The organism is Stenotrophomonas sp. YJH_SMC_54 (assembly GCF_059368435.1).
The window spans coordinates 55,756-110,596 of the sequence record NZ_JCAFRS010000012.1; the positions used below are offsets into that span (position 1 = coordinate 55,756).

55 protein-coding genes, 1 tRNA gene and 1 riboswitch (2 of these 57 running past the window's edge) are annotated in these 54,841 nt (G+C 66.9%); of the genes, 22 read left to right on the forward strand and 34 right to left on the reverse strand.

The features are described 5' to 3' along the window. Positions 1-2,081: the 3' portion of a TonB-dependent receptor plug domain-containing protein gene (locus tag AC5P5S_RS14375; RefSeq protein ID WP_005407725.1), read on the forward strand. Its footprint begins 778 nt before the window's first position; only the last 2,081 of its 2,859 coding nucleotides appear in the window; the start codon falls outside the window, past its left edge; the stop codon is at positions 2,079-2,081. A 207-nt stretch (positions 2,082-2,288) separates the two neighbouring features. On the opposite strand, the gene rarD is transcribed toward AC5P5S_RS14375, so the two are convergent. Continuing rightward, positions 2,289-3,185: an EamA family transporter RarD gene (rarD, locus tag AC5P5S_RS14380; RefSeq protein ID WP_012478888.1), complete on the reverse strand. Its 897-nt coding sequence runs from the start codon at positions 3,183-3,185 to the stop codon at positions 2,289-2,291. Beyond that, complete coding sequence (gene yedA, locus AC5P5S_RS14385) at positions 3,182-4,087, reverse strand: drug/metabolite exporter YedA (protein WP_043035189.1); 906 nt, start codon at positions 4,085-4,087, stop codon at positions 3,182-3,184. Before yedA ends, rarD begins: the two co-directional genes overlap by 4 nt. 223 nt (positions 4,088-4,310) lie before the next feature. On the opposite strand from yedA, the gene AC5P5S_RS14390 reads away from it, so the two are divergent. Both AC5P5S_RS14390 and AC5P5S_RS14395 read left to right on the forward strand, forming a co-directional pair. Continuing rightward, complete coding sequence (locus AC5P5S_RS14390) at positions 4,311-5,645, forward strand: MFS transporter (RefSeq protein WP_062606001.1); 1,335 nt, start codon at positions 4,311-4,313, stop codon at positions 5,643-5,645. Between the two features lie 67 nt (positions 5,646-5,712). Then, complete coding sequence (locus AC5P5S_RS14395; protein WP_062606044.1) at positions 5,713-6,012, forward strand: hypothetical protein; 300 nt, start codon at positions 5,713-5,715, stop codon at positions 6,010-6,012. Between the two features lie 268 nt (positions 6,013-6,280). On the opposite strand, the gene AC5P5S_RS14400 is transcribed toward AC5P5S_RS14395, so the two are convergent. The 4 genes from AC5P5S_RS14400 to AC5P5S_RS14415 all read right to left on the reverse strand — a co-directional run bounded on the left by AC5P5S_RS14400 (position 6,281) and on the right by AC5P5S_RS14415 (position 10,971). Continuing rightward, a complete protein-coding gene (locus AC5P5S_RS14400; RefSeq protein ID WP_062606002.1) occupies positions 6,281-7,933 on the reverse strand; it encodes a M28 family metallopeptidase in 1,653 nt (550 codons plus the stop codon). A 105-nt stretch (positions 7,934-8,038) separates the two neighbouring features. Continuing rightward, positions 8,039-8,971 carry an MBL fold metallo-hydrolase gene (locus tag AC5P5S_RS14405; RefSeq protein ID WP_005411965.1) on the reverse strand — a complete coding sequence of 311 codons (933 nt, stop codon included), beginning with the start codon at positions 8,969-8,971 and terminating at the stop codon, positions 8,039-8,041. A 243-nt stretch (positions 8,972-9,214) separates the two neighbouring features. Next, entirely contained in the window at positions 9,215-9,511 is a 297-nt protein-coding gene (locus tag AC5P5S_RS14410) for a hypothetical protein (RefSeq protein ID WP_005411964.1), read from the reverse strand. 167 nt (positions 9,512-9,678) lie between these two features. Next, the gene (locus AC5P5S_RS14415) at positions 9,679-10,971 is read right to left on the reverse strand and encodes a tryptophan--tRNA ligase (protein ID WP_062606004.1); all 1,293 of its coding nucleotides are present in this window, start codon (positions 10,969-10,971) and stop codon (positions 9,679-9,681) included. 108 nt (positions 10,972-11,079) lie between these two features. Here AC5P5S_RS14415 and AC5P5S_RS14420 point away from each other — a divergent pair, with 108 nt between their 5' ends. Then, the gene (locus AC5P5S_RS14420; RefSeq protein ID WP_049449498.1) at positions 11,080-11,889 is read left to right on the forward strand and encodes a hypothetical protein; all 810 of its coding nucleotides are present in this window, start codon (positions 11,080-11,082) and stop codon (positions 11,887-11,889) included. A 73-nt stretch (positions 11,890-11,962) separates the two neighbouring features. Here the strand turns inward: AC5P5S_RS14420 and AC5P5S_RS14425 are convergent, their stop codons facing one another. The 3 genes from AC5P5S_RS14425 to rocF form a co-directional block, all read right to left on the reverse strand. Beyond that, entirely contained in the window at positions 11,963-12,184 is a 222-nt protein-coding gene (locus AC5P5S_RS14425) for a CsbD family protein (RefSeq protein ID WP_004153772.1), read from the reverse strand. A gap of 207 nt (positions 12,185-12,391) precedes the next feature. After that, positions 12,392-12,529 (reverse strand): entericidin A/B family lipoprotein, encoded by a 138-nt coding sequence (locus tag AC5P5S_RS14430; protein ID WP_005407710.1) that lies wholly within the window; start codon positions 12,527-12,529, stop codon positions 12,392-12,394. 160 nt (positions 12,530-12,689) lie between these two features. Then, on the reverse strand, positions 12,690-13,610 hold the full coding sequence (gene rocF, locus AC5P5S_RS14435) for an arginase (RefSeq protein ID WP_005407709.1): 921 nt from the start codon (positions 13,608-13,610) through the stop codon (positions 12,690-12,692). Between the two features lie 130 nt (positions 13,611-13,740). On the opposite strand from rocF, the gene AC5P5S_RS14440 reads away from it, so the two are divergent. Continuing rightward, a complete protein-coding gene (locus tag AC5P5S_RS14440; protein ID WP_062606006.1) occupies positions 13,741-14,088 on the forward strand; it encodes a hypothetical protein in 348 nt (115 codons plus the stop codon). Between the two features lie 24 nt (positions 14,089-14,112). On the opposite strand, the gene AC5P5S_RS14445 is transcribed toward AC5P5S_RS14440, so the two are convergent. Next, positions 14,113-14,883: a DUF3011 domain-containing protein gene (locus AC5P5S_RS14445; protein WP_062606008.1), complete on the reverse strand. Its 771-nt coding sequence runs from the start codon at positions 14,881-14,883 to the stop codon at positions 14,113-14,115. A gap of 594 nt (positions 14,884-15,477) precedes the next feature. Between AC5P5S_RS14445 and AC5P5S_RS14450 the strand changes: the two genes are divergently transcribed. Both AC5P5S_RS14450 and AC5P5S_RS14455 read left to right on the forward strand, forming a co-directional pair. After that, positions 15,478-15,885 carry a hypothetical protein gene (locus AC5P5S_RS14450; RefSeq protein ID WP_062606009.1) on the forward strand — a complete coding sequence of 136 codons (408 nt, stop codon included), beginning with the start codon at positions 15,478-15,480 and terminating at the stop codon, positions 15,883-15,885. Positions 15,886-15,965: 80 nt separating this feature from the next. Beyond that, positions 15,966-16,289, forward strand: a complete 324-nt coding sequence (locus tag AC5P5S_RS14455; protein WP_062606011.1) for a hypothetical protein — start codon at positions 15,966-15,968, stop codon at positions 16,287-16,289. Between the two features lie 58 nt (positions 16,290-16,347). On the opposite strand, the gene AC5P5S_RS14460 is transcribed toward AC5P5S_RS14455, so the two are convergent. Next, on the reverse strand, positions 16,348-16,464 hold the full coding sequence (locus AC5P5S_RS14460; RefSeq protein ID WP_462362574.1) for a helix-turn-helix domain-containing protein: 117 nt from the start codon (positions 16,462-16,464) through the stop codon (positions 16,348-16,350). 130 nt (positions 16,465-16,594) lie between these two features. Between AC5P5S_RS14460 and AC5P5S_RS14465 the strand changes: the two genes are divergently transcribed. Beyond that, complete coding sequence (locus AC5P5S_RS14465) at positions 16,595-16,885, forward strand: hypothetical protein (RefSeq protein ID WP_062606015.1); 291 nt, start codon at positions 16,595-16,597, stop codon at positions 16,883-16,885. Between the two features lie 384 nt (positions 16,886-17,269). Here the strand turns inward: AC5P5S_RS14465 and AC5P5S_RS14470 are convergent. The 4 genes from AC5P5S_RS14470 to birA all read right to left on the reverse strand — a co-directional run bounded on the left by AC5P5S_RS14470 (position 17,270) and on the right by birA (position 19,940). Beyond that, positions 17,270-17,345: transfer RNA gene (locus AC5P5S_RS14470), tRNA-Thr, on the reverse strand. A 40-nt stretch (positions 17,346-17,385) separates the two neighbouring features. Next, positions 17,386-18,234: an SPOR domain-containing protein gene (locus AC5P5S_RS14475; RefSeq protein ID WP_062606017.1), complete on the reverse strand. Its 849-nt coding sequence runs from the start codon at positions 18,232-18,234 to the stop codon at positions 17,386-17,388. A 9-nt stretch (positions 18,235-18,243) separates the two neighbouring features. Next, positions 18,244-18,975: a type III pantothenate kinase gene (locus AC5P5S_RS14480; RefSeq protein WP_005407698.1), complete on the reverse strand. Its 732-nt coding sequence runs from the start codon at positions 18,973-18,975 to the stop codon at positions 18,244-18,246. Continuing rightward, positions 18,972-19,940: a bifunctional biotin--[acetyl-CoA-carboxylase] ligase/biotin operon repressor BirA gene (gene birA / locus AC5P5S_RS14485; protein ID WP_062606021.1), complete on the reverse strand. Its 969-nt coding sequence runs from the start codon at positions 19,938-19,940 to the stop codon at positions 18,972-18,974. The genes AC5P5S_RS14480 and birA overlap by 4 nt, the downstream gene beginning before the upstream one ends. Positions 19,941-20,084: 144 nt before the next feature. Here birA and AC5P5S_RS14490 point away from each other — a divergent pair, with 144 nt between their 5' ends. Continuing rightward, positions 20,085-20,363, forward strand: coding sequence for a hypothetical protein (locus AC5P5S_RS14490; RefSeq protein WP_005411956.1), 279 nt, complete (start codon positions 20,085-20,087; stop codon positions 20,361-20,363). Further along, positions 20,330-21,121, forward strand: a complete 792-nt coding sequence (locus AC5P5S_RS14495; protein WP_181900776.1) for a M90 family metallopeptidase — start codon at positions 20,330-20,332, stop codon at positions 21,119-21,121. The genes AC5P5S_RS14490 and AC5P5S_RS14495 overlap by 34 nt, the downstream gene beginning before the upstream one ends. A gap of 85 nt (positions 21,122-21,206) precedes the next feature. Here AC5P5S_RS14495 and AC5P5S_RS14500 read toward each other — a convergent pair whose 3' ends face one another. From AC5P5S_RS14500 to dusA, 4 genes are all read right to left on the reverse strand, one after another. Beyond that, positions 21,207-22,631 carry an ATP-binding protein gene (locus tag AC5P5S_RS14500; RefSeq protein WP_032953760.1) on the reverse strand — a complete coding sequence of 475 codons (1,425 nt, stop codon included), beginning with the start codon at positions 22,629-22,631 and terminating at the stop codon, positions 21,207-21,209. A 25-nt stretch (positions 22,632-22,656) separates the two neighbouring features. Beyond that, on the reverse strand, positions 22,657-23,340 hold the full coding sequence (locus tag AC5P5S_RS14505; RefSeq protein WP_004136763.1) for a response regulator transcription factor: 684 nt from the start codon (positions 23,338-23,340) through the stop codon (positions 22,657-22,659). Between the two features lie 73 nt (positions 23,341-23,413). After that, positions 23,414-23,788 carry a hypothetical protein gene (locus AC5P5S_RS14510; protein ID WP_005407693.1) on the reverse strand — a complete coding sequence of 125 codons (375 nt, stop codon included), beginning with the start codon at positions 23,786-23,788 and terminating at the stop codon, positions 23,414-23,416. 213 nt (positions 23,789-24,001) lie between these two features. Continuing rightward, positions 24,002-25,033, reverse strand: a complete 1,032-nt coding sequence (gene dusA, locus AC5P5S_RS14515) for a tRNA dihydrouridine(20/20a) synthase DusA (protein WP_044569375.1) — start codon at positions 25,031-25,033, stop codon at positions 24,002-24,004. 217 nt (positions 25,034-25,250) lie between these two features. Between dusA and AC5P5S_RS14520 the strand changes: the two genes are divergently transcribed. Continuing rightward, positions 25,251-25,670 (forward strand): lysozyme inhibitor LprI family protein, encoded by a 420-nt coding sequence (locus AC5P5S_RS14520; RefSeq protein ID WP_024956209.1) that lies wholly within the window; start codon positions 25,251-25,253, stop codon positions 25,668-25,670. Between the two features lie 42 nt (positions 25,671-25,712). Next, positions 25,713-27,494 carry a peptidoglycan-binding domain-containing protein gene (locus AC5P5S_RS14525; protein ID WP_495276327.1) on the forward strand — a complete coding sequence of 594 codons (1,782 nt, stop codon included), beginning with the start codon at positions 25,713-25,715 and terminating at the stop codon, positions 27,492-27,494. Between the two features lie 293 nt (positions 27,495-27,787). Here the strand turns inward: AC5P5S_RS14525 and AC5P5S_RS14530 are convergent, their stop codons facing one another. After that, a complete protein-coding gene (locus tag AC5P5S_RS14530) occupies positions 27,788-27,967 on the reverse strand; it encodes a hypothetical protein (RefSeq protein ID WP_043035432.1) in 180 nt (59 codons plus the stop codon). 104 nt (positions 27,968-28,071) lie between these two features. Here AC5P5S_RS14530 and AC5P5S_RS14535 point away from each other — a divergent pair, with 104 nt between their 5' ends. Both AC5P5S_RS14535 and AC5P5S_RS14540 read left to right on the forward strand, forming a co-directional pair. After that, complete coding sequence (locus AC5P5S_RS14535) at positions 28,072-29,052, forward strand: cation diffusion facilitator family transporter (RefSeq protein ID WP_043035425.1); 981 nt, start codon at positions 28,072-28,074, stop codon at positions 29,050-29,052. A gap of 112 nt (positions 29,053-29,164) precedes the next feature. Next, positions 29,165-29,590, forward strand: a complete 426-nt coding sequence (locus tag AC5P5S_RS14540) for an organic hydroperoxide resistance protein (RefSeq protein ID WP_014035621.1) — start codon at positions 29,165-29,167, stop codon at positions 29,588-29,590. A 147-nt stretch (positions 29,591-29,737) separates the two neighbouring features. On the opposite strand, the gene mmsB is transcribed toward AC5P5S_RS14540, so the two are convergent. From mmsB to AC5P5S_RS14565, 5 genes are read right to left on the reverse strand one after another with little or no spacing between them, the layout of a single operon-like run. Continuing rightward, entirely contained in the window at positions 29,738-30,628 is an 891-nt protein-coding gene (gene mmsB / locus AC5P5S_RS14545; protein WP_043035424.1) for a 3-hydroxyisobutyrate dehydrogenase, read from the reverse strand. Then, complete coding sequence (locus tag AC5P5S_RS14550) at positions 30,625-31,800, reverse strand: enoyl-CoA hydratase/isomerase family protein (protein WP_043035423.1); 1,176 nt, start codon at positions 31,798-31,800, stop codon at positions 30,625-30,627. Before AC5P5S_RS14550 ends, mmsB begins: the two co-directional genes overlap by 4 nt. After that, a complete protein-coding gene (locus tag AC5P5S_RS14555; RefSeq protein WP_005411946.1) occupies positions 31,797-32,594 on the reverse strand; it encodes an enoyl-CoA hydratase in 798 nt (265 codons plus the stop codon). The genes AC5P5S_RS14550 and AC5P5S_RS14555 overlap by 4 nt, the downstream gene beginning before the upstream one ends. Then, the gene (locus AC5P5S_RS14560; RefSeq protein WP_005407684.1) at positions 32,591-33,757 is read right to left on the reverse strand and encodes an acyl-CoA dehydrogenase family protein; all 1,167 of its coding nucleotides are present in this window, start codon (positions 33,755-33,757) and stop codon (positions 32,591-32,593) included. Before AC5P5S_RS14560 ends, AC5P5S_RS14555 begins: the two co-directional genes overlap by 4 nt. Before the next feature lie 14 nt (positions 33,758-33,771). After that, positions 33,772-35,277 carry a CoA-acylating methylmalonate-semialdehyde dehydrogenase gene (locus AC5P5S_RS14565; RefSeq protein WP_005411945.1) on the reverse strand — a complete coding sequence of 502 codons (1,506 nt, stop codon included), beginning with the start codon at positions 35,275-35,277 and terminating at the stop codon, positions 33,772-33,774. Between the two features lie 115 nt (positions 35,278-35,392). On the opposite strand from AC5P5S_RS14565, the gene AC5P5S_RS14570 reads away from it, so the two are divergent. Both AC5P5S_RS14570 and AC5P5S_RS14575 read left to right on the forward strand, forming a co-directional pair. Beyond that, complete coding sequence (locus AC5P5S_RS14570; protein ID WP_012478808.1) at positions 35,393-36,760, forward strand: helix-turn-helix domain-containing protein; 1,368 nt, start codon at positions 35,393-35,395, stop codon at positions 36,758-36,760. A gap of 223 nt (positions 36,761-36,983) precedes the next feature. Then, positions 36,984-37,148, forward strand: a complete 165-nt coding sequence (locus AC5P5S_RS14575) for a hypothetical protein (RefSeq protein WP_495205353.1) — start codon at positions 36,984-36,986, stop codon at positions 37,146-37,148. On the opposite strand, the gene AC5P5S_RS14580 is transcribed toward AC5P5S_RS14575, so the two are convergent. Next, a complete protein-coding gene (locus AC5P5S_RS14580; protein WP_032966341.1) occupies positions 37,142-39,034 on the reverse strand; it encodes a patatin-like phospholipase family protein in 1,893 nt (630 codons plus the stop codon). The genes AC5P5S_RS14575 and AC5P5S_RS14580 overlap by 7 nt on opposite strands. Before the next feature lie 193 nt (positions 39,035-39,227). Between AC5P5S_RS14580 and AC5P5S_RS14585 the strand changes: the two genes are divergently transcribed. The 4 genes from AC5P5S_RS14585 to pncA all read left to right on the forward strand — a co-directional run bounded on the left by AC5P5S_RS14585 (position 39,228) and on the right by pncA (position 43,594). Next, the gene (locus tag AC5P5S_RS14585) at positions 39,228-40,277 is read left to right on the forward strand and encodes a bifunctional nicotinamide-nucleotide adenylyltransferase/Nudix hydroxylase (protein WP_005411941.1); all 1,050 of its coding nucleotides are present in this window, start codon (positions 39,228-39,230) and stop codon (positions 40,275-40,277) included. A gap of 64 nt (positions 40,278-40,341) precedes the next feature. Next, positions 40,342-41,751, forward strand: a complete 1,410-nt coding sequence (locus tag AC5P5S_RS14590) for a nicotinate phosphoribosyltransferase (RefSeq protein ID WP_062606028.1) — start codon at positions 40,342-40,344, stop codon at positions 41,749-41,751. 83 nt (positions 41,752-41,834) lie between these two features. Then, a riboswitch (cobalamin riboswitch) is annotated at positions 41,835-42,064 on the forward strand. 161 nt (positions 42,065-42,225) lie between these two features. Further along, on the forward strand, positions 42,226-42,912 hold the full coding sequence (locus AC5P5S_RS14595; protein WP_012478805.1) for an epoxyqueuosine reductase QueH: 687 nt from the start codon (positions 42,226-42,228) through the stop codon (positions 42,910-42,912). A gap of 55 nt (positions 42,913-42,967) precedes the next feature. Beyond that, entirely contained in the window at positions 42,968-43,594 is a 627-nt protein-coding gene (gene pncA, locus AC5P5S_RS14600; protein ID WP_024956219.1) for a bifunctional nicotinamidase/pyrazinamidase, read from the forward strand. A gap of 288 nt (positions 43,595-43,882) precedes the next feature. Here the strand turns inward: pncA and purU are convergent, their stop codons facing one another. Next, complete coding sequence (gene purU, locus AC5P5S_RS14605; protein WP_495276328.1) at positions 43,883-44,734, reverse strand: formyltetrahydrofolate deformylase; 852 nt, start codon at positions 44,732-44,734, stop codon at positions 43,883-43,885. A 114-nt stretch (positions 44,735-44,848) separates the two neighbouring features. Between purU and AC5P5S_RS14610 the strand changes: the two genes are divergently transcribed. Then, positions 44,849-45,760, forward strand: coding sequence for a LysR family transcriptional regulator (locus AC5P5S_RS14610; protein ID WP_005407675.1), 912 nt, complete (start codon positions 44,849-44,851; stop codon positions 45,758-45,760). Positions 45,761-45,763: 3 nt separating this feature from the next. Here the strand turns inward: AC5P5S_RS14610 and AC5P5S_RS14615 are convergent, their stop codons facing one another. The 3 genes from AC5P5S_RS14615 to AC5P5S_RS14625 form a co-directional block, all read right to left on the reverse strand. Then, complete coding sequence (locus AC5P5S_RS14615; protein ID WP_005411935.1) at positions 45,764-46,864, reverse strand: NADH:flavin oxidoreductase/NADH oxidase; 1,101 nt, start codon at positions 46,862-46,864, stop codon at positions 45,764-45,766. Between the two features lie 121 nt (positions 46,865-46,985). Then, a complete protein-coding gene (locus AC5P5S_RS14620; protein WP_043035416.1) occupies positions 46,986-47,801 on the reverse strand; it encodes an NAD-dependent protein deacetylase in 816 nt (271 codons plus the stop codon). A 55-nt stretch (positions 47,802-47,856) separates the two neighbouring features. After that, positions 47,857-48,258, reverse strand: a complete 402-nt coding sequence (locus tag AC5P5S_RS14625) for an acyl-CoA thioesterase (RefSeq protein WP_005407672.1) — start codon at positions 48,256-48,258, stop codon at positions 47,857-47,859. Positions 48,259-48,410: 152 nt separating this feature from the next. Here AC5P5S_RS14625 and AC5P5S_RS14630 point away from each other — a divergent pair, with 152 nt between their 5' ends. Further along, a complete protein-coding gene (locus AC5P5S_RS14630) occupies positions 48,411-49,046 on the forward strand; it encodes a LysE family translocator (RefSeq protein ID WP_005407671.1) in 636 nt (211 codons plus the stop codon). A gap of 39 nt (positions 49,047-49,085) precedes the next feature. Here AC5P5S_RS14630 and AC5P5S_RS14635 read toward each other — a convergent pair whose 3' ends face one another. From AC5P5S_RS14635 to zapE, 4 genes are all read right to left on the reverse strand, one after another. Then, complete coding sequence (locus AC5P5S_RS14635; protein WP_005411932.1) at positions 49,086-49,343, reverse strand: hypothetical protein; 258 nt, start codon at positions 49,341-49,343, stop codon at positions 49,086-49,088. Between the two features lie 365 nt (positions 49,344-49,708). After that, complete coding sequence (locus tag AC5P5S_RS14640; protein ID WP_005407669.1) at positions 49,709-50,728, reverse strand: ribonucleotide-diphosphate reductase subunit beta; 1,020 nt, start codon at positions 50,726-50,728, stop codon at positions 49,709-49,711. A gap of 144 nt (positions 50,729-50,872) precedes the next feature. After that, positions 50,873-53,275 carry a ribonucleoside-diphosphate reductase subunit alpha gene (locus AC5P5S_RS14645; protein ID WP_024956224.1) on the reverse strand — a complete coding sequence of 801 codons (2,403 nt, stop codon included), beginning with the start codon at positions 53,273-53,275 and terminating at the stop codon, positions 50,873-50,875. 635 nt (positions 53,276-53,910) lie between these two features. Then, positions 53,911-54,841, reverse strand: partial view of a cell division protein ZapE gene (gene zapE, locus AC5P5S_RS14650; protein WP_033836032.1) — the 3' portion only. 170 nt of this gene lie beyond the right edge of the window; 931 of the gene's 1,101 nt are visible here — the last part of the coding sequence; the start codon falls outside the window, past its right edge — the gene reads right to left on this strand; the stop codon is at positions 53,911-53,913.

Here is a 54,841-nt window from a genome sequence, read left to right on the forward strand (position 1 = left end):
CCGTGGGCCCGGGCGGCGACCCGAGCCAGAAGGGCAATTTCCACACGCCCAATCCGGCCGATGGTGCCAACACCAAGACCAACATGAGCCTGCTGAGCGGCCTGGAGCGCACTTCGGTGTTCGCCAACGGTGGCTTCTCGATCACCGATGACCTGCGCATCGTGGCCGACGCGCTGTACAGCAAGCGCGAGTCGACCAAGCACCTGGCCGGCTACCCCTACTCGGTGTCCACCGCACAGGCGCGCAACGGTTCCCGTGCTGCCCTGTCCAAGGACAGTGCGTTCAACCACTGGGGCCAGGACGTGCTGTTCTCGCACCGCACCGAAGAAATGCCGCGTGCGACCGAGAACAACCTGGACACCAAGCGCGCCAGCATCGGCCTGGAAGGCAGCTTTGAAACCGGTTCGCGTTACTGGGACTGGAACGTCAGCTACATGTACAACCGCAATGAAGGCGAGCGCATCGGTACCGGCAGCATGTACCAGCCGCATGTCGACCTGGCGGTCGGCCCATCCTTCATGGATGGCACCGTGGCACGCTGCGGCAGCCCGGGTGCAGTGATCGCCGGCTGCGTGCCGTGGAACCCGGCCGCGCCGATGGGCTATGCAGGCCCGGGCTCGCTGAGCAACCAGGACGTGCAGGACTACCTGTTCACCCGCTTCGTCGACAAGATGAAGAGCACCACGAAGGTCGCCAGCGCCAACATCTCCGGTTCGGTGTTCACCCTGCCGGCCGGCGACGTGATGGCCGCGATGGGCTTCGAGCACCGCAACGAAGAAGCCAGCTACACCCCGGACCTGATGGTGCAGAAGGGCCAGATTGCCGGCACCACCGGCCAGCCGACCCGTGGCGACTACTCGCTCAACGAGGTCTACCTGGAGCTGCAGGTACCGCTGCTGGCCGACATGCCGTTCGCGCGTGAACTGTCGCTGGACCTGGCCGGCCGCTACACCGACTACAACACCTTCGGTTCGACCACCAACAGCAAGTTCGGCCTGAAGTGGAAGCCGATCGACAGCCTGCTGGTACGCGCGACCTATGGCACCGGCTTCCGTGCGCCGACTGTGGACGACCTGTACGGCGGTGCGGTGAAGAGCCGTGATTCGTTCACCGATCCGTGCGATACCTCGTTCGGCATCGCTGCCAGCAGCGCGACCGTGGCCGCACGCTGCCAGGCGCTGAAGGTGCCGGCGGACTTCCGCCAGCAGACCGCGTCGGAAGGCAACGTCGCCAACCGTCCGGGCCAGCAGGGCATCGCCGATTTCGACTCCGGTTCCAATGCGAACCTGAAGCCGGAAACCGCCAAGACCTGGACCGTGGGCCTGGTGTACAGCCCCGAGTTCGTGCCGGGCCTGGACGTCAGCCTGGACTGGTGGAAGATCCGCATCGACAACGCGATCGTGGGTGAGTCGGCCACCGACATCCTCAACCAGTGCTACGTGCAGGGCGTGGATTCGGCGTGCGGCCGCTTCACCCGTTCCACCAGCGCCAAGACGCTGGGTCAGGTGACGTCGCTGGACCGCTCGCTGGTCAATGCGGGCTACCGCGAAACCGCCGGCTACGACTTCAGCCTGCGTTACCGCCTGCCGGAAACCGCGTTCGGCCGCTTTGCCGCCACCTGGAACACCACCTACACCGACTACCTGGAGCAGCGCAACGACAGCGCCGCCACCACGCCGGTGGAGCAGAAGACCGGCTGGCAGGGCAACTTCCGCGTGCGTTCGACCTTCAACCTGGATTGGCAGTACGGCGACCTGGGCATCGGCTGGACCGCCCGCTACTACTCGGGCATGAAGGAAGCCTGCTCGTATGACCTGGCCGGTGGCCCGGACTGCAACATGGCCGGCTTCGTCTCGCCGTACACCGATGCGCAGCCGAGCCGCAAGGTGGGCTCCAACACCTTCCACGACCTGCAGGTGCGTTACAGCCTGCCGTGGGACGGCACCGTGTCGCTGGGCGTGAACAACGTCTTCGACCACCAGGGTCCGATCATGTACAGCCAGCCGAACAGCAGCTTCACCTACTACGGTGGCTTCGACATCGGTCGTTTCATGTACATGAAGTACCAGCAGCGCTTCTAAGCCTGCAACCGCGTTCCCGCCACCGCCATCTCTCTCTCCTGGCGGTGGATGGAAGCAGAACGGCGCCCTTCGGGGCGCCGTTCTTTTTTGGGTGGAAGCGGGTCGGATCCCTTCGCCCTGCGAAGGGCTCTGACCCCACGCGACGGATAGAACAGGGTCAGAGCCCTCCGCGTTGCGGAGGGATCCGACCCCGCAGCCCCGCCGGCGCTAGCGCTTGGCGCGCATCGTGCGGATGTTGTCACCGACGAACAGGATCAGGCCGGCCCAGATCGCGGCGAAGCCGATCGCCTTGGCAGTATCGAACCCTTCGTGGAAGAAGAACACGCCCAGCAGCAGCTGCAGGCTCGGCGCGATGTACTGCAGGATGCCGACCAGCGACAGCGGGATGCGCTTCACGCCGTAGGCGAAACCGATCAGCGGCACTGCGGTCACTGCGCCACCGAAGACCAGCAGCAGGTCATTGCGCCAGCCCCAGCCATGGAAGAACGCGCCGCCATGGCCGTTTTCCGCCCAGATCGCGAAGGCCAGCGCCGGCAGGAACAGGTACATGCTCTCCACGCCCAGGCCGGCCACCGGATCGACCGAGACCAGCTTGCGCAGCAGGCCATACAGGCCGAACGAACAGGCCAGGCCCAGCGCGATCCACGGCGGCGTACCCGCGTCGATGGTCAGCCAGGCCACGCCCACCGCCGCCATCGCCACCGCCACCCACTGCAGGCGCCGCAGCCGCTCCTTCAGCACCAGCACGCCCAGCAGCACGTTCACCAGCGGGTTGATGAAGTAGCCCAGGCTGGTCTCGATCACATGGCCGGCGTTGACCGCCCAGATGTACAGGCCCCAGTTGAAGGCGATGGTCAGGCTCGACACCAGCAGGATCGGCAGCGCGCGCGGCTGCGCGGCGATCTTCTGCCACCAGCCCAGGCGCGAGCTGATCAAGAGCCAGCCCAGCACCATCACGGTGCTCCAGATGATGCGGTGGGCGATGATCTGGAACGAGGGTACCTCGTTGAGCAGGTGCCAATAGACCGGCACCAGGCCCCAGATCACGAAGGTGGATGCGGTAACCAGCAGGCCCCGGCGTTGTTCTTTCTCGTCCATGCTCACTTCTTTCTCGTCCTTGCCATTGTCAGCACCACCACACCCAGGAGAATCACCGCCATCGCCAGCAGGTCGCGCCAGCCGAAGCGCTCGCCGTTGAGCAGCGCGCCCAGCAGCACCGCGATCACCGGATTGACGTACGCATAGCTGCCGGCCAGCGCCGGCCGCACGTTCTGCAGCAGCCAGACGTAGGCGGTGAACGCAACGATGGAACCGAACACGCACAGGTAGGCCATCGCCAGCAGGCCACCGGTATCGGGCAGCGTGGTCGGGCGCTCGCCGACCGCCAGGCCGATCAGCACCAGCAGCACGCCACCGCAGATCATCTGCCCGGCGGCGGTCATGAACGGGCCCGGCAGGTCCAGGCCGCGCGCCCACACCGAACCGAAGGCCCAGCCGATCGGCGCGATCAGCAGCAGCACCAGCCCGGTCGGCGAGGCCGTCAGGCTGCTGCCGGCGTTGAGCCAGACTACGCCGAGGAAGCCGATGGCGATGCCCAGCCACTCACCGCGGCTGGCATGCTGCCCGCGCAGCGCCGAGAACAGCGCCATCCACAGCGGCACCGAGGCCACCGCTGTCGCGGCCAGGCCCGAGGACACCTCACGCTCGGCCAGCACCACCATGCCGTTGCCCAGCACCAGCATGGTCACGCCCATCACCACCAGGTTGCGCCACTGCCGCAGGGTCGGGTTCGGCATCTTCCAGAACAGGCGCAAGGCCAGGAACATCAGGCCACCGGCAATGATGAACCGGCTGCCGGAAACCATCGTCAGCGGCAGCGCGCCGCCGTGCAGGGCCTTGGCGATGCCCAGGTAGGTCGAGCCCCAGACCACGTAGACCAGCAGCAATGCCAGCGCGACAAGGCCACCCCGGGGGGCAGCCGCAGACGAAGAGGGGGGAACCGACATGACACACCAGGGAGCCGGGGGAAGGCGGATTCTAGGACGTTTTGAGTATGGTCCGGCACCCCGGACGGTGGCACGCTGTCATCCATCCATGCACCCTGCTCTGGTCTGCTACCCCGTGTTGACGGCCGATGCAGTACCAAGAGGGCTGCCCGGCCGCGCCGCCCCAAGGCCGGGCGCCGTTTTCCCTGCGCACGGACGCGCCGCATCGAGGATTCCCACCCAGATGAGCACCACGTCCCAACCTGCCGTACCCGCGAACGACCGCGCTGCCCTGCGCCGGTCGATCTCCAATACCCTCAAAGGCTCCGCCGGCAACCTGGTGGAGTGGTATGACGTCTACGTGTACTCGGTGTTCGCCGTGTACTTCGAATCGCAGTTCTTCTCGCCGGACGACAAGAACTCCACGATGTACGTGTGGGCGATCTTCGCCGCCACGTTCCTGATGCGCCCGATCGGTGCCTGGTTCTTCGGCCGCTTCGCCGACCGCCACGGCCGTCGGTTGGCGCTGACTGTCTCGGTCACGCTGATGGCGCTGTGCTCGTTCCTGATCGCCATCACCCCCACCGCCGCCAGCATCGGCATCTGGGCCGCAGTCATCCTGCTGTTCGCGCGCCTGCTGCAGGGCTTCGCCACCGGCGGCGAGTACGGCGCCAGCGCCACCTACATGTCCGAGGCCGCCATTCCCGGCCGTCGCGGCTTTCTGTCCTCCTTCCACTACGTCACCCTGGTTGGCGGCCATGTGCTGGCCCAGCTGACCCTGCTGCTGATGCTGACCTTCTGGGGCAAGCCGGAGATCTCCGAGTGGGGCTGGCGCATCGCCTTCGGCATCGGTGGCATCGCCGCGGTGGTGGTGTTCTGGCTGCGCCGCGGCATGGACGAATCGCTGTCGGAGTCGTCGATCGAAGCTGCGCGTGAGGGCAAGGCGCAGAAGTCCGGCTCCATGTACGAGCTGTTCGTGCACCAGTGGCGGCCGCTGCTGCTGTGCTTCCTGATCACCGCCGGTGGCACCGTGGCCTTCTACACCTACTCGGTGAACGGCCCGAAGATGATCCAGAGCGCATTCGCGGGCAACGACCCGATGACCGGCACCCTGATCAACCTGGGCGTGCTGACGTTCCTGATGGTGCTGCAGCCGGTCGGCGGCTGGCTGTCGGACATCATCGGCCGCAAGACCCTGCTGGTGTTCTTCGGTGTGGGCGGCGTGCTGTACAGCTGGTACCTGATCACCCAGCTGCCGCACCAGCATGACGCCACCCTGGCCTTCCTGACCCTGGCGCTGGCGTTCGTCATCCTCACCGGCTACACCTCCATCAACGCCGTGGTGAAGGCCGAGCTGTTCCCGACCCACGTGCGTGCGCTGGGCGTAGGCCTGGGTTACGCGCTGGCCAACTCGCTGTTCGGCGGCACCGCCCCGCTGCTGTACCAGGGCGCGCTGAAGACCGGCCACGTCGACTGGTTCGCCATCTACGTGACCGCAACGATCGCGGTATCGTTGGTGGTCTATGTGTTCTTCCTCACCAACAAGGGCCCGAACTGGCTCGACGGCACCCGCAAGTAAGCGCGTTGCCGTGATCGCGGCCACCGGTGCACTGCCGGTGGCCGCTGCATCTCCCGCCACGCCACTGATGTGGATCGCGGCGGCGCTGGCCGCAGCCACGGCACTGGCCTGGCTGCTGCGCCGCCCCAACGCACAGGCCGCGTGGCCACGCACCGGGTTCGGGGTCGCCCTGCTGGTGTTCTGCTCCGCGCTGGCGCTGCAGCTGGCGGTGGACCTGGGCAGCGGCCACAGCTCGCTGCAACTGCGCCTGCATCGCGGCATCAATGCAGGGTCGCCGGTTGGCCTGCGCACGATGGTGGCGTGCTATCTGGCAGCGCTCGCGGCCGGCGGCTGGGGCGCATGGACGCTGCTGCGCCGGCGCAGGTAGTGCCGGCCGCAGGGCGGCAATCCGCAATCCGCAATCCGCAATCCGCAATCCGCAATCGGCAATCGGCAATCCGCAATCCGCAATCCGCAATCGGCAATCCGCAATCGGCAATCAGCAATCAGCAATCAGCAATCAGCAATCGGTAGAGTCGACTGCTAGTCGACTGCTCTCTCTGTCTGCACCGGAAAACCCGCGCTGCGCGCGATAGTCGACTGGCAGTCGACTCTACCCCCGGCGGAATGACATGACACCCCGCCGGTCCCGAGCCTCAGCGGCGGGCCGCTTCGCTCTTGTCCCGCGTGCTGCGGAACTCCGATTCCTTCTCCCACGTCGGCCAGCGGCGGCTGTTGGCCAGCTCGGCACCCAGGTCGTAGACCAGCAGGGTGTCGGCCGCGTGGCCGCTCGGATCCCAGCTCGGGGTCCAGGCATCGCAGGCCTGGTGGTAGCAGTCGGCGAAGTACTTCTCGCGCAGCGCGCGGCCGGCTTCAACGCCGCCGTCCAGCTTGTCCAGGCCCGGGCCGATGGTGATCGCCGGCACGCCCAGGCGGGCAAAGGCGAAGTGGTCGGCGCGGTAGAAGAAGCCGGCCTCCAGGTTCGGGTCCGGGCTGTAGCTGCGACCGCGGGCCTTGGCCACGCGTTCCAGGTCGCCTTCCAGCGACACCCGGCCCTTGCCCCACGAAGCGATGTCGCGGGTCGCGCCATCCGGGCTGAACATCTCGATGTTCAGCACTGCAGCGGTCTTGTCCAGCGGCGCCAGCGGATGCGCGGCGTAGTAGCTGGCGCCCAGCAGGCCCTTCTCTTCGGCGGTGAGGGCCACGAAGTACAGCGTGCGCTGCGGCTGCGGGCCGGCGGCGAACACGCGGCCCAGTTCCAGCACCGTGGCCACGCCGGTGGCGTTGTCGATCGCACCACGGCGGATGCGGTCGCCCTTGGCGTCGGCTTGGCCGATACCGAAGGCATCCCAGTGCGCGGAGAAGATCACGGCCTCGTCGGCGTGTTCACCACCGGGCAGCTTGGCCACCACGTTGCGGGTCACCACCTGCTCGCGCTTGAGTGCGAAATCCACGCTCAGCTTCGCGTTGTCCAGTGCCACCGGGCGGAAGTCGGCACGCATCGCCTTGCGCTTCTCGGCATCGAAGTCGAGGCCGGCGTCGGCGAAGATCGCCTCGGCAAGTTCGCGCTGCATCCAGCCACGCAGCGGCGTGTGCTGCGCCATCGCCTCGGCCTGGCCGCGTTCGATGTCGAACAGCGGCGAGGTGCCCGAGCTCTTCACAGTGGCCCAGCCATAGGCGGCCGGCGCGGTCTCGTGCACGATCAGCACACCCTCGGCACCACGGCGCGCGGCTTCCTCGAACTTGTAGGTCCAGCGGCCGTAGTAGGTCACCGCCTTGCCATCGAACGCGCCCGGCGCATCGGCTTCGAAATCGGCGTCGTTGATCAGCACCACGGCGATCTTGCCGTGCAGGTCCACGTCCTTGTAGTCGTTCCAGTGGCGTTCCGGTGCGTCGATGCCATAGCCGACGAACACCAGTGGCGCGTCTTTGATCTGCACGCGCTTGCGCGGCTGCAGGCTCTGCAGGGTCACGTCCACGCCGTTGGCCAGCGCGCGCTTGCCCTGCTTCAGCGACAGGCTGGCCTTGGCCGGGCCGTCCAGCTGCGCGCGCACCAGCGGCACCGGCTGCACCCAGCTGCCATCCACGCCACCCGGCTGCAGGCCGTAGCTGCGGAACTGCTCGATCAGGTACTGCACCGTGCGCTCTTCGCCCTCGGTGGCCGGCGCGCGGCCCTCGAATTCATCCGATGCCAGCACACGCACGTGCCGCGACAGTGCCTGCGGATCGATGCCGCCACCCGGCAGGTCGTTGGCCGCATGGGCCAGCCCGCCGACGAACAGGCAGGACGACAGCAGCAACACGCGCATCGGATTCACGGCAGTACCACGGCTAGCTTGGAAGTCACCAGAGTGTAACGTGGTCGTGACACCACGGCGCAACCTGGGCCCACGTCATCCACGCATGGCGTGGATCTACCTGCTGATGCGGTCCAGCCAGCAGGCCAGGCCCTGCGCGTTGAGTTCGATGTCCATCGCCAGAACAGCGATCACCGCCGCATCGTCCAGCGCACAGCCATGCAGCTGTGCACGTTCCAGGTACAGCGCCTGCAGCGCGGCCAGCAGGCAGCGGTGGCGGTCGGGGCGGCCATCGCACTGGCGGCCGATGGTGGCCATCGCATCGATCTGTTCGAACAGGTCGTTGGCCAGTTTCTGCACCTGCTCCACGCGGCCGTAGTGGGTCAGGTACATCGCCTGCGGGCCATAGCCCAGCATGCGCTGGATCGAGGCCTTCATCGCTTCCGGGTCGAACTGCACCGGCGACGAGGTCGGGAAGATGAAGGCCCCCTGCGCGCTGTCCAGCTCGCGGTAGGAAATGCCGAAGGTATCGCCGGTGAACCAGCTGCGGCTGCGCGCATCCCACACGCAGTAATGGTGCAGTGCGTGGCCCGGGGTGTGCAGCAGCACCAGCTCGCGGCCGGCCAGGTCGATACGGTGGCCGTCCTCGGCCACCACCACACGATGTTCGGGAATGGCCTCGATACGACCATAGCTGCGCGCGATTTCCTCGGCACCGTACACCGCCGTGGCACCGGCAATCAGCCGGGTCGGGTCGATCATGTGCGGCGCACCGCGCGGGTGCAGCACTGCCTTTGCGTTGGGCAGCTGCTGCATCAGCAGGCCGGCGCCGCCGGCGTGGTCCAGGTGCACGTGCGTGAGCAGCAGCCAGTCCACCGCGTCAACGGCCAGACCCGCGTTGGCCAGCGCCTGCAGCATCGCCGGCACCGACAGGCCGGTGCCACAGTCGACGAACGCGGCGCGGTCGTTTTGAACGATCAGATAGGCCGCGTCGAAGTCGGGACGCTGGAAGCCGGTATCGATGGTGTGGATGCTGGGGTCGGCGATCATCGGCACGCACCTGGCAGGATCGGGAACAGACGCCCATGGTAGGCGCGCGGGCGGTCCGGGTTCGATGCGGCTTTGGTCGGGTGGTGCCGGGTTGTGGCCGGGTAGAGTCGACTGTCAGTCGACTGTCGCGCGCAGCGCGGGCTTCCAGAAGAGCAGTCGACTCACAGTCGACTCTACCAAGGGCAAGCGCAGGCAAGCGCAGGCCAACCAACCGCAGGTCCAGCGGGTGCGCAAGGGCCAGGTTCAGCGCAATGCGAACCGCGGCCGCAGCAGCAGGGCCAGCACCAGCACCGCCAGGAATGCGCCGTAGGCGTACAGCACCGCCAGTACCTGCGGCCAGATCGGGCCGGCGCCGGGCTGTGCCATGCCAAGTCGATACCCCCACAGCATCGACTCGATGCTCAGGGCGAAGGCCAGCAACAGGGTGGTGCCATCGAACAGGCGCCGCCGCGGGGTGCGCGGCTGGCGCGGGAACAGCCAGTACAGGCTGCCCAGCAGCAGGAACCAGGGCAGGAACAGCAGCAGCGACAACCAGGCCATCGCAGACTCCATGTCATCGCGCCTGAGGCGCGCGGACATCATGCCATGACCTTCGTTCGCGGGTAGTGCCGGCCGCTGGCCGGCGTTTTCCTACGCAGTGCCGTGGTAGTGCCGGCCGCTGGCCGGCATTTCCTATGCAGTTGCCGGCCAGCGGCCGGCACTACCCCTTACGCTTCGCGCAGCATGGCCAGGGCCGCCAGCACGGCGTCCACTTCGGCTTCCAGCTTGAACAGTTCGCTCTGCAGCTGGTCACCCTGCTCCGCCTGCTTGATCACGGCAATCAACTGCCCCGCGTCGCGCGGCGAATCGAAGCCTTCGCTCTGGATCAGCAGCGTGCCGTCACCGGCGGTCAGCTTGAAGTAGAAGCGGCCGTCCTTCTCGCGGTACTGCTTGAACAGTGGCGGTGCCACGCGGGCCACGCCGGCGTCCTCGCTGGCGATATCGCCTGCGCTGGACAGGTCACGCAGGCCCACCGCATGGCGCAGCTCGTCCAGCAGCGGTGCCGCCAGCTGCTCGCGCAGCTGCTGGCCACGGCGCTTGAGCAGCGCCTCGATCTTCTCCGGCTCGGCCATCAGCGCGTTGTAGCGCTCGCGCAGCGGCGACAGCTCGCTGTCGATGCGCTCGAACAGCTGCTGCTTGGCGTCACCCCAGCTGATGCCGGCGGCGAACGCCTTGGCGAATTCGGCGGTCTGTTCCGGGGTTGCGAAGGCCTGGTACATCTGGAACAGCGCCGAGCCCTCGGTGTCCTTCAGCTCGCCGGGTGCGCGCGAGTCGGTCAGGATCGAGAACACCAGCTTCTTCAGCTCCTCGCGCGGCACGAACAGCGGAATGGTGTTGTGGTAGCTCTTGCTCATCTTGCGGCCATCCAGGCCCGCCAGCGTCGCCACCTGCTCGTCGATCACCACGTCCGGCAGCGGGAAGTACTCCTTGCCATACACGTGGTTGAAGCGCTGGGCGAAGTCGCGCGCCATCTCGATGTGCTGGATCTGGTCACGGCCCACCGGTACCTGGTTGGCCTTGAAGATGAGGATATCTGCGGCCATCAGCACCGGGTACATGAACAGGCCGGCGCTGACGCCTGCGTCCTCGTCCACGCCTTCCTCGCGGTTCTTGTCCACCGCCGCCTTGTAGGCGTGCGCGCGGTTGAGGATGCCCTTGCTGGCGATGGCGGTCAGGAACCACATCAGCTCGGTGGTCTCGCGGATGTCGCTCTGCCGGTAGAACCACACGTGTTCCGGGTCCAGGCCACAGGCCAGCCAGCTGGCCGCGATCTCCAGGGTCGCGCGCTGGGTGCGCTGCGGGTCCTGGGACTTGATCAGGCTGTGCAGGTCGGCCAGGAAGAAGAAGCTCTCGATCCCCGGCGCGCGGCTGGCCGCGATGGCCGGACGGATGGCGCCAACGTAGTTGCCCAGGTGGGGCGTGCCGGAGGGGGTGATGCCGGTAAGGACTCGGGTGGTCATGACTGCGTGGGGTAACCTTCGATGAACGGGGCCAGTTTACCTTGCACGCCACCAACCCCGTCAGGGCCTGCGGCGCGTTCATTCACGCAACCCCGCTGGAGACACCCGATGAAACGCCTGCTGCCCCTGCTGTTGATCCTGCCCCTGGCCGGCTTCCGCCCCGCCCCGGTGCCGCCGCCGGCCTACGAGGGCGGCCCCGTGCGCATGTCTCTGGTCGACCGCGACCGCGGCACCGAATTGCGCAGCTACCCTGCCGAGGGCCAGCGCTGGGTGGCCGGCGAGCGCGGCCACCGCTACGCCGTGCGCCTGTACAACGACAGCCCGCGCCGGGTGCTGGTGGTGCTGTCGGTGGACGGCGTCAACGCCATCTCCGGCGAGGATGCCGATCCGTCGCAGACCGGCTACGTGCTCAACCCCGGCCAGCGCGCCGACATCACCGGCTGGCGCAAGAGCCAGGATGAAGTGGCGCAGTTCGTGTTCAGCAGCCCCAGCGGCAGCTATGCCAGCCGCACCGGTCGCCCGGACAACATCGGCGTGGTCGGCGTGGCGGTGTTCGAGGAAGCGCGCCGCTGGCGTCCGGATCCGATCCTGCGCCGCAGCCTGCCGCTGCCGGCACCGGCCCCGACGGCCGAAGCGGCGGCCGATGCCAGCGCCAGCAACAGCCGCATCGAGGGCTATGCCAGCAAGTCACAGGCCCCTGCGCTGGGCACCGGCCACGGCGCACGCGAGCAGTCGTCGGTACGCGATACCGACTTCGAACGCGCCAGCCGCAGCCCGGCGCAGGTTCTGCAGCTGCGCTACGACAGCGCCCGCAATCTGCGCGCGCGCGGCATCCTGGTCGATACACCGCCGTCGCGCCTGCCGCGCGAACCGCAGGCGTTCCCCAACCGCTATGTGCCGGACCCGCCGGCGCGTTGATCGGCCGCCCAGACAGCACAACGCCCGCAACCTCTCGGTGCGGGCGTTGTGCCGTGGGGGAAAACCGTAGCGCTTACTTGTAGTCCGGGTAGTCCTTGCTCACGGCATCCTGGAACTCACGGACTTCCTTCTCAGCGCGATCCTTGGCCCAGCCATAACGTTCCTGCAGGCGGCCGGCCAGATACTCGGCATTGCCTTCAGCCACATCGAAGTCGTCGTTGGTCAGATCGCCCCACTTGGCCTGGGCCTTGCCCTTCAGCTGCGACCACTTGCCGGAAATGATGTCTTTGTTCATTGCTGGGAGTCCTTGGTTGCAACGGCGTTCTTACCGTGGCTACAGCTTCGCGCAGCGGCTGTTGAGCGCCGGTCAACCGACCATGAAAGCACTGCTCACCTGCTTGAATGGTTCACTACGCTTCGACACGTACGCTGCAGAAAAACGCGCAAGAAAAAAGGCCGGGGAGGTCCCCCCGGCCTTTTTGCTTTCCGTTCCACTTCAGGCTCAACGGCCCTTGGCGGCATCCTCAACCTTTTCGCCAGCCTTCTGCACGTCCTTGCCGGCACCGGCAACGGTGTTGCAACCGGCCAGCAGGGCCACCGAGAACATCGACAACAGCATCAGGGCAACTACGCGCTTCATGGGCTTCTCCTTGGGTTCGCCGCTATACCGCTTCATTCGCGGATGGGGTTCGGTCGCTCGGCGGAAGGAGCCAATGCCACTGCCGCCGCGTGATGTGCAATCTGGCGGCAGGGGCGTGGAGCGGGTGTGAACGGATCATCGATCCGTTCAGGCGGAGAGCTCAGTCGCGCATCAGGGTGGACTTGCCGAACAGGCTTTCGACCAGGTCCACGGCCAGTTCGGCGGTGGCATTCTGCTTGTCCAGCAAGGGGTTGAGCTCGACGATGTCCAGCGAACCCATGCGCCCGGTGTCGGCAATCATCTCCATCACCAGCTGCGCCTCGCGGTAGTTCACCCCGCCCGGCACGGTGGTGCCGACGCCCGGTGCGATGCTCGGGTCGAGGAAATCCACATCGAAGCTGACATGCAGGTGGGTGTTCTCGTCGATGCCCGCCAGTGCTGCCTCGACCGCGCGCTTCATGCCGTTCTCGTCGATGTAGCGCATGTCGTAGACATCCACCTTGTGGGTCTTGATCAGGCGCTTCTCTTCCGGGTCCACCGAACGGATGCCGATCTGGTGCACCTGGATGGGGGTGATCGCCGGTGCGCTGCCGCCGAGGTGGGTCAGCGCCTTCGGGCCGAGGCCGCACAGGCAGGCCACCGGCATGCCGTGGATGTTGCCCGATGGAGTGACATCGCTGGTGTTGAAGTCCGAATGCGCATCCAGCCACAGCACGCGCAGGGTCTTGCCCTGCTCGCGGCACCAGCGTGCCACGGCAGTGATCGAACCGATGCCCAGGCAGTGGTCGCCGCCGAGCATGATCGGCATGCGGCCGGCCTGCAGTTCGGCATAGCTGGCTTCCATCAGCGCGTGGTTCCACGCCACCACTTCATCCAGGTGGCGGTAGCCTTCCACCGGCGCGGTCCACGGATTGCGCGGACCATCCAGGTTGCCCAGGTCGCGCACATCCACGCCGCGCGCCTCGAGCGCTTCCGGCAGCCCAGCCACGCGCAGCGCTTCCGGCCCCAGCCGTGCACCGCGATGGCCCGCACCCACATCGGTGGGAACGCCAATCAGCGATACGGAAATGGGATGGGCCATGGGTGCCTCCTGCGGGGGAAAAAGAAGCACAGTCTAGCCAGAGCTGTGTGACACCACTCGCGGCGGTGCAGCAGGGCCATTGCATGGCATGATGCCGCGCGGACCTGCCCCCGCTTCATGGAAGATTGCGATGTCGCCCTTCATCAATACGGCCTGGCCGCGCTTTTTCATCGGGGCGCTACCCATCGCCGCTCTTGCGGTTTTTTTCAGCAGCTCGATCGATGCGTCGCAGAACGGTTGGTTGATGCAGGCGACGCTGCTGCTGGTGCCGTTCTCGACCCTGGTATTCCTCGGGTTGGGTTGGCAGCGTCTGCGCAAAGCACACGCCGAACACCCGATTCTGAAAAGCGAGCTGCCCCGTGTGGCGACGGCATTGATCGGCAACGTGAAGCTGGCGGCGCTATGGTTCGGCCTGACCTTCGTTGGCATGTTCACCCTGATGCTGGCGTGGGTGTTGCTGTATAAGTCCTGCGGCTGAAGCCTGCCCCAACCCGCTGCGCGCTCAGCGTCCGCGGCGGCGAACCGGCGTCAGGCTCTGCACCTGGCCGTTGTTGCGCATCATGCACAGGAAGCGGCCATCGGGGTAATCGATGATCAGTTCCTGGTAATCGCTGCCCACCGGCATCTGGGTGACCAGAGCGCCCTGCGCGCCCTTGCGCATGTTGCAGGCGCCCAACGCGGTATCGCCTGCCGGCGCGGGGGTAGTCACCGAGGACACATTGCGGAACACCGCGCGGCAGCCGCCATTGACCCACACCGAGTGCCGCGACAGGCCCCAGTTCTTGCCCTCCTCGCAGCGGGTACGGCTGAGCTGGCGCACGATTTCCACATTGCCACGGGTATTCAGATCGCACGACACCTGTTGCTGGCCGGTGGATTCGCAAGTGACTTCGCGCGGCAGCGCGGCATCCCCGGCGGCAGCGTCGCCAGGGCGGGCGCTGTTTGTGGCGGGCGCGGGCGCACCGCTGCTACTGACCTGGCAGATGCCATTGGCGCCGCCTCGGCCGGTGTAGCTGACCTGCGGCGAGCCGTCATCGTTGCGGCTGATCGACAGGGTGATGCCGCTGTTGACATCGCGTGCTTCGAAATAGCGGTCGTTGAAACGTTTCAACGCCGTCTCGCGGCCCTGCACGTAGACCGGCCCGCCTTCATCAGCGTGCACATCGATACCGCCCGGGCAGCTGGCGTTGAAGAACGGTACCGCAGCCATGGCCGGGGCCGCGAAAGCGGTGGATACCAGTGCGACGGTGAGCGACAGGGCGTGGCGACGCATGTGCGGATCCCGAAGAGGCCCAGGTGGGCGTGTAGCGGCAGTATGCGGTGGGCGCTGCGGGCGGTCCGTGAGGAATATCAAGATCCGGGTAGCGCGCGTGGGGATTCACGTCTGGTATCGTTGCCTTGGTGCCTTGCCGAGGCTGTTAAGCCGGCTTTACGTCGCACGCTACTGTAAGCCGTGCGGCAACAGTGGCGCAGCCCGGATGACCGATGATGACGGCGCTGCGCGATATGTCGCTTCTGGCATTGCGATGCTCGAAACGGGCCAAACGCGATAATTCATTTTTCCTTTCAGATCACCCGATGCCATCGAAACAAACGACTGGCAGGCGGTGATTTCACGTGCGCATGATGAATCGCCACCTGCAAAGGTGGCCGGGACTTCCAAGCCCGTTTAATCGAAGCTGTATACGCTTGCCAGCCGGCGCCGTCTTCCCAAGAGCGGCGCCGGCTGGCAATCCGTTCGCCGATCGACGGCGGGCGGTGCGTGGGGGCCCTGTGCCCACCGGCTCATCGATTTCCGGTCTTGGAAGCCACGCATCGCCCGCCACCCTCTTCGGGTGGCACCTCTGTTGCCGACGAGGATGCCCGCATGCTCAAGCCCCATCACCCGTACCTGACCGCCACCCTGGGCGAGGCTGCCTTGCGCCTGCCGCCCGAACTGGCGCAGCCGTTGGAAGCTGCTTTCGCTGCCGCGAACGAGGCGCCCGCGCCCATCAACCTGCCCGGCTGCCTGCAGCGCATCCAGGCCGGTGACGCCGCCGATGGACAGCCGTGGCAGGGACCGGCAGGCACACCTGGCGACGCCGTGGCTGCCGCACGCAGGGACCGCGCCGCAGTGGGCCTGGTATCGCTGCTGGAGCTGTACCACGCCGCAGAGCGCGTGCGCGTGGATGGGGAAGAGAAGGACGACATCGGCGATGGCACGCGCGAGGGTCTGATGCTGGCCTGCCGGGGGCTGGCGGAGTATGTGGCGTTGCAGGTGGGTGGGGCTCAGTAATGCAGAACATTGAGATGCCCAATGCACAGGTTCACAACGTCACTGCCCCGGCTAGCGAATCAGGCAGACCCGCTGCTGGAATGAGCGCACCCTATCCAAACCTGAAGCCTGTTCTCGTTGAGCTGCGGCTGGACGAAGTGGATTCGCGCGCCGGCGCTGTTGCCGAGTTGATCGCCTCCACCGCACGCCCCATGGCGCTCTCGATAAGCCCTGAAGTCATGTGGTACAGCTTCGTGCTGAATGACAGAGCCATCACCCGGATCCGTCCTGGAACGCGGACGAATTGCACGATCTCATTCATCAATTACGAAGGTGCGAAGGAGGTGTTCACTTGTGGCACGTCGGCCGCCTTCGGAGATGGATCGTCGACAAGGGGGTTGATCCGCATCATCCGGTTTGATTGAACCTGTCCGCACCAGACTTTTCCGAGATGGCGGAGCTTGAGCGAAAGGCCCTGATGCTTTACACAGCGCTGGCATGCAATCGCACACCCAGGGCACGGGTCACCTTCAGGATGGTGGCGAAATCAGAGCTGCGCTCGCCGGACAGTGCGCGGTACAGATCACAACGCACCGTCATTCCGCACGATCGATGCCGAGCAAGCCCCGGGGGCTGGCGCGGGCGCTCGGCTCTGCCCTCAAGTACACCAAGCCGCTGCCGATAACTGCCAGACAGGGGAACTCTTGGACTACAGACTGGAGAGCACTTCATGCTGCAAAGCTTGTCGGAAGGTTTTTCGCTGGGCATCTGGACACTAATCGGTGCCGCAGTCGGGCCCCTAGTGGTCGCAGCCGGGTTCGGCTTCCGTAAGGTCGTGGCCTACTTCAACGGAGTACCCACACCGGAGCGCCCTTTCAAGGCGTGGTGTGCGTTGGCTGCGATCCTGTTCGCCATCGCAGGTTCGATGTGGCAGGCCAAGGCTGGGCCGTTTGCCGAGTGCCGTGAGGCAGGCGGCACCAATGCGCAGTGCTTCATTCTGCCGCAGAGCAGCAGGGCCTAGAACGAAAGGGCCGCCCCTTGGGGCGGCCTCTCTTGGGCAGCAGCAGACCATTTTCCTGCGGCACTACGCCATTGGGTCGTGGCGGGCACCAGCTCGAGCCAGTCGAAGGCGATTACGTTCTGGCTCAGGCACTCGTTGATCGGAGTCATGCGATCTGAAGCTACGCCAGTTCCTAACCCACAGCTAAGCAAGGACGCTGATAGCCACATCACCGAAGCCAAACGTTGACTGCACGACCATTTCGAGCGAGCGGCCAGCTCGTCCGTGAAAAAAAAGGCCGGCGCTAATGTTCCCGGCAATTCCCAGGAAGACGCAAAAGGCCAGCGCACAGCACTGGCCTTTTGATTGAAACCCCTAATTCAAGGCGTTTCGGCGCTTCCCGAGTGGTGCCGCTTATCCGAATCGAACGGATGACCTACTGTTTACAAGACAGTTGCTCTACCAACTGAGCTAAAGCGGCATGGGTGGTGCACCGGCGGCAGCGCCGCAGTCCGGGGATTCTAGCGCAACCGCGTGCATTCCAGCGACCGGCTCTGTGCCGCCCCGCTGCGCTGCTGGGCCTGGGCCGGCTGCGTGCCTGCCGCCAGCTGCCCTTCCAGCCACCACTGGCCGGCGTCGCCGCTGGCGACAAGGCGCGGCTGGAAGCCGGCGGCCTGCACCGCCGCCATGCGCCGCTCGGCGCCTTCGCGGTTGCGGTACTGGCCCAGCGCCACGGCGTTGGCCTCCTCGCCTTGGCTGATGATGTAGTAGTCGCTCAGGCCAGCGGCGACGATGCGTTTCACGGTGGCCTGGGCTTCTTCGCGGTTGGCGGCGGCCGGCAGCATCACCCGGTAACGGGCACTGCCGCTGGCAGCGGGCTGTTCGCGCAGGCGCACCTGGCTGAGCAGCGTGCTGGCCTTGCCTTGCGCATTGGTCGCGGCGGCGCGGTCGGCGAACGGGCCCAGCGCGATGCAGCGCGGCGGTTCGGCAGCCACGGGCGGGGTTACGGGCTTTTCCGGCGCCGGGGTCGGTGCAGGCGGTGTTGCCGGCTTGGCAGCGGCAGCAACCGGCGTAGCCTCAGCCGCCTGCGGCTTGGCAATCTCCGGCTTGGCCGGGGCGGCGAGCGCCGGCGTTACAGCCACGGCCGTCTTCTCCGCCGGTTCGCGCTCCATCAACGGCGCGGTCGGCGCGGCGGCCGTGGCTTCGGCGGCCGCCGCGGCATCCACGCCACCGGGCACCCAGCGCAGCTCGGCCACGCCGGCGGGTTGCGGCGGCGGCGCAGGCTTCTGCGGTGCATCGCGCAGCAGCCACCAGCAGGCGACGCCAAGATTGAGGATGGCCAGTACGACGATCAGGGCACGGGTCAGCATGCGCGGATACTAGCCTGCGGGCTGGTGCACCGCCCAGCGGGCGAGGCCATCCAGCACCAGCGAGGGGTGGTAATCGGCGCCGGGCAGCAACGGCATCAGCGCCGGTGCGCCGCCACCGTGCACCAGGAGCGAGGGCGCAACGCCCAGCAGCGTGTGCGCCTGCTGTGCGCTGCGTTCGATCAGTGCCACGGCCGCACCATCGCAGCCGGAGGCGAGCGCGTCGGCGGTGTCGTTGGCGAATTCGCTGTAGTCACCGCCGGTAGCCGGCAGCTGCACCGCGCGGGCATGCAGTGCTTCGCGCATGGTGGTGGGCGATGCGGAAATGCGGCCACCGTGGTGCTGGCCGTCGGCGTCGAGCAGATCGATCGTCAGTGCGGTGCCCACCCCGACCACCAGCACCGGGCGCTGCGCCTTGGCCGCAGCCAGCAGGGCCAGGAAACGGTCCACACCGAATTTTTCGGGCTTGGCATAGGCAATGCGCACACCGGCGCATTCGGCGCTGGTACGCACCACGTGCACGTGCTCGAAGCGACGCTGCAGCTGGTCCAGCATCGCGCTGGTCAGCGACGGTGCGGCCACGCTGGCCACGAACGCGGTGGTGCCGCTGGGCAGGCTGTGCGGCGGCTGTCCGGCCATGCCTTCGGCGCCATGCGCCCAGGCCTGCACGTCACCGGCACGGTCACCCTGCAACGGCGCGAACTTGAAGCGCGAGTTGCCGAGGTCGAACAACCAATCGCTCATGCCGCCCTCACGCTGACTTCGCCGGCGTGCAGCAGGCGCTCACGGCCATCGATGCGCACGCGCAAGGCGCCGTCATCAGCCAGGCCGAGTGCGGTGCCATGCTGCCACTGTCCATCCAGTTCCACCCGTACTTCGCGACCGGCCAGCATGTCGAACGCGGCGTAGCGCGGCAGGAAGGGAGCGAGGCCTTCGCGATCGAATTCTTCCAGTGCCGGCAGCAGGCGCGCCAGCACGGCAGCAACCACCACGTTGCGGTCCACCGCCTTGCCGGCCAGCGTGTCCAGGTCCACCCACGGCTGGGTGATCTGCTCGGCGAAGGACGGCGGCATGTGCGTGTTGATGCCGATGCCGATCACCGCGCGCGCCGGGCCGGCGTATTCGCCACCGCCCTCGGCGAGCAGGCCGACCAGCTTGCGCTTGCCATCGACGATCAGGTCATTTGGCCACTTCAGCTGCGCCTGGGTGTAGCCCAGGTCGTGCAGCGCTTCGGCCACGGCGATGCCGGCCACCAGGCTCAGCCCGGCCAGGCGACCGAGGCCACCGGAAAACAGCCGCAGCACCGACAGGTAGATATGCGCGGCCAGCGGCGACGCCCACGTACGGCCGCGACGGCCGCGGCCGCCGGTCTGGCGCTCGGCCAGCAGGACGCTCACCCCGCGCTGGGGCGCGCTGCAACGCAGCAATTCGGCGTTGGTCGAGTCCACTGTCCAGGCGACCTGCAGGTCGTGCAGCAGGGCTTGGACGCCGGCAGGTAGGCCGGCACGGATCGCGTCCGGGTCCAGCAGGTCGACCGGGCGGGTCAGGCCATAGCCCTCACCTGCACGCCCCTCGATGTCTACACCGGCGGCTCTAAGTCCTTGAATACGCTTCCAAATAGCCGCCCGGGTCTGGCCCAGCTCACGGGCCAGGGCGTCGCCGGAGAGGCGACCGGCAGCGAGTTTGGCCAGCAATTGGCGGTCGTCCACGGCAGCTTCCACGAAGTCAGGAAGGAATTATGCGGGAAAGCCGCCAGCGGCGCCCGCCACGCTGGGTTCCGCGGGGGCTTCCAACGGGGCGCCGGGTTCGGGCTAGAATCGGGAACTCACCTTCCCTTAACGTGGATGTCGTCAATGCGCCGTTATGCCCATTGCCTGATCCTGCTGACGATGCCCTTCGCGGCGTCTGCGACGGCAGCGCTGGACGACAGCCGCGGCGCCTGCGTGTCCTCCAACGGCGATGCCGCTTCGCAGCGTGCACCGACCGCGACCGCTTCGGCCGCCACCACCAAGCCGGCACCGGTCCGCCCGGCAGCCAACACCAGCACGGGCGGCGGTGGCAGCGATGACGACGTGCTGCAGCGCATCCGCGCACCGAAGTGGCACAGCTACCTGCCGGGAATGTTCCGCTGATCAAGTCGTTGCTGCAGTGGCTGCGGCCTGCGCCGCGGCCGATCGACGATGTACTGTGGAATGAGGCCTGCCGCCGCGCCGCCTGGCTGCACGGTCTGGACGACGAACGCCGCGCGCGATTGCGCCTGCTGGCCACGCGCTTCCTGCACGAGAAGACCATTACCCCGATCGGCGAGCTGCAGCTGCATGCCGGCGATGGCGTGCTGCTGGCGGCACTGTGCTGCCTGCCGCTGCTGGAGTTCGGCAAGGTGGGTCTGGAAGGCTGGTCGCAGCTGATCGTCTACCCCGATGCATTCCGCGTACATCGCAGCCACATGGATGCGGCCGGCGTACTGCATGAGTGGGATGACGAACTGATTGGCGAGTCGTGGGACAGCGGTCCGTTGATCCTGTCGTGGGCCGATGTGCAGGCCGACCTGGCGACGCCGCACGAGGGCTACTGCGTGGCGGTGCACGAGATGGTGCACAAGCTGGATGCGCTGGATGGCGCGATGGACGGCACGCCGCCACTGCCGCGCGAGTGGCAGCGCGAGTGGGCAGCCACCTTCCAGCGTTCCTACGACGCCTTCTGCGCGCAGGTGGATGCCGGCGAGGAGACGTTGATCGACCCGTACGCGGCCGAGGCGCCGGAAGAGTTCTTCGCGGTGGCCAGCGAGTATCACTTCTCGGCACCGGATCTGCTGCAGCAGGCGTTGCCGGAGGTGGCCGCGCAGCTGCAGCGGTTCTACGGCGAGCCGCCGACGATCGAAACACGGTAGTGCCGGCCGCTGGCCGGCAACCTCATGATCTTAGATGGCATTGCTTGGTTGCCGGCCAGCGGCCGGCACTACCGATCAACGAAGCTTACGGCCCTGGCGGCAAACGCACTTCGAAACGGGCGCCGCCCAGTTCGCTGGAACGGCCTACGGCCAGTTCGCCGCGGTAATCCTTGATCAGGTCCTGCACGATCGACAGGCCGATGCCGTGGCCCTGCACGCGCTCGTCGCCACGCACACCACGCTGCAGCACCTTGCCGATGTCGTCCGGGGCAATGCCCGGGCCATCGTCGTCCACCGCCAGCAGCAGGCCTGCGCGGCGCGCGTTCGGTGCCGGCAGCGGCTGCGCGGTCAGCAGCACGCGGCGGTTGGCCCACTTGAAGGCGTTTTCCAGCAGGTTGCCGAGCAGTTCCTGCAGGTCGCCCGGTTCGCCGTGGAAGCGCGCGGCCGGATCGATGTCGAACTCGCACAGCACGCCCTTGGAGGCGTAGACCTTCTCCAGGCCACGTACGATTTCCTCGGCGTTGGACTCGATCGGAAGCGGCGCGGAGAACAGCTTGTGGCCCGACGACGCAGCACGTGCCAGCTGGTACGAAACCAGGTTGTTCATGCGCTGCAGCTGCACGTCCAGCTCTTCGCGCAGCGCGCCATCGCCCGCGCCGCTGTCCATCTGCGTGCGCAGCACCGCAATGGGCGTCTTCAGGCTGTGTGCCAGGTCGGCCAGGGTGTTGCGCTGGCGCTCGAGGTTCTCGCGCTCGCTTTCAATGAAGGCGTTGATGCTGTCGGTCAGCGGTTCCAGCTCGCGCGGGTGGCGCTCGCTCATGCGCTCGGTCTCGCCGCGCTGCACCTTGGTCAGCTCGGTGATCACGCGACGCAGCGGACGCAGGCTCCACTGCAGGATGACGGTCTGCAGCAGCAGCAGGATCAGGCCGATGCCGCCCAGGTAGAACCAGACACGGCCACGGAACACGCGCAGCTGCGCGCCCAGCGCGCGCGAGTCTTCCATCACATAGATGGTGTACGGGAATTCGGTGGCCGGGTCGGCGTCGGCGTCCCACACCAGGCCCAGGCCATAGCGGTACACCGAACCCTGGCTGCCGTCGATCTGGATCATCGGCAGCGGGCCTTCGAACACTTCCTGGCGCGGTGCCAGCAGGCCGCCGCCGACGGTGGGCAGCATCGGGCCTTCGGCGGACATCGAATTGCCCTTGCCGTGCGGCATCACCACCTGCAGGTACAGGCCACTGCCCGGCACGTCGAAGCGCGAATCCGGCGGCTGCTCGCGGATGTACAGCGAGCGGTCGCGGGTGAAGTCGATGCCGGCCGCGTACGCGGTGGCGTAGTTCTTCAGGCGCTCACGCAGGTTCGCCTTCGCCGTATCGGCGAAGGCGGCGTCGAGTGCGTAACCGGCCAGGGCCAGGAACGCGACCAGGCCCACGGACGCGGCAAGCATCTGGCGCGCCTGCAGGGAGCGCGGCCGCCAGCGTCGGAAGAACCACAGACGGCCGGACATCATGGTCTCGCCAGGCTGAGCCGGCTCAGCCCTCGTTGCGCGGAATCGCGAAACGGTAGCCGCGGCCGCGCACGGTCTCGATCGGCTTCAGTTCGCCATCCGGGTCCAGCTTCTTGCGCAGGCGGCCGATGAACACTTCCAGCACGTTCGAGTCGCGGTCGAAGTCCTGCTGGTAGATGTGCTCGGTGAGGTCGGCCTTGGAGACCAGTTCACCGGCGTGCATCATCAGGTACTCCAGCACCTTGTATTCGTAGCTGGTCAGGTCGACATTGCTGCCGGCCACGCTGACGGTCTGCGCAGCCAGGTCCAGAGCGACCGGGCCGCATTCCAGGGTCGGCTTGCTCCAGCCGGCGGCGCGGCGCAGCAGCGCGTTGACGCGGGCCAGCAGCTCTTCGACGTGGAACGGCTTGACCAGGTAGTCGTCGGCGCCCTGCTTCAGGCCTTCGACCTTGTCCTGCCAGCTCGAACGCGCGGTCAGGATCAGCACCGGGAACTTCTTGCCTTCGTCACGCAGGGCCTTGATCAGCTCCATGCCCGACATCTTGGGCAGGCCGAGGTCGATGATGCCGACATCGAACGGAACTTCGCGCCCCATGTAGAGGCCTTCCTCGCCGTCCTGCGCAGCATCGACGGCAAAGCCTTCGCGCTTGAGCCGGGCTGCCAGGGTCTCACGCAGCGGGGCTTCGTCTTCGACCAGAAGGATACGCATGAACTCTCCCTAGTGTCCTGGGTGTGGCCCGGAGGCCTGTGGGGTACGGGTTGATAGCGACAACTATCCCTGTTCAGGGGTTATCGCCGCGTAGTGATGACATATCCGACCGCGGCGTGCGCGGCTGTGAACGCGACGGTGCGGGGTCGTCCATGTAGCGGACCCGGCCCCGGTCGTCCATGTACTTCACCCGGTTGATGTCACGCCCATCGAACGGCACGCGCTCGGCGCCGAGGATGTGGCCGCCGGTGGTGCGCTGCACGCGGCGCACGGCATCGGACAGCGAGCGCTCGTCGCCACGGCCACCGCGCTCGCCCCGCTCCATCATCTCCGCGCGCCCCTGATCGCCACGCGGCGGCTGTTGCGCCAGCGCCGAAGACAGCGGCGCAGCCGCCAGCACCACGCAGGTGGCCAGGGCAATGCGGCGATGGAAGGGAGCGGAAGACATCGATGCGATCCTAGCCGAGCACGGCGATTCGTTCAAAAGTCGTAAATCCGGGAGCCGGGTTCGGGACCCGGCGCTTTACAAATCCTTTGCAAATTCTTGGTTTGGGGCAGTGAATCCGGTCTGAACTTTTCCGGCCCTGCGCTCGCGTCGTTCATCTAGGTGAACATTCGGGACGAATCGCCGCCCCTTGTCAAGTCAGGACCGTGACCGACGTCACGCTGCGGCGCGATCAGCTTCGCGTTCGGTGACCGCCAAGGCCTGTTCGATCAGGCTCCAGCCGGCGCCCGGGCGGTGTGCGCCCTCGCTCAGCACCTGGCGGAAGGCGCGACCACCGGGCTGGCCATGGAACAGGCCGAGCAGGTGGCGGGTGATGTGCTTCAGCGCCAGGCCTTCGCGCAGCCGCGCCTCGATGTAGGGGCGCATCGCGCGCAGCAGGTCACCACGTGCCTGTAGCGGGGCGCCGGTGTGCAGCGCCTCCAGCTGATGCAGCAGATAGGGGTCGTGATAGGCCGCCCGGCCCAGCATCACGCCATCGACGTGCGCGGCCTGCGCCTGTACCGCCTCGATGCTGGCCAGGCCACCGTTGATCACCACCGGCAGTGCCGGGCGCTCCTGCTTCAGGCGGTAGGCCCAGTCGTACTTCAGCGGCGGAACCTCGCGGTTCTCCTTCGGCGACAGGCCCTTCAGCCACGCGTTGCGCGCATGCACCACCACCATCGCCGCACCAGCGGCGACCTGGCGGTCGACGAAGCTGGCAAACACGTCGTAGTCGTTGTCCTCGTCCACGCCCAGGCGGCACTTCACCGTTACCGGGATGTCGACCGCATCGACCATGGCCGCCACGCACTCGGCCACCAGTACCGGCTCGCGCATCAGGCAGGCGCCGAAACGCCCGGCCTGCACGCGGTCGGACGGGCAGCCGCAGTTGAGGTTGACCTCGTCGTATCCCCACTCGGCGGCAATGCGCGCAGCCTGCGCCAGCAGGGCCGGATCGCTGCCGCCAAGCTGCAGCGCCAGCGGCTGTTCGCTGCGGTCGAAGCCGAGCAGGCGCTCGCGGTCGCCGTGGATGACCGCGTTGGCGTGCACCATCTCCGTGTACAGGCGTGCACCCGGCGCCAGCACGCGATGGAACACGCGGCAATGGCGGTCGGTCCAGTCCATCATCGGGGCAACGGACAGGCGCAGGGAATCAGCGTAACGGGCGGTGGCGGACGTCATCGGGGTGTTGATCGTGGAGACTGGCATTGCCAGTGAGATCAATAGTTTACACCGCTCGGCTGAATGGCGGCGGCTGGCGCCCGGATAGCGGGGCGCCCGGGCCCGAGGGCCGTCCGCAGGCCGGGCGGCGCCACCCCACAATGACGGGCAACCGGTCACAGTTGTCGCGATTCGTTGACGACGACGAAATATTGACGCCGTTATAGTCCGTCGCTCGCAATGGATTGGACGTGTGGAGCAGATGATGCAGCACAAGCGTTTGAGCAGGACCCTCGCCACCGCGCTGGCGGTCGCCGTACTGGCCATCGGCACGGCAACCGCAGCACCGGCTGCCACCGGGCTGAGCCCGACCTTCACCACCTGCCGTGACAAGGCACAGGGTGCGATCGAGCAGGCCGCCTGCCTGACCTCGGAAAGCGCACGCCAGGACCAGCGCCTGAACCAGGCCTACCGCCAGCTGCAGGCAAAGCTGACTGGCGCAAAGAAGACCAAGCTGGTGAATGCCCAGCGCGCGTGGCTGCAGTCGCGCAGCCGCGATGGCGAACTGGATACCGCGCTGTACGACGATTCGCAGCCCGGCAACCTGCAGGGCGAGCTGAACGATGTGATGCGCCTGAGCGCGCGTGCCGACCAGCTGCAGAAGTATCTGCAGCTGCTGGACTGACCCTTGAGGGGCAGACCCTCTGACTGCACAAGGATGTAAGACATGCCAACCAGCATCGATACCCATGATCTCGATGCCACCTCCGGCGCCGTGTATTTCGCCGTCGGCCGTGGTACCGAAGGGGGTCCCGCCTCCTATCATCTGGCCATCGCCGGCATCACCCAGGGCGTGACCGAACCGCACTGGGGCACGGTGAACAAAGTCGCGCAGAACAGCGGTTACAGCCTGGGCGCGATCCAGGTCGACTTCGGCCAGCGCGGCGAGTGGGCGCTGGGCGCCATCGACGGCCACGCACTGAAGGCGGGCGAGACGACCTATGTCGACGCCGTGATCGATCAGGCCAGCACCTATGCCAAGGCGCACAACCTGCCCTTCACCCAGGACCACGCCGACCTGCGCCGCGACCTGCTCAGCCACGGCAATGGCCTGAGCGGGCGCAGCTCGATCCAGTTCATCGATACCAACACGCGCGACAGCATCAACGCCTGGGCCGGTTCGGCCGAGGGCAAGCAGTGGATCCACGCGAACATCGACTACCCGCAGGTGCGCAACGCCACCCGGATCGGCATGGCGATGGTGGACGCACACGGCAGCGGCATCGCCGAGGAAAACCGCTTCGAAGCGATCAGCCTGATCGCCAAGACCGCCAACCAGTTGCCCAGCCAGCTGCCCAAGCTGCAGAAGGTGCTGGAAGAAGGCGGTGACTACGAGGCGCTGCGCGCGAAGGCCGGGCAGATCCGCGAGACCTACCAGTACTTCGACGCGCCCAAGGCCGGCGACATCGCCGTGCGCTACGAAAATGCCTACGCCAACAACAAGGACGCAATGGACCGCGCCCATGCCAAGGTCAGCAGCCGCGACTACTCGCCCGCCGGTGAGCACAATGATGCGGACATCAAGGTGGCGCTGGACCAGATCGGCGCACCGCGCCAGCAGGCCGGTTCGCAGACGTTGAAGGAAGGGTCCAGCGGCCGTGACGTGCTGAAGCTGGAGAGCAATCTGGTCACGTTGGGCTATGCCAGCGCTGGCGGCCAGCAGACGCTGAATCCGGACCGGCGCTTCGATGCCACCACCCGCAAGGCGGTGGAGGACTTCCAGCGCGCACACAACCTGGACCCGGTGGACGGCAAGGCCGGGCCAGCCACGCTGGCCGCGATCGACCGCGACGCGCGCGAACTCCAGGGCAACCTGGCCGCGCTGGGGCTGACCGACGCCAAGGGCCAGGCCATCGGCAGCGATGGCTATCTGGGCGGTGGCAGCCGCCATGCGATCAACGCTTTCCAGCAGCAGCATGGCCTGCCCGCGACCGGCATTGCCGATGCGGAAACCCGCCAGGCGCTGGCCAATGAAGTGCAGCAGCGTGCGCAGGCACAGGGCAACACCCCGGGGCAGCAGGCCGCGGCCGAGCCTGCGCGCGAGACGGTGTACCCGATGTCCGACCCGCGCAGCCCGCAGAACTGGCTGTACACCGAGACCCTGGTGCAGGTGAAGTTCGCCGAGGAAGCGCGTGGCCTGCCCTCCGGCGAGCACAGCGAGAAGCTGGCCGCTGCGCTTACCGTGGAAGCTGCACGTGCCGGCCTGTACCGGGTTGATCGCGTTGAGCTGAACCAGGATGGCTCGATGGCGCGCGCGGTGCAGGCCAATGCACTGCACGACGAAAGCGCGTTGAACCGCAATACCGCGCCGGTATCGACGGCGGACGCGATGCGCCAGAGCGTGCAGGAAAACAGCGAGCGGGCATTGCAGGTGAGCGATCAGCAGCGCGAGCAGCAGAAGATCGACCAGCAGACCCAGCAGCACGGCCCGCGGGCCATGATGGCGTAAGAGAGCGGGCCCACGGGCCCCTGAGTGCCATTGCCTTGCTCACCCCTCGTCGGCTTGAGGTCGACGGGGGCATTGGTTGAGGTGCGTCGAGGATTGTCGCAAATGCGAGGTCTTGCGCCCCGGAGCGTGCCCACGCTTCGAGGGAGTCGGCCTCGCGGTGTAATCGATCCGGTTTGATCGCGTCGACGCTTTGACGACAGATAAGTCCGTCCCGAGCTTTCCCCAAGTGGTCAGTACCCGCCATCCATAGGCGGTCTGCTTCTTGAAGCACTGCCGCCTCAGGCGGTCAGGTCTCACAGGTGGGCGTCGCGCAGATCAATCTGTACCCTCGGCGCCACGTGCTGGTAATCGAACACCGCACCCAGATGGCCGGCCGAGGCAAGGAATACCTGCCCACGCACGTGGTAGACCTGCGTGTCACCGGCATCGTAGCGCTGCATATCCCGCATGCGGCCGAGGAACTCGATGACCATGTTGGCCACGCCCTGGGCGACGCATTCGCGATCACGCTCGCTGGGCGTCTCGGCGATGTCCTCGACGTTCTGCGACGATGCCGGACAGCGGAAGACAGCGAGGCATGCCGCCGCTCTACAATCGGGCCATGGCCACCCACCGCCCGCAGTTCTTCGACCCCGCCACCGAACAGGGCGTGCTGCGCCTGTCGATCGCCGCCTCGCTGCTGCTGGCCGCCGCCGCAGTGGTATTCGGCCTGCTGGCCAATTCCTCGCTGATCATCTTCGACGGCATCTACGGCCTGATCGATGTGGTCATGACCTGGCTGTCGCTGCTGGTGGCACGGCTGATCGCGCTGTCCACCCAGACCGACGCGTTGCAGTCGAGGCTCAACCAGCGCTTCACCATGGGCTTCTGGCACCTGGAACCGATCGTGCTGGGGGTCAGCGGCACGCTGATGATCGGTGCGGCACTGTATGCCCTGGTCAATGCGGTGGATGCGTTGATGTCCGGTGGCCGCCACATCGCACTGGGCCCGGCCATTGCCTTCGCCGGGCTGTCCATCGTCGGCGAAGGCGCACTGGCCTGGTTCATCCTGCGCGCCAACCGCCGCATCGGCTCGGAGTTCATCGCACTGGATGCGAAGAACTGGGTGATCGCGGCCAGCATGTCGGCCTGCTACCTGCTGGCCTTCCTCGGCGGCGTGCTGGTGCAGGGCACGTCCTGGGCCTGGGTCGGGCCGTACATCGACCCGGCCATCCTTGCCTTCGTCTGCGTGCTGGTGATGATCGCCCCGCTCGGCACCGTGCGCCGGGCGCTGGCCGGCATCCTGCTGGTCACCCCGCCGGAGCTGCAGGCGCACGTGGATGCCGTGGCACGCGCGATCGTGGCCAAGCATGGCTTCGTCGAGCACCGCAGCTACGTGGCGCGGGTGGGGCGAGGCGAGCAGATCGAGCTGTTCTTCGTGGTGCCGGAAAACGATCCGCCGCGGAAGCTGGTGGAATGGGACCAGCTGCGCGACGAGATCGGCGACGCGCTGGGCGAGGCCTCGCCGGACCGCTGGCTGACCATCATGTTCACCACCGACCGCGAGTGGACGATCTAGGCCGACAGGACGATCGATCAAGTTTTTCGTACGCCCTGCAACCCAACGTACGCGGAAACCGGGCAAAGTAGGCTCCAACGCAAACATCCACCCACCGACCAGGAGCATCCCGATGTCCATCGAAAAGGTTCTGTACACCGCCCAGGCCACCTCCACCGGCGGCCGTGAAGGCCGTTCCGTCTCCTCCGACAACGTGCTGGACATCCAGCTGTCGACCCCGCGCGAGCTGGGCGGCGCCGGTGGCCCGGGCACCAACCCCGAACAGCTGTTCGCCGCCGGCTATTCGGCCTGCTTCCTGGGCGCGCTGAAGTTCGTGGCCGGCCAGGCCAAGGTCGCGCTGCCGGCCGACACCACCGTCACCGGCAAGGTCGGCATCGGCCAGATCCCGACCGGCTTCGGCATCGAAGCCGAGCTGACCATCAGCGCTCCGGGCGTGCCGCGCGAGCAGCTGGAAGAGCTGGTGCAGAAGGCGCACATCGTGTGCCCGTACTCCAACGCCACCCGCGGCAACATCGACGTGACGCTGATCGTTGCCTGATGGGGTGCTGCCGGCCAGCGGCCGGCACTACCAACGTGAAGAGCAAAAAAATGGGCGGATGCCGGTCGAAACCGAACATCCGCCCATCCCACCTTCGTTGTCCCACAGGGGGCATGAGGTTGCCGGCCAGCGGCCGGCACTACCAGGTCACTTCTCGCTGGTGATGAGCTGCACGACGCTGGAGAAATCCAGCTTGCCGCGGCCGGCCTGGTGGTTCATCGAGTACAGGTTGCGGGCTACTTCGCCCAGCGGAATCGAGGCGCCGACACTCATCGCCGCTTCCACTGCCAGGCCCATGTCCTTCAGCATCAGATCACTGCCGAAGCCGCCGCTGTAACCGCGCGACGCAGGCGCGTTTTCCAGCACGCCCGGCCACGGGTTGCACACTTCAGTGGCCCAGCTGCGGCCGGTGCTGACCGCCATCATCTGCGACAGCACCTTCGGGTCCAGGCCGTGCGCCACGCCCAGCGCGATGGCTTCACCGGTCACCGCCATGATCACGCCCAGCGCCATGTTGTTGCACAGCTTGGCGACCTGGCCGGCGCCGCTGGCGCCCACGTGGAAGATGTTCTTGCCCATCGCCTGCAGCACCGGGCGCGCGCGTTCCAGCGCGTCCTCTTCGCCACCGACGATGAAGGTCAGGGTGCCGGCCTGGGCACCGGCGGTACCGCCGGATACCGGCGCGTCGATCATCTGCAGGCCACGTGCGGCAGCGGCTTCGGAGACCTTGCGCGCGCTGGCCGGGGCAATGGTGCTGCAGTCGATGACCAGTGCACCCGCCGGAATCGCGGCGAGGATGCCGTCGTCGCCCAGGTACACGCCTTCGACATGGCGGCTGGCCGGCAGCATCGAGATCACCACCTCGGCATCGGTCAGGGTGTCGCGCGCCGACGACGCAGCACTGGCACCGGCGTCAACGGCGGCCTGCACCGCGGCCGGGACGAGATCGAACACGCGCACGCTGTGGCCGTTCTTGACCAGATTGGCGGCCATCGGGCCACCCATGTTGCCCAACCCGATGAATGCAATGCGGCTCATGCAAGGCTCCTTTCAACAAGGGGAGTGCCCAGGTCGGCCAGCGGATGCGCGGCATCGGCCCAGGGGGAAGCGAAGAAGGTGTCGGCCCACGCGCCGGTGGCCTCGGCCAGGGTGGCCGGGTTCCACTGCGGATTGCGGTCCTTGTCGATCAGCAGCGCGCGGATGCCTTCGGCGAAATCACCGTGGGCGGCGCAGTGCAGGGCGACGATGTACTCCAGGCGATAGATCGCGGCCAGGTCCTGGCCGGCACTGCGGCGCTGCAGTTCGTACGCCAACCGTGCCGAACCGGGTGCACCGGCGGCGAGAGTCTTCTGTGCGGCCTGCAACCAGGCGTCGTCGGTCTGCAGGCCGGCAATGCGCGCCACGATGGCCTGCAGGTCATCGCCCTCGCACAGCGCCTCGACCTGCGCGGCATTGGCCAGCAGCGGGCCGGTGGCGGCATCGCTGGCATGCGACTGCAGCAGATGGGTCAGGCGTTCGTGGTTGTGTGCGGCATCGCTGGACCAGGCCACCTGCAGCAGCGCATCGAACACCGCGCTGCGGCGTTCTTCGGCCACGTGCACGTCGGCCAGGCCGGCGTAGATGGCGTCGCCCGGGTTGAGCAGCGCGCCGGTCAGCGCCAGGAACAGGCCGCCCTTGCCCGGTACGCGCGGCAGCAGCCAGCTGCCACCCACATCGGGGAACAGGCCGACGGTGATTTCCGGGAAGGCCAGCTTGGAGCGCTCGCTGACCACGCGGTGGCTGGCGCCGGACATCAGGCCGATGCCGCCGCCCATCACGATGCCATGGCCCCAGCACAGGATCGGCTTGGCGTAGGTGTGGATGAGATGATCGACGCGGTATTCGACGTCGAAGAACTCGGCGGCGTAGTCGTTCTCGCGGATGTCGCTGCAGCCGGCCTCGCGGAAGGCGACCATGCTCTTGTACAGGCTGTGCAGGTCACCGCCGGCGCAGAACGCCTTCTCACCGGCACCCTGCAGCACCACCATGGCGATGCCGTCGTCGTCGGCCCAGACATTCAACTGCTTCAGCAGCAGGTGCGCCATCGGCAGCGAGAAACCATTGAGCGTACGCGGCGCATTGAGCGTGGCGATGCCGATGCGCGCGCCGTTGCCGGCCACGCGCTCCTCGAACAGCACCGGTGCGTCGTCGGCAACGGTGTCGGTGCTCATGCGTTCTTCCACTGCGCGGTGCGCTTTTCCAGGAAGGCGGTCACGCCCTCGACCTGGTCGGCGGTGTCGAACAGGTCGACGAAGGCTTCACGCTCGGCCACCAGCGCCGAGGCGTGGGTGCCGGTGCGGGTGGACTGCACCAGGGTCTTGCAGGCGGCGATGCTGGTCGGGCTCTGCTTGCCGGCCTTCTTCGCCCATTCCAGGGCCAGTGCCTTGGCTTCGCCCTTGCCGACCTTTTCTTCGGCCAGGCCAATGCGCAGTGCGGTCTCGGCATTGATGCGCTCGCCCAGCAGGATCATGCGCTTGGCCCAGCCCTCGCCGACCAGGCGCGGCAGGTTCTGGGTGCCACCGGCACACGGCAGCAGGCCGACGGTGGCCTCCGGCAGCGCGACCTGGGCGTGGTCTTCAATGATGCGCAGGTCGCAGGCCAGTGCGCATTCCAGGCCACCGCCCATGGCGTAGCCGTTGATCGCGGCGATCGACACGCCACGGAAACCGGACAGCGCTTCGAAGGCTTCACCGAAGCGGCGCGCGGCCTCGCGTGCAGCGGCCTTGTCGCCGGAGGCGAACTGGTTGAGGTCGGCACCGGCGGAGAAGAACTTCTCGCCGTCACCGGTGATCACCAGCGCGTAGATGTCGCGGTCTGCGTTGAGCGCGCCCACCAGGTCGCGCAGCGCCGACAGGCTGTGCACGGTCCAGGTGTGCGCCGGCGGGTTGTTCAGGGTGACCACGGCGGTGTGGCCATCGACCTCCACCTTCAGGCCCACGTGCTCCTGGGTACGCCAATCCTTCATCGCAGTTCCTCTTCGGTGTTGAGCAGGTGACGGGCAACGATCACCCGCATGATCTCGTTGGTGCCTTCCAGGATCTGGTGCACGCGGCAGTCACGCAGCAGGCGCTCGATCGGGTATTCGCGGATGTAGCCGTAGCCGCCGTGGATCTGCAGCGCTTCGTTGCAGACGTTGAAGCCGGCATCGGTGGCGAAGCGCTTGGCCATCGCGCACCACACGTTGGCGTCGCTGGCACCGGCATCGAGCTTGCGCGCGGCGGTGTGCACCATCTGCCGGGCGGCGACCAGCTGGGTGACCATGTCGGCCAGCTTGAACTGCAGCGCCTGGAACTCGGCCAGCGCCTTGCCGAACTGGCGGCGCTCGCCCATGTAGCGGCGCGCGGCATCCAGCGCACCCTGCGCGGCACCCAGCGAGCAGGCGGCGATGTTGATGCGGCCGCCGTCCAGACCCTTCATCGCCAGCTTGAAGCCGCCGCCTTCCTCTCCCAGAAGGTGGCTGACCGGCACGCGGACGTTTTCGAAGGTGATGCCGCGGGTGGGCTGGCTGTTCCAGCCCATCTTCTCTTCCTTGCGGCCGAAGCTGATGCCCGGCAGGTCCGACGGCACCGCAATGGCGCTGACACCGCCGGCACCGGCACCACCGGTGCGCGCCATCACCACCAGCAGCTCGGTGGCACCGGCGCCGGAAATGAAGGCCTTGGAGCCATTCAGCACATAGAAGTCGCCATCGCGCACGGCGGTGGTCTTCAGCGAGGCCGCATCGGAACCCGCACCCGGTTCGGTCAGGCAGTACGAGGCCAGCTTGAGGCCCGAGGACAGATCGGTGCCCCACGCATCGCGCAGGGCCGGCTGGCCCCACTTGGACACCATCCACGAGGCCATGTTGTGGATGCTGATGTAAGCCGCGGTCGACGGATCGACGTTGGCGAGCTCCTCGATGACGACGGCGGCGTCCAGTCGGCTCAAGCCGCTGCCGCCCACTTCCGGGTCCATGTACAGGCCGCAGAAGCCCAGTTCACCGGCCTTGGCGATCGCCTCGCGCGGAAAGATGCCCTCCGCATCCCATCGCGCGGCGTGCGGCGCCAGTTCGGCCTGTGCGAAGTCGCGCGCCGCCTCGCGGTACGCCTGCTGCGCTTCTTCCAGTTCCGTCGTCATCGAGTGGCTCATGGCTGCTCCTGCCGTTACTTCAGGCTGATCGTGGTGTTGACGCCGTGGCTCAGCGTCTCGTCATCGAACCAGCGCGCGGTGACCGTCTTGGTCTGGGTGTAGAACAGCACCACCTGCTTGCCGTACGGGCCCAGGTCGCCCAGCTTGGAGGCGCGCGAACCGGTGAACGAGAACAGCGGCACCGGCACCGGGATCGGCACGTTGATGCCGACCTGGCCGACGTCGATGTCTTCCTGGAACTTGCGCGCGGCAGCGCCGGACTGGGTGAACAGTGCGGTGCCGTTGCCGTTCGGGTTGCTGTTGACCATCGCGATGGCCTCTTCCAGCGTTTCCGCTTCAAGGATGACCAGCACCGGCCCGAAGATTTCTTCCTGGTAGATGCGCATGTCGGTGGTGACACCGGCAAAGATGGTCGGGCCGACGAAGTTGCCCTTCTCGAAACCATCGACCTGCGGCTTGCGGCCATCCAGCACCAGCTTGGCGCCCTGCTCCACGCCCGAGGCGATCAGGCCTTCCACGCGTTCGCGGGCGCCGCAGGAAATGACCGGGCCGACGTCGGTACCGGACACGGTGCCGGCGCTGACCTTCAACGTCTTGGCCTTTTCGACCAGGTCCTGCACCCAGTTGCGCGCCTCACCGACCAGCACCAGGGTGGAAGCGGCCATGCAGCGCTGGCCCGCAGCACCAAAGGCGGCACCGACCATCGCGTTGAGGGTCTGTTCCTTGTTGGCGTCCGGCAGCACCACGGCGTGGTTCTTGGCGCCCATCATGCACTGCACGCGCTTGCCGGCCAGCGAGGCGCGGTTGTAGACGTGGGTGCCGACGCGGGTGGAACCGACGAACGACACGGCCTTGATGTCCGGGTGGTCGCAGATCGCGTTGACCACTTCCTCACCGCCGTGGACGACGTTCAGCACGCCCTTCGGAATGCCGGCTTCCAGGGCAAGCTCGACCAGGCGCATGGTGACCATCGGGTCCTGCTCGGACGGCTTGAGGATGAAGGTGTTGCCCGTTGCAATCGCCATCGGGAACATCCACAGCGGGATCATCGCCGGGAAGTTGAACGGGGTGATGCCGGCGCACACGCCCAGCGGCTGCATGATCGTGTAGGTGTCCACGCCATTGGCCACGTTGTTGGCCAGCTCGCCCAGCTGCAGGTTGCCGATGGCGGCGGCGTGCTCGACCACTTCCAGGCCGCGGAACACATCGCCTTCGGCGTCCGGCAGGGTCTTGCCCTGTTCGGCGGTGAGGATGTGGGCCAGCTCGCTCATGTTCTCGCGGATCAGCTGCTGGTACTTCAGGAAGATGCGCGCGCGGGTGCCGATCGGGGTCTTGCGCCAGGTCTTGAAGGCTTCCTTGGCGGCGGCGACGGCGGCGTCCACTTCGCCGGTGGTGGCGAACGGCACCTTGGCCAGCACGTCCTGGGTGGCCGGATTGATCACGTCCTGCCAGTGGGAGGTGGCCGATTCAACGAACTGGCCATCGATCAGCATGCGGATACGGGGCGCTGCAACAGTCATGACGACAATCCCACAGGGTGCGAAAGATGCTTGGCATTATTCACAGCACCCGTCTCGATTTCCGGGCTGAATCCGCTTAATCTGGCCAACACGCCAGACGATTCATGTTAATTCTGTGAATTATTCAGCCACCCAGCGGCAGCTTGGCCTGCGCTTGCTACGGCTGCGCGAGCAGCGCGGCTACAGCCAGGTGGACCTGGCCCGCGCCTTGGGCCTGTCGGCCAGTTACCTGAACCAGATCGAGCGCAACAAACGCCCACTCACCCCGGCCGTGCAGAAGAAGCTGGGCGAGGTACTGGGCGATGTTTCCTCACTGTTCGACGAAGATGAGCCCGCTGCCCTGCAGGAAGCGCTGGGCGAGACCCTGCGCGATCTGGGCCTGGCCGAAGTCAGTGCCACTGAACTGCGCGCCCTGGCTGGCAACCTGCCGCAGGTCAGCCGCGCGCTGCTGGACCTGCACCGCCGCCACCTGGCGCTGCGCGAGCATGCCGCCGCGCTGGAGTTCCAGCTGGGCGAGCCCGGTGCCGGCAGCACCCTGCCCGCCGGTGACCAGGTGCGCGAGTTCTTCAACCGCATGCACAACCACATCCCCGAACTGGACGAGCTGGCCGAGCAGCTGTTCGCCGAATGGGGGCTGTCGCCCGGGCATGTGGCACCGCGGCTGCGCCAGCTGCTGGCCGACCGACATGGCGTGCTGGTGGAAGTGGCTGCACTGCAGGCCGGGCGCGAGAAACGGCAATACGATGCCGGTGCGCGGCGGCTGTGGCTGCCCGATTACCTGGAGCCCGGCCAGCAGGCGTTCCAGATGGCGGCCGAGCTGGCCCTTCATGGCTATCTGCCGCAGATCGATGCGGTAGTGGCGCGCGCCGGGTTCACCGATGAGGCACGCATCGCGCAGGCGCGGATTGGCTTGTCGAATTACTTCGCCGGTGCGTTGGTGATGCCGTACATGCGTTTCCTGCGTGCGGCCGAGGCCAGCAGCTACGACATCGAGCTGCTGGCGCACCAGTTCGGCGTGGGCTTTGAAGCGGTCTGCCACCGGCTGAGCACGCTGGCACGGCGCAGTGCGCCCGGGCTGCCGTTCTTCTTCATCCGCGTGGACCGTGCCGGCAACGTGTCCAAACGCCATTCGGCCACCGATTTCCATTTCTCGCAGGTGGGAGGGTCGTGCCCGCTGTGGATCGTCTACGAGGCGTTCAACCAGCCCGGCCGCATCCTCACCCAGACCGCGCGCATGCCCGATGGGCGGCGCCACTTCTGGCTGGCGCGGCAGGTCAGCAGCGGGCCGGTGGGCCATGGCCAGCCACGCAAGACGTTCGCGGTGGCGTTGGGCTGCGACCTGCAGCATGCCGAACGCCTGGTGTATTCGCTGGGGCTGGATGTACAGAGCCCGGGGAACTCGGTGTCGATCGGGCCGGGTTGCCGGGTGTGCCCGCGCGAGGACTGCATGCAGCGCGCGTTCGCGCAGTTGCCGGGGCGGTAGGGTTGGTTCGGCAGGGCTGCGCCCTGCACCTGCGGTAGTGCCGGCCGCTGGCCGGCAACCTCAAAAGCAACAGCGGGCTTTCCGTGGGATGGCGGGGCGGTGTCGGATTGCGGGGACGCCGTGAGCCCGTCCCTGGGGGCTTGGCCGCGGCATCCATGCCGCGGACACCCCGCAATCCGGCACCACCCCACCTTCGACAGTTTCCTGCTGCTGTTGGAACCTGATGCTGATGCTGATGCTGATGCTGATGCTGATGCTGATGCTGATGCTGATGCTGATGCTGATGGTGATGCTGATGGTGATGGTGGGTGCCGACCGTTGGTCGGCACGCTCTCGCCCTGCGCGAAATGCATCCACGCATGGCGTGGATCTACTGCCGGCTCAGTAGATCGGCGTGACCTTCATCTGCGGCAGCGGACGCGGTGCGCCGTCAGTAAGGTCCGGGCCGAGGTCTTCCCAGGTACGTCCCTGCTCGACCATCAACCCCCACAGCTGCTGCGAGGCCAGCCGCTTGTCTTCCGAGCCCAGCTTGTACGACGGCGGTGCCGGTTCCCCGCGGGCAACCATCGAATAGGCCGCGCGGTAGGCCAGTACCTGCTGCGCCGGATCATCGGTGCGTGCCACTTCCAGCGTGTAGCGCTGGTAGGCCGAGGCCAGGTTGCGCCAGCGGATCCAGTAGTGGTTCTCGAACGAGAACGAACAGAAGCGCGCACCGGCGAGGCTGCCCTTGTCGGCGATGCGGGTCAGCACCTCCTGCGGCATGTCCAGGTTCATGCCGCCTTCGTCGCCCTGCAGGCTGACGTGCACGATGCGGTCGCGGTAGCCCGGCGCGCGCGCCTGCAGCAGATCGCGCCAGTTCTGCATGGTCGCCACCACCGCGAACAGGAAGCGGCCCAGCTCGGCGGCCGCCAGCGGTGTGGCGATCGACTGGTAGGTGCGCTGCCAGCCGTGTCGGTTCTCGGTGGGCAGGAACACCGCGTGCTCCAGCGACTGGCGGCCATTGCTGCCGTGGTTCACCTCTTCGGCGTGCTGCGGGTAGACCAGATTGATGGCGAAGGTAGGCCAGCGCGGCAACGCGGCATCGAACAGATGGATCGGGAAATTGCTACTGATGCCACCATCGGAGAACCAGCAGATGCGGAAGGCGGTGATCACCGGGCCGCAAGCCTGCCCGGCGCTGGTCAGCCCTTCCATGCTGTCGGCCACGTTGTGCTCGGGGTCGGCCGCCGGCGCGGTCGGCTCGCAGCGTCGTTCGCGGCGTGAGGGTTCATGCAGCGGCACCGCGCTGATCAGCAGCGGGAAGCTCAGGCTCATGCGCGTGGCCACCAGCACCGGCAGCTTCGGGCCCGGCGGCAGGTGGTAGTACTGTCGCCCTTCCACCTCCAGCGGCGGGCCGGCCTGCGTCACCAGCCACTGCACCACGCTGGCCGGGAACAGCTGCTCGAATTCCTCGCGCAGGAACCAGAACTGCGCGCCGCCCAGCGGCAGCGTGCGCGGCTCGTTGTGCGACACGCAGGTGGTGATCATCTGCAGGCTGATCGCATGCGGGCTGTCCGGCTCGCCGGCATAGCGCGGCGCATCGTGCAGGTCGGCGAAGGTGAGCGGTGCATCCAGCGGCTTGCCGGACAACTGCTGCAGGCATTCGTGCAGCCACTCGGTCAGTGCCGGCGTGCGTGCATCGCGGCCGAGGCCGCTGCACAGGCCCAGCAGATTGCGTCGCGCCACGCGTGCCACACGAAGCGCGGCACCGGCCACACCTGCACCGTACGCACACAGCAGCGACGGCAGCAGCGTGGCCGCCACCCCGCTCCAACCACCGCCCCACCAGCCCAGGCCGAGCAGCAGCGCCAGCGACACCAGCACTTCCAGCGGCGCGATCTCGAACACGGCAACGGCCAGGCACAGCAGTTTGCGCGGCAGGCTGGCATTGCCGGTCAGCACCACCAGCAGGCGATAGGCCGCGCGTGCCCCGCGTGCGGGCTGGAACAGGCTGTAGATGAAGCCGCGCCGCGACAGCTGCGCCGACACCGCCGACAACCCGCCATAGCCTGCATCGCCGGGCAGGTGCTCGCCGGCCTGCTGACGACGATCACCGCAGGCCGCCGCAGCCGCCACGGCGGCGGCGATGGCGCCGGCCGAAGTGCCGCCGATGCTCTTGAAGCGATACTCGCGCGCCAGCGCCAGTACCGCATTGGGGTACACGATGCCGCTGGTGATGCCGCCTTTCATGACCAGATCGCAGTACTTGTCCGCCACTGTCTTGCCCCCGAGCATGCCGTCCGCCGCGTGGGTGCCAGTATGGCGCAGAGGCTTCTCAGGGCCTGAGAACAACGGCGCAGTCCGCGCACGCGATGCGCCGTTCAGCAGAATGCACGGCTGCAGGCTTGACCCGCCCCGCCATCGGCGTAGCATCTGCAGCAAGCCAAGGGACAGACCCGCGGCTGCCACAACGACATGAGGGATTCTCATGGAATTCGACTATCTCGTCTTCATCGGGCGATTCGAGCCCTTCCACAACGGCCACGCCGCCGTTGCCCGCCTGGCCCTGAGCCGGGCCCGCAAGCTGATCTTCCTGGTCGGCTCTGCCGATACCCCCCGCAGCCTGCGCAATCCCTGGACCGTGGCCGAACGTGCCGTGATGATCCAGGCCGCCCTCGATGGCCACACCGACCGCCTGCTGATCCGCCCGCTGCGTGACCACCTGTACAACGAAGCGCAGTGGATCGCCAACGTGCAGCGCCAGGTGGCTGAAGCCCTGCGCAACGACGGCGCCGCCGCCGATGCGAAGGTAGGCCTGATCGGCATGGACAAGGACGCGTCCAGCTACTACCTGCGCGAGTTCCCGCAGTGGCCGCTGGTGGACGTGCAGCACACCGCCACCCTGTCGGCCACCGAGCTGCGGCGCTACCTGTTCGAAGCCGGCGACGTCGACTTCCACGGCGCGCTGCTGATGCTGCGTGGCAATGTGCCGGCGCCGGTGTACGACATGCTTGAAGCGTTCCGCAAAAGCGCGCCTGCCTATGGCCAGCTGGTGGCCGAGTACCGCTTCATCGAACAGTACAAGGCCGCCTGGAAGGATGCGCCCTACGCGCCCACCTTCGTCACCACCGATGCGGTGGTGGTGCATTCAGGCCACGTGCTGCTGGTGCGTCGCCGCTCGGAACCCGGCAAGGGGCTGTGGGCGCTGCCCGGCGGCTTCGTCGGCCAGGAACAGAGCCTGCTCGACAGCTGCCTGCGCGAACTGCGCGAGGAAACCCGGCTGAAGATTCCGCTGCCGGTGCTGAAGGGGTCGCTGAAGGGCCAGCAAGTCTTCGACCACCCCGACCGCAGCCAGCGCGGCCGCACCATCACCCACGGTTTCCACTTCGAATTCCCGGCCGGTGACCTGCCGCCGGTGCGCGGCGGCGACGACGCCGACAAGGCGCGCTGGATACCGGTGAGTGAAGCCCTGGACATGGGCCCGCAGCTGTTCGAAGACCACCTGCACATCCTGGAGTATTTCCTCGGCCGCGGCTGACAGGCCCGGCCTCCCCACTGGCGGATAGACCGCTGGTGTCACTCGACGCGAAGGAGCTTCCGTCATGCACTACCTCGATAATCTTCTCCTCAACACCGACAGCTACAAGGCCAGCCATTGGCTGCAGTATCCGCCGGGTACCGATGCCACGTTCTTCTACGTCGAATCACGTGGCGGCCTGCACGATCGCACGGTGTTCTTCGGCCTGCAGGCGATCCTCAAGGACGCGCTGGCACGACCGGTCACCCACGCCGACATCGACGACGCTGCTGCGGTATTCGCCGCGCACGGCGAACCGTTCAACGAGGCCGGCTGGCGCGATATCGTCGACCGGCTTGGCGGCCACCTGCCGGTGCGCATCCGCGCCGTTCCCGAGGGCAGCGTGGTGCCCACCCACCAGGCACTGATGACCATCGAGTCGACCGATCCGGCTGCGTTCTGGGTGCCGTCGTATCTGGAAACGCTGCTGCTGCGCGTGTGGTATCCGGTCACCGTGGCCACCATCAGCTGGCACGCACGGCAGACCATCGCCGCGTTCCTGCAGCAGACCAGCGACGACCCGCAGGGGCAGCTGCCGTTCAAGCTGCACGACTTCGGCGCGCGCGGTGTATCGAGCCTGGAATCGGCCGCGTTGGGCGGTGCCGCGCACCTGGTCAACTTCCTCGGCACCGATACCGTGTCGGCGCTGTGCCTGGCACGCGCGCACTACCACGCGCCGATGGCCGGCTATTCGATTCCGGCCGCCGAGCACAGCACCATCACCAGTTGGGGCCGCGAACGCGAGGTGGACGCCTATCGCAACATGCTGCGCCAGTTCGGCAAGCCCTGTTCGATCGTGGCGGTGGTGTCGGACAGCTATGACATCTACCGCGCGATCAGCGAACACTGGGGCACCACCCTGCGCGATGACGTGATCGCGTCGGGCGCCACCCTGGTCATCCGTCCCGACTCGGGTGACCCGGTGGAGGTGGTGGCCGAAAGCCTGCGCCGGCTGGATGAAGCCTTCGGCCACGCGATCAACGGCAAGGGCTATCGCGTGCTCAACCACGTGCGGGTGATCCAGGGCGATGGCATCAATCCGGACACCATCCGCGCGATCCTGCAGCGCATCACCGACGACGGCTACGCCGCCGACAACGTGGCCTTCGGCATGGGCGGTGCGCTGCTGCAGCGGCTGGACCGCGATACGCAGAAGTTCGCACTGAAGTGCTCGGCGGCGAGGGTCGAGGGTGAGTGGATCGACGTCTACAAGGATCCGGTCACCGACGCCGGCAAGGCCAGCAAGCGCGGCCGCATGCGCCTGCTGCGCCGCCTGGACGATGGCAGCCTGCATACGGTGCCACTGCCGGCCAACGGCGACGACACCCTGCCGGACGGCTTCGAGGACGCAATGGTGACCGTGTGGGAGAACGGCCGCCTGCTGCACGACCAGCGGCTGGACGACATCCGCACGCGGGCGGCCGTGGGGCATTGAAGGTGCATCCCGACCGGGGTCAGAGCCCGCTGCGTTGCAGCGGGCTCTGACCCCTGCGCTCTTGACCGGCGCCACCAACAGGTCCACCTTGCACACGCCGAAGGTATCCCTCCCATCGCTGCGGCGCGGGGAGGGATTTAAACGGGAATCCGGTGAAGGCGCCTCGCGCGTCCATTCCGGAGCTGCCCCGCAGCGGTGAATGGAAACGAATCCTGCCAACAGCACTGGGCTCGCGCCTGGGAAGCGGCAGGTAGTAGGTGGGCTGCGGCCCGAGTCCATCAGCCCGAATACCGGCCCCGGCCGGGGGACACGACCGTCCCCTGACTCGACCTGGAATCTCCGCGGGGAGGTTGCCGGGGCCGTCGTCGTCCTGCGCGTGCAGGCGGTGTGGCCGCGCGCGTCCTGTTCACGGTATCCGGCCAGACCCGTTCACCCACGCGCTGATGCATGGGCCACCGCCGTTGCCGGCGGTCCATGCGGTACCTGACGATGACCGAGCTCCAACGCCCCACCCTGACCCTGCCCGCCGGCGGCAAGCGCCTGCTGCTGCATTCGTGCTGCGCGCCCTGTTCCGGCGAAGTGATGGAGGCGATCACCGCCTCCGGGATCGACTACGCGATCTTCTTCTACAACCCCAACATCCACCCGGTGAAGGAGTACGAGCTGCGCAAGCAGGAGAACATCCGCTTCGCCGAGCAGCACGGCATTCCCTTCATCGACTGCGACTACGACACCGACAACTGGTTCAGCCGTGCACGCGGCATGGAAAACGAGCCCGAACGCGGCATCCGCTGCACGATGTGCTTCGACATGCGCTTCGAGCGCACTGCGCTGTACGCGCACGAGCACGGTTACGACACCATCAGTTCTTCGCTGGGCATCTCGCGCTGGAAGAACATGGCGCAGATCAACGACTGCGGCATCCGCGCCGCCTCGCGCTATGAAGGCCTGCAGTACTGGGACTACAACTGGCGCAAGGGCGGCGGTGCCAGCCGCATGATCGAGATCAGCAAGCGCGAGCAGTTCTACCAGCAGGAATACTGCGGCTGCGTGTACTCGCTGCGCGATGCCAACCGCCATCGCCGCGAGAATGGCCGCGAGCGGATCAAGATCGGCCTGTTGTACTACGGGCAGGACGCTGGGACGCCGCAGGACGATTGACGTGCAGGCATGGGGCGGCCACGCTGGTCGCCCCTTCTGTTGTACCGGAACTGCCATGACCGCCCTGCCCGCCGATGTCGCCCTGCTGGTGATCGACCTGCAGCCGGACTTCATGCCCGGTGGCGCCTTGGCCTGCGACCAGGGCGATGCGCTGGTGGCACCGATCGCCGATCTGCTGGTGCAGCGCCGCTACCGCACCGTGGTGGCGACCCAGGACTGGCACCCGGCCGACCATGCCTCGTTCGCCAGCCAGCACCCCGGCCAACGCCCGTTCGAGACCATCCTGCTGCATGCGCAGCCGCAGACCCTGTGGCCGGACCACTGCGTGCAGGGCAGCGCCGGTGCCGCCCTGCACCCGGGCGTGGACTGGACCGTGGCCGACCTGATCCTGCGCAAGGGCACGCGCCAACAGGTGGATTCGTACAGCGCCTTCCGCGAGAACCACGGCCCCGATGGCGAGCGCCCGGCCACCGGCCTGGCCGGCTGGCTGCATGAACGCCGCATCCGCGAAGTGCACGTATGCGGCCTGGCCCGCGACTACTGCGTGCTGTGGAGCGCGCAGGACGCGGTAAAGTCCGGCTTCCGGGTGAAGTTCCTGTGGGAGCTGACCAAGCCGGTGACCGAAGCCAACGACGTGATGGTGCGCGAGGCGCTGGGCAAGGCGGGGATTGCGATCGTCTGAGGCGTGACCGCCGGGCATGGCCCGGCGCTACCGCGCACGTCGCTTATGCCGCCTGCGCGCTCCTGCCCACAACAACACAATCGATTCATCCAGCCCCCTAACTACGCCCCCCCTACAGATCGCGGGACGGCCGAACCGGCGGCTTTTCATTGGATGAAATCAGGATTCGGTAGTGCCGGGCGCTGGCCGGCAACCTCGGGATCTCTGCAGTTGCCGGCCAGCGCCCGGCACTACCGGATAGCACCCGTGGTAGCGCCGGGCCATGCCCGGCGGACGCGGGATGGGCGATTACCGGAACACCACCGTGCGATGCCCATTGAGCAGGATGCGGTGCTCCACATGGCGGCGAACCGCGCGTGCCAGCACCAGCGATTCGGTATCGCTGCCCAGCCGCACCAGTTCACGCGGTGCCATCGCGTGGTCCACGCGGGCCACGTCCTGTTCGATGATCGGGCCTTCGTCCAGGTCCTCGGTGACATAGTGCGCGGTGGCGCCGATGATCTTGACCCCACGCGCGTGTGCCTGGTGGTACGGCTGCGCGCCCTTGAAGCTGGGCAGGAAGCTGTGGTGGATGTTGATCGCACGGCCGGCCAGCGCGCGGCACAGCGTGGGTGACAGGATCTGCATGTAGCGCGCCAGCACCACCAGATCGATGCGTTCGCGCTCGACCAGGTCGATGATCTGCTGCTCCTGCACCGCGCGTGTATCGGCGATCACCGGCAGGTGGTGGAACGGCACCTGGTAGGACGCCGCCAGCGGCGCAAAGTCGGCGTGGTTGGACGCCACTGCTGCGATGTCCACCTTCAGCTGGCCGCTGTGGGCGCGGAACAGCAGGTCATTGAGGCAATGCCCCTGTTTGCTGACCAGCACCAGCAGCCGGGCGCGGCGTCGGCCATCGTGCAGCTGCCAGTCCATGCCGAAGCCTTCGGCAAGCGTGGCCATGGCCGCGTGCACGGTCTCCAGCGGCAGGCCGGCATCGCAGTCGAAGTGCACGCGCAGGAAGAAGCGGCCACTCTCCTCATCGCCGAACTGCTGGGCGTCGAGGATGTTGCAGCCGTGGTCGAACAGCAGGCCGGACACGCGGTAGACGATGCCGGTGCGGTCGGGGCAGGACAGGGTAAGAATGGAATCGGGGCGCATCGCCACAGTGTAGGGCAGCGCCCTGCCCAGCGGCCGGATGATCACGGGTGCAACCGACCTGCTTGGTTCAGTACCAAGCGATACTTGGACCTTCCCGTGGCAAGCTGGTCGGTCATGAACCTGTTGCAACTGATCCGCAGCTTCACCCGCACCGCAGAGACCGGCAGTATTGCCGCCGCGGCCCGCATCCTTGGCATCAGCGCCACCGCGGTCGGCCAGAACATCAACCGGCTGGAGGCCCATCTGGGCGTACGGTTGCTGAACCGGAGTACGCGGCAGCTGGCGCTCAGCGAGGCCGGCGCGCTGTACCTGGCGCAGGTGCGCCACATCGAAGCCGACCTGGCGCGCGCGCAGGCGATGGTCACCGCCGGTGACATCGAACCGGCCGGGCCGCTGCGCATCGCCAGCAGCAGCGCCTTCGGTCGCCACGTGCTTGCCCCCTTGTTGCCTTCACTGCAGCAGCGCTACCCACAACTGCAGCTGGAGCTGCGCCTGACCGACCGCGCCGTGCAGCATGGGCCGGAAGCGGTGGATGCCAGCATCCGCATCGGGGCGCAGCTGGAGGATGGGGTGGTCGCGCGGCAGCTGGCGCGTGTTCCGTTCGTGTTCTGTGCCTCGCCGGCCTACCTGAAGGCGCACGGCACCCCGCAACAGCCTTCCGATCTGGGCGGTCATCGCGGGTTGCTGCACCGCTTCCCCACCGATGGCCGACCATTGCGCTGGGGCCTGCTGAAGGACGGCCAGCGCGTGGACGCCGCGCTGCCACCGAGCATGGTCTGCGATGACATCGATGCGCTGGCGACGCTGGCGGCGGCCGGTGCCGGCATCACCCGGCTGGCCGCATTCGTGGCCGAGCCGTACCTGCGCGAGGGCCGCCTGCAGGCGGTGTTCGACGCCGACACCGCGTGGCGCCCGGAACCGATGGAGGTCTACTTCTGCGTCAGCGACCGCCGCGATTTCACCGCCAAGATCCGCGCGCTGTTCGAACACCTTCAGGCCGGCATCGCGCCGGCCTGGCGGGTGTGAGCCTCAGCGCGTCTTGAACACGCCGCGCGCATCGCGCGGCTCGCAGCGCAGGTACTGTGGCGCCGGTTCCACGCTGTCGCGCAATGCGGCAGCGGCATGCCACGGCCAGCGCGGGTCGTAGAGGATGCCGCGCGCCAGGGCCACGGCATCGGCGTGGCGATGGCGCAGGATCGATTCGGCCTGCTCGGGCTCGGTGATCATGCCCACGGCGATGACCGGCATGCGCACCTTGGCCTTGATCGCTGCCGCGAACGGCACCTGGTAGCCCGGACCGACGGTGATCTTCTGGCGTTCGTCCAGGCCACCGCTGGAGACGTGCAGGAAATTGCAGCCGCGCGCGTCCAGCACCTGGGCCAGCGCTTCGCTCTGCACCAGATCCCAGCCGCCATCGACCCAGTCGCTGGCGGAGATGCGCACGCCCACGGCGACCTTGTCCGATACCGCCGCACGCACGGCGTCGAACACTTCCACCAGCAGGCGCAGGCGGTTCGGCAATGAGCCACCGTAGCCATCGGTGCGACGGTTGCTCAGCGGCGACAGGAACTGGTGCAGCAGATAGCCGTGGGCGGCATGCAGCTCGATCAGCTCGAAGCCGAGGCGCTCGGCACGCACCGCACTGGCGGCGAAGGCGGCGATGACCTCGGCGATGCCGGCCTCGTCCAGTTCCTGCGGCGCCGGGTCGGCGGCATGGAACGGCAGCGGCGACGGCGCCACGGTGGCCCAGCCACGTGCATCATCGGCCGGCAGCTGGCCACCGCCGTCCCAAGGGCGGTTCACCGAGGCCTTGCGACCGGCATGGCCGAGCTGGATGCCCAGCGGCATCGGCGACCAGCGGCGGACGCTGGCCAGTACCTGTGCCAACGCGGCCTCGGTGCCGTCATCCCAAAGGCCCAGGTCGGCCCAGCTGATGCGGCCACGCGGCTCGACCGCGGTGGCTTCCAGGATCAGCAGGCCGGCGCCGGATTGCGCCAGGTTGCCCAGGTGCATGGCATGCCAGTCGCTGGCGCGGCCGTCTTCGGCGGAGTACTGGCACATCGGCGCGACGACGATGCGGTTGGACAGGGTCAGGGGGCCGAACGAGATCGGCGAAAACAGCTGGCTCAAGACAGTGATGGACGACGTAGGGGATGCGTATTGCACCGCCGCACGGCTCCGGGATCAACCATCTGGATGGATCGCTGTTTCGCGGCGGCGGGTGGCCTGTAGAGTCGACTGACAGTCGACTCTACCCGGCCGATGGTTCGATAACCGACGCCAGCGCCTCAGCACAATCGCGTTCATCCTTGAACTGCAGCAGGTCGTCGGCACGGGTGCGGCCACGGTTCAGCGCCGCCACCGGCAGTCCTGCTTTGGCCGCCGCCTGCACGAAGCGGAAGCCGGAATAGACCATCAGCGACGAGCCCACCACCAGCACGGCGTCGGCCTGCTGCAGGTGCTCGTGCACCGCCTCCACCCGCTCGCGCGGCACGTTTTCGCCGAAAAACACCACGTCCGGCTTCAACACCCCGCCGCAGTGCGGGCACCCGGGTACCACGAAGCTGGAGAAATCGGTCTCCAGGTCGGCGTCGCCATCAGGCGCGACGCCGGCCTCCAGCGCATCCCAGCCGGGGTTGGCGTCCAGCAGGCGCTGCTGGAAGTCCTCGCGGCCACTGCGGCGCTCGCAGCCCATGCAGCGCACCAGGTCCAGGCGGCCATGCAGGTCGACCACGTTACGGCTGCCGGCGCGCTGGTGCAGGCCGTCCACGTTCTGGGTCAGCAGCACCTGCAGCTTGCCACGGCTTTCCAGTGCGGCCAGGGCCTGGTGGGTACCATTGGGCCGGGCCAGGCCGAAGCGCGGCCAGCCCAGCAGGCTGCGCGCCCAGTAGCGCTGGCGGGTAGCGGCCTCGCCCATGAAGGCCTGGTAGGTCACCGGTGGCGTGCGTTTCCACTGGCCGTCGCTGTCGCGGTAATCGGGAATGCCCGAGGCGGTGCTGCAGCCGGCGCCGGTCAGCACGAACAGGCGCTGGGCGCGGTCGATGAAGTCGGTCAGTGGCGGGGTCATGGCTGCCAGATGGGGGCGCCGCAGCGCCCCCGCAAGCGCCGGTCGGTTGTCCGGGTCAGGCCGCCGGCAGCGGCGGCACCGCGATCGGGTGGCCTTCCTCGTCCAGCGCGATCATCACGAAGTGGCCGCGGGTGCACAGCTTGCGCTCGCCGCTGTGCAGGTCTTCGGCGACCAGTTCCACCTCCACCTTCATCGAGCTGCGGCCGACTTCAACGATGCGGCCGATGGTTTCCACCATCTGGCCGATGCGGATCGGCAGCTTGAAGTCGACCTGGTCGCTGCGCGCGGTCACCACGGTACGGCGCGAGTAGCGGGCGGCGGCCAGGAACGCGGCCTTGTCCATCCACGCCAGTGCCTGGCCACCGAACAGGGTGCCAAGGTGGTTGGTGTGGTTGGGGAAGACGATTTCGGCCATGCGCACTTCGATGGGCGGCACGGTCTCGGGGATCGGGGTCATGGGGGAGCTTCGGTGTGGGGTGCTGCGGATTCTAAGCGACCGGCGTGACGGCCATCGGAATGCACGTGCAACGGTCACCCGGCAGCGGTGCCTGCGCAGGCCGCGCCTGCAGCAGGCGTTACACTGCGCCACGCCCACTGCCAGGACCCCCCATGCCCGCCACTTCCGATCTGCTGGCCTTTGCGCTGGTTTCGCTGGCCATGGTGCTCACGCCCGGGCCGAACATGATCTACGTCATCTCGCGCTCGATCTGCCAGGGGCCGATGGCGGGACTGATCTCGCTGGGCGGGGTGGCACTGGGCTTCGTGTTCTACATGCTGTGCGCGGCACTGGGCATCACCGCCCTGCTGATGACCGTGCCGTTCGCCTACGACGCGCTGCGCATCGGTGGCGCGCTGTACCTGCTGTACCTGGCCTGGCAGGCGCTCAAGCCCGGTGGCCGTTCGCCGTTCGCGGTGCGCGAACTGCCGCAGGACAGCCCGCGCAAGCTGTTCACGATGGGATTCCTGACCAATCTGCTGAACCCTAAAGTGGCGGTGATGTACCTGTCGCTGCTGCCGCAGTTCCTGCACCCGGACAGCGAAGGCAGCGTGCTGATGCAGTCGATCGTGCTGGGCTCCACCCAGATCCTGGTCAGCGTCAGCGTGAACGGCATGATCGCGCTGACCGCCGGCAGCATCGCCGGCTTCCTGGCCGCACGCCCCACCTGGCAGATGGTGCAGCGCTGGCTGATGGGCACGGTGCTGGCCGGACTGGCGGTGCGCATGGCGGTGGAAGGGCGGCGCTGATCGCGGCGTGCCCTCCAGGCGATACGCCCGGCCCCGTAATCAGAACAGTTCAGCGTGGTAGAAGCTCGGTTGTGCCGACCAGGCCTTGATATCGCCACATTGCGGCACGCTGGTGTAGTACAGGCGGATGGGTATGGCGGAGACCTTCGCACTCATCAGCATGGCGTAGGTTGCCTTGCAGACCTCGGGCGGCATGCTGAAGTCGCCTTTGCTGACGATGTTGCAGACCGCGTGGATGGGCGAGACGGTGGTCGCCACGAACACCTTGCCGCTGGCATCGATGGAAACGTTGGTCACCTTGGAATCGCAGTTCGTGCCATGGGCGAGGGGCGGACAGGCGACCAGGACGGCGAACAATCCTCCCGTCCACCCACGAAACACGGTCCTGCGGGTTGCTGTTCCACGCACTGCAGTCTCCATTGCGACCTCCAGGGTCCATTCAGTTGCGCCACCATGGCAGGACCACGCGCACGGGAACCCGGCGCTGGGATTGTCCACGCGTCATTCCTGCAGTGGCATCCCTTCTTCCTCCCCAGGCCCGGCATGGATGCGAAGCACCGCCACCACTGGCGTCCAGCGAGAATAGCTCATCCTTCTGATGCGCAACGAAAAACCCCGGCATTGGCCGGGGTTCTTCGTTGCAACAGGCCGGGCCGGTTCGATCAGAAATTCATGTCGAAGGCGACTTCGCCCTGCACGCCGACCTGGTAGGCCGAGACGCGGCGTTCGAAGAAGTTGGTCAGTTCCTGCACGTCCTGCAGTTCCATGAACGGCAGCGGGTTGCGCACGTTGTACTTCTTTTCCATGCCCAGCTTGGCGAAGTGCTGGTCGGCACAGTGCTGCAGGTACTGGCGCATGTCGCGGGTGGAGATGCCGGCCACGCCGCCGGACAGCACGTCCTCGGCGAACTGCACTTCGCATTCGATGGCTTCGGCCAGCATGTCGTAGACCTGCTGCTTCATCTCTTCGTCGAACAGGTCCGGTTCTTCCTCACGCACCACGCGCACCGACTCGAACGCGAACTCCATGTGCGCGCTCTCGTCGCGGAACACCCAGTTGGTGCCCGAGGCCAGGCCTGGCAGCAGGCCGCGCGAACGGAAGTAGTACACGTAGGCAAAGGCCGCGAAGAAGAACAGGCCTTCGATGCAGGCGGCGAAGCAGATCTGGTTGAGCAGGAACTGGCGGCGCTGTTCGCGGGTCTCGATGCGGGTCAGGCTCTGGATCGAGTCGATCCACTTGAAGCAGAAATCGGCCTTCTTCTTGATCGAGTCGATGTTCTCCACCGCCGAGAACGCCTTGGCGCGCTCTTCCGGATCCGGCAGGTAGTTGTCGAGCAGGGTCAGGTAGAACTGCACGTGCAGCGCTTCTTCATACAGCTGGCGCGACAGGTACATGCGCGCTTCCGGCGCATTGAGATGCTGGTACAGGTTCAGCACCAGGTTGTTGGACACGATCGAGTCGCCGGTGGCGAAGAACGCGACCAGGCGGTGGATCAGGTGGCGCTCACCCGGCGACATCTTGCTGTGCAGGTCGGTGATGTCGATCTGGAAGTTGATCTCTTCCACCGTCCAGGTGTTCTTGATCGCGTTCCGGTACATGTCATAGAACTGCGGGTAGCGCATCGGGCGCAGGGTCAGTTCAAAACCGGGATCGAGCAGCATCTGCTTGGGCTTGTCGGCCATGGGTGTTTCCTTGAATTCCTGGGTGAGCCGCCGGGCGTGGCCCGGCGCTACCGTGGGTGTTTTTCCGCAGCCGAGCATGGCTCGGCTCTACAGGTGCGAGGTGTTCGAGTGCCGACCAACGGTCGGCACCCACCGCGCGGTGTGTTACTGGCAGGCCTCGCAGGCTTCCGGGTTTTCCAGCGAGCAGGCGATGGCTTCGTCCGGGCTGAATACCTTGGCCGGGGCCGCAGCGCTCACCGTGGTCTTGGCGATCTTGGTGGCCGGGCGCGAACGCAGGTAGTAGGTGGTCTTGATGCCCTGCTTCCAGGCGTACATGTACATGGAGGACATCGCGCCGATGTTCGGGCTTTCCATGAACAGGTTGAGCGAGGCCGACTGGTCGATGAAGGCGCCACGCTCGGCGGCCATGTCGATCAGCGAACGCATCGGCAGTTCCCACGCGGTGCGGTAGACCTCGCGCAGCGTTTCCGGAATCTGCGCCACGCCGGCGATGGAACCTTCGGCCAGCTTGATGGCATCGCGCATTTCCGGCGTCCACAGGCCCAGCTTCTTCAGCTCGTTCACCAGGTAACGGTTGACCTGCAGGAAGTCACCGGACAGGGTTTCGCGCTTGAACAGGTTGGACACCTGCGGCTCGACGCACTCGTAGCAGCCGGCGATCGAGGCGATGGTCGCGGTCGGCGCAATCGCGATCATCAGCGAATTGCGCAGGCCGTGTTCCTTGATGCGGCTGCGCAGGGCGTCCCAGCGTGCGGTGTCTTCCGGCACCACGTTCCAGGCGTCGAACTGCAGTTCACCGCTGGCGGCACGGGTGTCGTTGAACGACGGGTGCTTGCCGCGTTCCTGGGCCAGCTCGCAGGAGGTTTCCAGCGCATGGAAGTAGATCGCTTCGGCAATCTTCTTCGACAGGGCGCGGGCTTCGGCGCTGTCGAACGGCAGGCGCTTGCGGAAGAACACGTCCTGCAGGCCCATGCAGCCCAGGCCGACCGGACGCCAGCGCAGGTTGGCGCGGCGGGCGGTTTCGATCGGGTAGAAGTTCAGGTCGATGACGCGGTCGAGCTGGCGCACGGCCAGGCGCACGGTCTCGGCCAGCTTCTCGAAATCGAACTCGTTGTGCTCGTCGAAGTGGTTGCCCAGGTTGATCGAACCCAGGTTGCACACCGCGGTTTCATCGTTGGAGGTGACTTCCAGGATTTCGGTGCACAGGTTGGACAGGTGGATCACGTTGCCCGGACGCAGGGTCTGGTTGCTGGCGCGGTTGCACTTGTCCTTGAAGGTCATCCAGCCGTTGCCGGTCTCGGCCAGCGTACGCATCATGCGGGCGTACAGCTTGCGGGCAGAGATGGTGCGGTTGGCCTTGCCCTGGGCTTCGGCCTGCAGGTAGGCGGCCTCGAAGGCTTCGCCGAACAGGTCGGTGAACTCCGGCACGACGCGCGGATCGAACAGCGACCATTCCTGGTCGGCTTCGACACGCTTCATGAACAGGTCCGGCACCCAGTTGGCCAGGTTCAGGTTGTGCGCGCGGCGGGCTTCGTCACCGGTGTTGTCACGCAGCTCGAGGAAGTCCTCGATGTCGGCGTGCCAGGTTTCCAGGTACACGCAGGCCGCGCCCTTGCGCTTGCCACCCTGGTTCACTGCGGCCACGGACGAATCCATGGTCTTCAGCCACGGCACGATGCCGTTGGAGTGGCCGTTGGTCGACTTGATGAGCGAACCACGCGAACGCACGCGGGTGTAGCTGACGCCGATGCCGCCGGAGAACTTCGACAGCTGGGCGATGTCGCCGTACTTGGAGTAGATCGACTCCAGCGAGTCCTGCGGCGAGTCCAGCAGGAAGCACGAGGACAGCTGCTCGTGGGTGGTGCCGGAATTGAACAGGGTCGGGCTGGACGGCAGGTAGTCCAGGTTGCCCATGCGCTTGTACAGCGCCAGGGTCTCGGACACGTCCTCACTCAGCGCGCTGGCGATGCGCAGGAAGAACTGCTGCGGGGTCTCGATCACCTTGCGGGTGTGCGGGTGGCGCAGCAGGTAACGGTCGTACAGGGTACGCAGGCCGAAGTAATCGAAGTTCAGGTCCAGCGAGATGTCGATGGCATCGTTGAGCTTGCGCGCGTTGGTCTGCACGAAGTTCAGCAGGCGGTCGTTGATCAGACCGACTTCATGGCCACGGCTGACCGACTGCGAGAAGGCGTAGATTTCCTGGCCCGAGACTTCCTTGGCAATGTAGTTGGCCAGCAGGCGCGCAGCCAGGCGGCCGTACTCGGGCTCTTCACCGATCAGCAGGGCGGCGGTGCGGATGGACAGTTCGTCCAGCTCGCGGGTGGTGGCGCCGTTGTACAGGCCGGAAATGGTGCGGGTGGCCACGCGCATCGGATCGACGGCGTGCAGGCCTTCGGAGGAACGCTGCACCGCGCGCACGATCTTGTTCAGGTCCACCAGTTCGGTCGTGCCATTGCGCTTGGTCACACTCATCGCGTTGGCCGTCGGCGGCGACGTCAACAGGAATTCGCTTTCCTTCTCGATGGTGGCGCTGGATTCGGTGGTCACGGCGTGTGTCCTCTTGGCGTGATTGGTGGGTGCTCGATGCATCGGGTGACGCAGCCCGGGACATGACAGCCCAGGATGGCAGGACGGCGTCGCAGCGGATGAGACCCTGCGCCTGCCACTGCCGTTGACGATCGCGGATGGGTACCCGGGCATCCCTGGAATTGGGGTTGCTGCGACCGACGGCCACAAGATAGTGGGGGTGATGGGGCCCGTCAACGCCAAATGTAGTGAAATTCGGCAATCCCTTGCGCCGCAAGGATCGTGCCACCGGCGTCCGGATCAGACGCTTCAGACCTGCCGGAACGGGCTGCGCAGTCAAGCCCGAAAGACGTCATTGCGGTGGTACAACGCACCGCGAAAACGGAACAATGACAGCTTCACATGACAGTGATGAAACTGGCTAGGGACAACCCTGTGGATAGGTGGTGGGCAGCCGGTGGGAATCCGGTGGACGCCGGGATCACCCGCCGGGCAGCGACCCGAGGCTGCATGTGTCGGCCAGGCCGGAGGAGCGGCCGCAGGGAAACGCCGTTGCGCCCTCCTTCCCCCGATCATTGCCGGCCAGCGGCCGGCACTACCGGAATCCCAGGGGGGTCGTGCCGGCCGCTGGCCGGCAACGTACGCCCGCAGGCCCCTCACGCCCGGTGTGGGGTACCCAGGTACTCGGCGCTCTGCATTTCGATCAGGCGCGAGGCGGTACGTTCGAAAGCGCCCTGCAGGCGCTGGCCGGTGTACAGCTCGACCGGCGAGGTGCTGGCGGTGCAGACCAGGTTGACGTGGCGGTCGTACAGCTCGTCGATCAGGTTGACGAAGCGGCGCGCGGCATCTTCGTTCAGGCGGTCGAAGGCGGGAATGCCGCCCAGCAGCACCGTGTTGAACTCGTGCGCGATCTCGATGTAATCCGAGGGCCCGCGCGGGCCTTCGCACAGCGCGGCGAAATCGAACCAGGCAATGCTCTTGCCGCGGCCACGCACCGGGATCTTGCGGCCCTCGATCTCGATGTTGCCGGGCTTGGCCGGCTGGCCGCCGCTCAGCTCGTTCCAGCGCGTGGCCAGCCACTCATCGCTGTCGGCCGCCAGCGGTGCGCGGTATACCGGCGAGCGGGTCAGCGCGCGCATGCGGTAATCCTCGGTACCTTCGGCATACAGCTCGACGCAGAAGCGCTGCAGCAGGCCAATGGCCGGCAGGAAGCTCTCGCGCTGCAGGCCGTTGAGGTACAGGTTCTCCACTGCGGTGTTGGAGGTGGTGACCAGGGTCACGCCCTCGGCGAACAGGCGCTCCAGCAGCCGCGCCAGCAGCATCGCATCGCCGATGTCGGTGACGAAGAACTCGTCCAGCACCAGCACGCGCAGGTTGCTGCGCCATTCCTGGGCGATCTTCGCCAGCGGGTCGCTCTGGCCCTGGTGCTCGCGCAGGCGCTCGTGGACGCTGCGCATGAAGCGGTGGAAGTGGGTGCGGTACTTCTGCTTGATCGGCAGCCCGTCGTAGAACAGATCAACCAGGAAGGTCTTGCCGCGGCCGACGCCGCCCCAGAAGTACAGGCCCTTGACCGGCTCGGGCTTCTTC

Excerpts from the sequence above, each read along its gene's own strand:
- yedA (WP_043035189.1), bottom strand. The coding sequence starts at position 4,087 with ATGTCGGTTCCCCCCTCTTCGTCTGCGGCTGCCCCCCGGGGTGGCCTT.
- AC5P5S_RS14390 (WP_062606001.1), top strand. The coding sequence starts at position 4,311 with ATGAGCACCACGTCCCAACCTGCCGTACCCGCGAACGACCGCGCTGCC.
- AC5P5S_RS14395 (WP_062606044.1), top strand. The coding sequence starts at position 5,713 with ATGTGGATCGCGGCGGCGCTGGCCGCAGCCACGGCACTGGCCTGGCTG.
- AC5P5S_RS14400 (WP_062606002.1), bottom strand. The coding sequence starts at position 7,933 with ATGCGCGTGTTGCTGCTGTCGTCCTGCCTGTTCGTCGGCGGGCTGGCC.
- AC5P5S_RS14405 (WP_005411965.1), bottom strand. The coding sequence starts at position 8,971 with ATGATCGCCGACCCCAGCATCCACACCATCGATACCGGCTTCCAGCGT.
- AC5P5S_RS14410 (WP_005411964.1), bottom strand. The coding sequence starts at position 9,511 with ATGGCCTGGTTGTCGCTGCTGCTGTTCCTGCCCTGGTTCCTGCTGCTG.
- AC5P5S_RS14415 (WP_062606004.1), bottom strand. The coding sequence starts at position 10,971 with ATGACCACCCGAGTCCTTACCGGCATCACCCCCTCCGGCACGCCCCAC.
- AC5P5S_RS14420 (WP_049449498.1), top strand. The coding sequence starts at position 11,080 with ATGAAACGCCTGCTGCCCCTGCTGTTGATCCTGCCCCTGGCCGGCTTC.
- AC5P5S_RS14425 (WP_004153772.1), bottom strand. The coding sequence starts at position 12,184 with ATGAACAAAGACATCATTTCCGGCAAGTGGTCGCAGCTGAAGGGCAAG.
- AC5P5S_RS14430 (WP_005407710.1), bottom strand. The coding sequence starts at position 12,529 with ATGAAGCGCGTAGTTGCCCTGATGCTGTTGTCGATGTTCTCGGTGGCC.
- rocF (WP_005407709.1), bottom strand. The coding sequence starts at position 13,610 with ATGGCCCATCCCATTTCCGTATCGCTGATTGGCGTTCCCACCGATGTG.
- AC5P5S_RS14440 (WP_062606006.1), top strand. The coding sequence starts at position 13,741 with ATGTCGCCCTTCATCAATACGGCCTGGCCGCGCTTTTTCATCGGGGCG.
- AC5P5S_RS14445 (WP_062606008.1), bottom strand. The coding sequence starts at position 14,883 with ATGCGTCGCCACGCCCTGTCGCTCACCGTCGCACTGGTATCCACCGCT.
- AC5P5S_RS14450 (WP_062606009.1), top strand. The coding sequence starts at position 15,478 with ATGCTCAAGCCCCATCACCCGTACCTGACCGCCACCCTGGGCGAGGCT.
- AC5P5S_RS14455 (WP_062606011.1), top strand. The coding sequence starts at position 15,966 with ATGAGCGCACCCTATCCAAACCTGAAGCCTGTTCTCGTTGAGCTGCGG.
- AC5P5S_RS14460 (WP_462362574.1), bottom strand. The coding sequence starts at position 16,464 with ATGACGGTGCGTTGTGATCTGTACCGCGCACTGTCCGGCGAGCGCAGC.
- AC5P5S_RS14465 (WP_062606015.1), top strand. The coding sequence starts at position 16,595 with ATGCTGCAAAGCTTGTCGGAAGGTTTTTCGCTGGGCATCTGGACACTA.
- AC5P5S_RS14475 (WP_062606017.1), bottom strand. The coding sequence starts at position 18,234 with ATGCTGACCCGTGCCCTGATCGTCGTACTGGCCATCCTCAATCTTGGC.
- AC5P5S_RS14480 (WP_005407698.1), bottom strand. The coding sequence starts at position 18,975 with ATGAGCGATTGGTTGTTCGACCTCGGCAACTCGCGCTTCAAGTTCGCG.
- AC5P5S_RS14490 (WP_005411956.1), top strand. The coding sequence starts at position 20,085 with ATGCGCCGTTATGCCCATTGCCTGATCCTGCTGACGATGCCCTTCGCG.
- AC5P5S_RS14500 (WP_032953760.1), bottom strand. The coding sequence starts at position 22,631 with ATGTCCGGCCGTCTGTGGTTCTTCCGACGCTGGCGGCCGCGCTCCCTG.
- AC5P5S_RS14505 (WP_004136763.1), bottom strand. The coding sequence starts at position 23,340 with ATGCGTATCCTTCTGGTCGAAGACGAAGCCCCGCTGCGTGAGACCCTG.
- AC5P5S_RS14510 (WP_005407693.1), bottom strand. The coding sequence starts at position 23,788 with ATGTCTTCCGCTCCCTTCCATCGCCGCATTGCCCTGGCCACCTGCGTG.
- dusA (WP_044569375.1), bottom strand. The coding sequence starts at position 25,033 with ATGCCAGTCTCCACGATCAACACCCCGATGACGTCCGCCACCGCCCGT.
- AC5P5S_RS14520 (WP_024956209.1), top strand. The coding sequence starts at position 25,251 with ATGCAGCACAAGCGTTTGAGCAGGACCCTCGCCACCGCGCTGGCGGTC.
- AC5P5S_RS14525 (WP_495276327.1), top strand. The coding sequence starts at position 25,713 with ATGCCAACCAGCATCGATACCCATGATCTCGATGCCACCTCCGGCGCC.
- AC5P5S_RS14530 (WP_043035432.1), bottom strand. The coding sequence starts at position 27,967 with ATGGTCATCGAGTTCCTCGGCCGCATGCGGGATATGCAGCGCTACGAT.
- AC5P5S_RS14535 (WP_043035425.1), top strand. The coding sequence starts at position 28,072 with ATGCCGCCGCTCTACAATCGGGCCATGGCCACCCACCGCCCGCAGTTC.
- AC5P5S_RS14540 (WP_014035621.1), top strand. The coding sequence starts at position 29,165 with ATGTCCATCGAAAAGGTTCTGTACACCGCCCAGGCCACCTCCACCGGC.
- mmsB (WP_043035424.1), bottom strand. The coding sequence starts at position 30,628 with ATGAGCCGCATTGCATTCATCGGGTTGGGCAACATGGGTGGCCCGATG.
- AC5P5S_RS14550 (WP_043035423.1), bottom strand. The coding sequence starts at position 31,800 with ATGAGCACCGACACCGTTGCCGACGACGCACCGGTGCTGTTCGAGGAG.
- AC5P5S_RS14555 (WP_005411946.1), bottom strand. The coding sequence starts at position 32,594 with ATGAAGGATTGGCGTACCCAGGAGCACGTGGGCCTGAAGGTGGAGGTC.
- AC5P5S_RS14560 (WP_005407684.1), bottom strand. The coding sequence starts at position 33,757 with ATGAGCCACTCGATGACGACGGAACTGGAAGAAGCGCAGCAGGCGTAC.
- AC5P5S_RS14565 (WP_005411945.1), bottom strand. The coding sequence starts at position 35,277 with ATGACTGTTGCAGCGCCCCGTATCCGCATGCTGATCGATGGCCAGTTC.
- AC5P5S_RS14575 (WP_495205353.1), top strand. The coding sequence starts at position 36,984 with ATGCTGATGCTGATGCTGATGCTGATGCTGATGCTGATGCTGATGCTG.
- AC5P5S_RS14580 (WP_032966341.1), bottom strand. The coding sequence starts at position 39,034 with ATGCTCGGGGGCAAGACAGTGGCGGACAAGTACTGCGATCTGGTCATG.
- AC5P5S_RS14585 (WP_005411941.1), top strand. The coding sequence starts at position 39,228 with ATGGAATTCGACTATCTCGTCTTCATCGGGCGATTCGAGCCCTTCCAC.
- AC5P5S_RS14590 (WP_062606028.1), top strand. The coding sequence starts at position 40,342 with ATGCACTACCTCGATAATCTTCTCCTCAACACCGACAGCTACAAGGCC.
- AC5P5S_RS14595 (WP_012478805.1), top strand. The coding sequence starts at position 42,226 with ATGCGGTACCTGACGATGACCGAGCTCCAACGCCCCACCCTGACCCTG.
- pncA (WP_024956219.1), top strand. The coding sequence starts at position 42,968 with ATGACCGCCCTGCCCGCCGATGTCGCCCTGCTGGTGATCGACCTGCAG.
- purU (WP_495276328.1), bottom strand. The coding sequence starts at position 44,734 with ATGCGCCCCGATTCCATTCTTACCCTGTCCTGCCCCGACCGCACCGGC.
- AC5P5S_RS14610 (WP_005407675.1), top strand. The coding sequence starts at position 44,849 with ATGAACCTGTTGCAACTGATCCGCAGCTTCACCCGCACCGCAGAGACC.
- AC5P5S_RS14620 (WP_043035416.1), bottom strand. The coding sequence starts at position 47,801 with ATGACCCCGCCACTGACCGACTTCATCGACCGCGCCCAGCGCCTGTTC.
- AC5P5S_RS14625 (WP_005407672.1), bottom strand. The coding sequence starts at position 48,258 with ATGACCCCGATCCCCGAGACCGTGCCGCCCATCGAAGTGCGCATGGCC.
- AC5P5S_RS14630 (WP_005407671.1), top strand. The coding sequence starts at position 48,411 with ATGCCCGCCACTTCCGATCTGCTGGCCTTTGCGCTGGTTTCGCTGGCC.
- AC5P5S_RS14640 (WP_005407669.1), bottom strand. The coding sequence starts at position 50,728 with ATGGCCGACAAGCCCAAGCAGATGCTGCTCGATCCCGGTTTTGAACTG.